Origin of the sequence: Arthrobacter sp. 3Tela_A (assembly GCF_049311025.1) — a bacterium.
In the GTDB taxonomy this organism is placed as follows: Bacteria; Actinomycetota; Actinomycetes; order Actinomycetales; family Micrococcaceae; genus Arthrobacter_B.
In genome coordinates, this window is the sequence record NZ_JAXIOM010000031.1 from 1 (window position 1) to 43,492 (window position 43,492).

At 66.1% G+C, this 43,492-nt stretch carries 36 protein-coding genes; 18 read left to right on the forward strand and 18 right to left on the reverse strand.

All coding sequences use genetic code 11. The features are described 5' to 3' along the window. Positions 1-38: 38 nt before the first annotated feature. Entirely contained in the window at positions 39-1,307 is a 1,269-nt protein-coding gene (gene serS / locus TVC13_RS10435) for a serine--tRNA ligase (protein ID WP_422401143.1), read from the reverse strand. Positions 1,308-1,373: 66 nt separating this feature from the next. On the opposite strand from serS, the gene TVC13_RS10440 reads away from it, so the two are divergent. Further along, positions 1,374-2,486: a diacylglycerol/lipid kinase family protein gene (locus TVC13_RS10440; RefSeq protein WP_422401144.1), complete on the forward strand. Its 1,113-nt coding sequence runs from the start codon at positions 1,374-1,376 to the stop codon at positions 2,484-2,486. 6 nt (positions 2,487-2,492) lie between these two features. Here the strand turns inward: TVC13_RS10440 and TVC13_RS10445 are convergent, their stop codons facing one another. The 4 genes from TVC13_RS10445 to TVC13_RS10460 all read right to left on the reverse strand — a co-directional run bounded on the left by TVC13_RS10445 (position 2,493) and on the right by TVC13_RS10460 (position 5,119). Beyond that, positions 2,493-2,774 carry a hypothetical protein gene (locus TVC13_RS10445; RefSeq protein WP_422401145.1) on the reverse strand — a complete coding sequence of 94 codons (282 nt, stop codon included), beginning with the start codon at positions 2,772-2,774 and terminating at the stop codon, positions 2,493-2,495. Positions 2,775-2,866: 92 nt separating this feature from the next. Then, positions 2,867-3,841: a DNA topoisomerase IB gene (locus TVC13_RS10450; RefSeq protein WP_422401146.1), complete on the reverse strand. Its 975-nt coding sequence runs from the start codon at positions 3,839-3,841 to the stop codon at positions 2,867-2,869. Between the two features lies 1 nt (position 3,842). Then, positions 3,843-4,805, reverse strand: a complete 963-nt coding sequence (gene pheA, locus TVC13_RS10455; protein WP_422401147.1) for a prephenate dehydratase — start codon at positions 4,803-4,805, stop codon at positions 3,843-3,845. After that, on the reverse strand, positions 4,802-5,119 hold the full coding sequence (locus TVC13_RS10460; RefSeq protein WP_422401148.1) for a rhodanese-like domain-containing protein: 318 nt from the start codon (positions 5,117-5,119) through the stop codon (positions 4,802-4,804). Before TVC13_RS10460 ends, pheA begins: the two co-directional genes overlap by 4 nt. 145 nt (positions 5,120-5,264) lie before the next feature. Here TVC13_RS10460 and TVC13_RS10465 point away from each other — a divergent pair, with 145 nt between their 5' ends. The 6 genes from TVC13_RS10465 (at position 5,265) to pgm (ending at position 13,233) form a co-directional block, all read left to right on the forward strand. Next, positions 5,265-6,695, forward strand: a complete 1,431-nt coding sequence (locus tag TVC13_RS10465) for an amidase (RefSeq protein WP_422401149.1) — start codon at positions 5,265-5,267, stop codon at positions 6,693-6,695. Positions 6,696-6,858: 163 nt separating this feature from the next. After that, positions 6,859-8,331: a peptide MFS transporter gene (locus TVC13_RS10470; protein ID WP_422401150.1), complete on the forward strand. Its 1,473-nt coding sequence runs from the start codon at positions 6,859-6,861 to the stop codon at positions 8,329-8,331. Between the two features lie 368 nt (positions 8,332-8,699). Further along, positions 8,700-9,689, forward strand: coding sequence for an ABC transporter substrate-binding protein (locus TVC13_RS10475; protein ID WP_422401151.1), 990 nt, complete (start codon positions 8,700-8,702; stop codon positions 9,687-9,689). A 46-nt stretch (positions 9,690-9,735) separates the two neighbouring features. After that, positions 9,736-10,635 (forward strand): ABC transporter permease, encoded by a 900-nt coding sequence (locus TVC13_RS10480; protein WP_422401152.1) that lies wholly within the window; start codon positions 9,736-9,738, stop codon positions 10,633-10,635. 15 nt (positions 10,636-10,650) lie between these two features. Further along, a complete protein-coding gene (locus TVC13_RS10485; protein WP_422401153.1) occupies positions 10,651-11,439 on the forward strand; it encodes an ABC transporter ATP-binding protein in 789 nt (262 codons plus the stop codon). Between the two features lie 162 nt (positions 11,440-11,601). Continuing rightward, positions 11,602-13,233 carry a phosphoglucomutase (alpha-D-glucose-1,6-bisphosphate-dependent) gene (gene pgm, locus TVC13_RS10490; protein WP_422401154.1) on the forward strand — a complete coding sequence of 544 codons (1,632 nt, stop codon included), beginning with the start codon at positions 11,602-11,604 and terminating at the stop codon, positions 13,231-13,233. 86 nt (positions 13,234-13,319) lie between these two features. On the opposite strand, the gene TVC13_RS10495 is transcribed toward pgm, so the two are convergent. Together TVC13_RS10495 and TVC13_RS10500 are read right to left on the reverse strand one after the other, a co-directional pair. After that, entirely contained in the window at positions 13,320-14,720 is a 1,401-nt protein-coding gene (locus TVC13_RS10495; protein WP_422401155.1) for an aldehyde dehydrogenase family protein, read from the reverse strand. Beyond that, positions 14,717-15,592 (reverse strand): SDR family NAD(P)-dependent oxidoreductase, encoded by an 876-nt coding sequence (locus TVC13_RS10500; RefSeq protein ID WP_422401156.1) that lies wholly within the window; start codon positions 15,590-15,592, stop codon positions 14,717-14,719. Before TVC13_RS10500 ends, TVC13_RS10495 begins: the two co-directional genes overlap by 4 nt. Before the next feature lie 144 nt (positions 15,593-15,736). On the opposite strand from TVC13_RS10500, the gene TVC13_RS10505 reads away from it, so the two are divergent. After that, positions 15,737-17,050 (forward strand): uracil-xanthine permease family protein, encoded by a 1,314-nt coding sequence (locus tag TVC13_RS10505; protein WP_422401157.1) that lies wholly within the window; start codon positions 15,737-15,739, stop codon positions 17,048-17,050. A 6-nt stretch (positions 17,051-17,056) separates the two neighbouring features. Here TVC13_RS10505 and TVC13_RS10510 read toward each other — a convergent pair whose 3' ends face one another. After that, the gene (locus TVC13_RS10510) at positions 17,057-18,166 is read right to left on the reverse strand and encodes a glycerate kinase (RefSeq protein WP_422401158.1); all 1,110 of its coding nucleotides are present in this window, start codon (positions 18,164-18,166) and stop codon (positions 17,057-17,059) included. A gap of 154 nt (positions 18,167-18,320) precedes the next feature. Between TVC13_RS10510 and TVC13_RS10515 the strand changes: the two genes are divergently transcribed. Continuing rightward, complete coding sequence (locus TVC13_RS10515; protein WP_422401159.1) at positions 18,321-18,497, forward strand: hypothetical protein; 177 nt, start codon at positions 18,321-18,323, stop codon at positions 18,495-18,497. Here the strand turns inward: TVC13_RS10515 and TVC13_RS10520 are convergent. Further along, the gene (locus TVC13_RS10520; protein ID WP_422401160.1) at positions 18,494-19,321 is read right to left on the reverse strand and encodes a glycerophosphodiester phosphodiesterase family protein; all 828 of its coding nucleotides are present in this window, start codon (positions 19,319-19,321) and stop codon (positions 18,494-18,496) included. The two genes, TVC13_RS10515 and TVC13_RS10520, sit on opposite strands and share 4 nt — an antisense overlap. Positions 19,322-19,455: 134 nt before the next feature. Here TVC13_RS10520 and TVC13_RS10525 point away from each other — a divergent pair, with 134 nt between their 5' ends. Genes TVC13_RS10525 through TVC13_RS10535 form a run of 3 tightly spaced genes read left to right on the forward strand, consistent with a single transcriptional unit; the run spans position 19,456 to position 24,064 of the window. After that, positions 19,456-22,038: a bifunctional lysylphosphatidylglycerol flippase/synthetase MprF gene (locus TVC13_RS10525; RefSeq protein WP_422401161.1), complete on the forward strand. Its 2,583-nt coding sequence runs from the start codon at positions 19,456-19,458 to the stop codon at positions 22,036-22,038. Next, positions 22,035-23,333, forward strand: a complete 1,299-nt coding sequence (locus TVC13_RS10530) for an alpha/beta hydrolase-fold protein (protein ID WP_422401162.1) — start codon at positions 22,035-22,037, stop codon at positions 23,331-23,333. The genes TVC13_RS10525 and TVC13_RS10530 overlap by 4 nt, the downstream gene beginning before the upstream one ends. Further along, positions 23,330-24,064, forward strand: coding sequence for a phosphatase PAP2 family protein (locus TVC13_RS10535; protein WP_422401163.1), 735 nt, complete (start codon positions 23,330-23,332; stop codon positions 24,062-24,064). Before TVC13_RS10530 ends, TVC13_RS10535 begins: the two co-directional genes overlap by 4 nt. 2 nt (positions 24,065-24,066) lie before the next feature. Here TVC13_RS10535 and TVC13_RS10540 read toward each other — a convergent pair whose 3' ends face one another. Genes TVC13_RS10540 through TVC13_RS10555 form a run of 4 tightly spaced genes read right to left on the reverse strand, consistent with a single transcriptional unit; the run spans position 24,067 to position 27,201 of the window. Continuing rightward, on the reverse strand, positions 24,067-24,870 hold the full coding sequence (locus TVC13_RS10540; RefSeq protein ID WP_422401164.1) for an HAD family hydrolase: 804 nt from the start codon (positions 24,868-24,870) through the stop codon (positions 24,067-24,069). A gap of 59 nt (positions 24,871-24,929) precedes the next feature. Further along, the gene (locus TVC13_RS10545) at positions 24,930-25,460 is read right to left on the reverse strand and encodes a YbhB/YbcL family Raf kinase inhibitor-like protein (RefSeq protein ID WP_422401165.1); all 531 of its coding nucleotides are present in this window, start codon (positions 25,458-25,460) and stop codon (positions 24,930-24,932) included. A 46-nt stretch (positions 25,461-25,506) separates the two neighbouring features. Next, entirely contained in the window at positions 25,507-26,421 is a 915-nt protein-coding gene (locus TVC13_RS10550) for a carbohydrate kinase family protein (protein WP_422401166.1), read from the reverse strand. Positions 26,422-26,454: 33 nt separating this feature from the next. Beyond that, positions 26,455-27,201, reverse strand: a complete 747-nt coding sequence (locus TVC13_RS10555) for an alpha/beta hydrolase family protein (RefSeq protein WP_422401167.1) — start codon at positions 27,199-27,201, stop codon at positions 26,455-26,457. Positions 27,202-27,348: 147 nt separating this feature from the next. On the opposite strand from TVC13_RS10555, the gene TVC13_RS10560 reads away from it, so the two are divergent. Next, the gene (locus TVC13_RS10560; RefSeq protein WP_422401168.1) at positions 27,349-28,452 is read left to right on the forward strand and encodes a GTP pyrophosphokinase; all 1,104 of its coding nucleotides are present in this window, start codon (positions 27,349-27,351) and stop codon (positions 28,450-28,452) included. A gap of 340 nt (positions 28,453-28,792) precedes the next feature. Here TVC13_RS10560 and TVC13_RS10565 read toward each other — a convergent pair whose 3' ends face one another. Beyond that, positions 28,793-29,788: a LacI family DNA-binding transcriptional regulator gene (locus TVC13_RS10565; RefSeq protein ID WP_422401169.1), complete on the reverse strand. Its 996-nt coding sequence runs from the start codon at positions 29,786-29,788 to the stop codon at positions 28,793-28,795. Positions 29,789-29,902: 114 nt separating this feature from the next. On the opposite strand from TVC13_RS10565, the gene TVC13_RS10570 reads away from it, so the two are divergent. Then, on the forward strand, positions 29,903-30,904 hold the full coding sequence (locus TVC13_RS10570; protein ID WP_422401170.1) for an SDR family NAD(P)-dependent oxidoreductase: 1,002 nt from the start codon (positions 29,903-29,905) through the stop codon (positions 30,902-30,904). 113 nt (positions 30,905-31,017) lie between these two features. Then, positions 31,018-32,034 carry a zinc-dependent alcohol dehydrogenase gene (locus TVC13_RS10575; protein ID WP_422401171.1) on the forward strand — a complete coding sequence of 339 codons (1,017 nt, stop codon included), beginning with the start codon at positions 31,018-31,020 and terminating at the stop codon, positions 32,032-32,034. An 81-nt stretch (positions 32,035-32,115) separates the two neighbouring features. Here the strand turns inward: TVC13_RS10575 and TVC13_RS10580 are convergent, their stop codons facing one another. The 3 genes from TVC13_RS10580 to TVC13_RS10590 are packed head-to-tail and all read right to left on the reverse strand — an operon-like array spanning position 32,116 to position 37,752. Then, the gene (locus TVC13_RS10580) at positions 32,116-32,583 is read right to left on the reverse strand and encodes an SRPBCC family protein (RefSeq protein WP_422401172.1); all 468 of its coding nucleotides are present in this window, start codon (positions 32,581-32,583) and stop codon (positions 32,116-32,118) included. A 58-nt stretch (positions 32,584-32,641) separates the two neighbouring features. Next, entirely contained in the window at positions 32,642-35,119 is a 2,478-nt protein-coding gene (locus TVC13_RS10585) for a phosphoketolase family protein (protein WP_422401173.1), read from the reverse strand. A 44-nt stretch (positions 35,120-35,163) separates the two neighbouring features. Beyond that, positions 35,164-37,752 (reverse strand): ATP-dependent DNA ligase, encoded by a 2,589-nt coding sequence (locus tag TVC13_RS10590; protein WP_422401174.1) that lies wholly within the window; start codon positions 37,750-37,752, stop codon positions 35,164-35,166. Positions 37,753-37,884: 132 nt separating this feature from the next. Here TVC13_RS10590 and TVC13_RS10595 point away from each other — a divergent pair, with 132 nt between their 5' ends. The 3 genes from TVC13_RS10595 (at position 37,885) to TVC13_RS10605 (ending at position 43,021) form a co-directional block, all read left to right on the forward strand. Further along, positions 37,885-39,372, forward strand: coding sequence for an SDR family oxidoreductase (locus TVC13_RS10595; RefSeq protein ID WP_422401175.1), 1,488 nt, complete (start codon positions 37,885-37,887; stop codon positions 39,370-39,372). A gap of 119 nt (positions 39,373-39,491) precedes the next feature. Further along, on the forward strand, positions 39,492-41,714 hold the full coding sequence (locus TVC13_RS10600; RefSeq protein WP_422401176.1) for an acyltransferase family protein: 2,223 nt from the start codon (positions 39,492-39,494) through the stop codon (positions 41,712-41,714). 68 nt (positions 41,715-41,782) lie between these two features. After that, positions 41,783-43,021, forward strand: a complete 1,239-nt coding sequence (locus TVC13_RS10605) for an Ig-like domain-containing protein (RefSeq protein ID WP_422401177.1) — start codon at positions 41,783-41,785, stop codon at positions 43,019-43,021. Between the two features lie 9 nt (positions 43,022-43,030). Here the strand turns inward: TVC13_RS10605 and TVC13_RS10610 are convergent, their stop codons facing one another. Continuing rightward, positions 43,031-43,252 carry a PLD nuclease N-terminal domain-containing protein gene (locus TVC13_RS10610; protein WP_422401178.1) on the reverse strand — a complete coding sequence of 74 codons (222 nt, stop codon included), beginning with the start codon at positions 43,250-43,252 and terminating at the stop codon, positions 43,031-43,033. Between the last annotated feature and the right edge of the window lie 240 nt (positions 43,253-43,492).

A 43,492-nucleotide genomic window follows, 5' to 3' on the forward strand; every position in this document is an offset into this window, starting at 1 on the left:
CCCCCCGGCGGGGGGGGGGGCGCCGCCCCGGGTGCCGGCTACTGGACGGGCAGTACTTCCAGGCCGCCCATGTAGGGCTGCAGTGCCTTGGGAACGTTGACCGAGCCGTCCGGGTTCTGGTGGTGCTCCAGGATGGCGACGATCCAGCGCGTGGTGGCCAGGGTGCCGTTCAGCGTGGCAACGGCGCGGGTCTTGCCGTCCTGGCGTTCGCGGATGTTCAGGCGGCGGGCCTGGAACGTGGTGCAGTTCGAGGTGGACGTCAGCTCGCGGTAGGCGCCCTGCGTAGGCACCCAGGCTTCGCAGTCGTACTTGCGGGCGGCGGACATGCCCAGGTCTCCGGCGGCAGTTTCAATGACGCGGTAGGGAAGCTCCACCTTGGCAAGCATTTCCTCTTCCCAGGCGAGCAGCCGCTGGTGCTCGGCGGCGGCTTCCTCAACCGAGGTGTAGGTGAACATTTCCACCTTGTTGAACTGGTGCACGCGGATGATTCCGCGGGTGTCCTTGCCGTGGGATCCGGCTTCGCGGCGGTAGCAGGAAGACCAGCCGGCGTAGCGGACCGGGCCATTGCTCAGGTCCATGATCTCGTCCGCGTGGTAGCCGGCCAGCGGGACCTCCGAGGTGCCCACCAGGTACAGGTCGTCTTCGGCCAGACGGTAGATCTCGGCGTCGTGCGCAACATCAAATCCCGTGCCCTGCATGGTCTCAGGACGAACCAGCGTAGGGGTAATCATCGGGACGAAGCCGGCCTTCACCGCCTGGTCCATGGCCATCTGGAGCAGGCCCAGTTCCAGACGCGCGCCAACACCGCGCAGGAAGTAGAACCGGGAACCGGATACCTTGGCCCCGCGCTCCATGTCGATCGCGCCGAGCAGTTCACCCAGTTCAAGGTGGTCGCGCGGAGTGAAACCCTCGGCGTCGAAGTCGCGCGGGGTTCCAACCGTTTTTAGGACCGTGAAATCATCTTCACCGCCGGCCGGCACACCGTCTTCGACGACGTTGGCGACCCGGCGGACCAGTGCCTCCTGCTCGGCCTGCACTGCGTCGGCTTCAGTGCCGGCGGCCTTGACGGCGGCGGCCAGCTCCTTCACCTCTGCCAGCAGCGCCTGCTTCTCTTCACCCTTGGCCTGGGCGACGCGCTTGCCGAAGGCATTCTGCTCGGCGCGCAGGGTCTCGTAGCGGGTCCGGGCAACCCGGCGGCGGGTATCCGCGGAAATGATCGCGTCCACCAGCTCCGGCTCGGCCAGCCGTGCGCGCTGGGATGCTCGGAACTTCTCAGGATTTTCTCGCAGCTCATTTACATCGATCACGTCTCAAGAGTACCGAAAACCCCCTGTCCGGCCCGCACTCTGCGCGGCGGCTATCCTGAAACGACCATGCCCGCCGAAATCGCCGTAATCCTGCTCCTTGTGGCCACTGCCGTCATCGCATCGATTGCCACCTGGCAGGTGACGTCCCGGAGGCACCGACGGCAGCTGGCCGCCGGACGGATCACCCGCCCTGTTGCGTCAGCGAGCCAGCGGGTGGCAATGGTGATCAACCCCATCAAGGCGCAGGCCGCCGAGGCACGGGCCGCCGTGGCCGCTGCCTGCGAGATGGCGGGGTGGGAACCTCCGTTGATTCTCGAGACCACAGTTGACTCACCGGGCTACCGCCAGGCGCAGGATGCGCTGGCCGCAGGTGCCGACGTCGTCCTTGCAGCTGGCGGGGACGGCACCGTCCGCGAGGTGGCGCGGGCCCTGGCCCACGAGCGAGCGGCGATGGGCCTGCTGCCGCTGGGAACCGGAAACCTGCTGGCCCGGAACCTCGGCGTGGCCGTCAACGACCTTGACGGCAGCATTCAGGCGGCATTGCACGGCACCGAACGCCGGATCGACATGGGCCGGCTGGAGCTTGAGAACTCGCACACGGGTGTCCGCTCGGCCAGCAACTTCCTGGTCATGGGCGGAATCGGCCTGGATGCAGAAGTCATTGCGGCAACCCGCGATGACCTCAAGCGCCGGGTGGGCTGGCTGGCCTACAGCGAAGCCGGGATCCGGCTGCTGCCCGGGCCGCGCCGCCGGATGCGCATCCAGCTCGACGACGGCCCCGCCCAGGTACGCAAGGTCCGCAGCGTGCTGTTCGCCAACACCGGCAAGCTTCCGGCCGGAATCGACTTCATTCCCTCAGCTGCCGTGGATGACGGCATGCTGGACATTGTGGTGCTGACCCCGCGGACAGTCCTTGGATGGATGGCCGTCGCGGGAAAGGTGGTCACCCGAAACCGGCGCGAACTGTCCCTGATCGAGTACACCCGCGCCCGGAAAGTCACGGTCAGCACGGAGGAACCGATCATCACCCAGCTCGACGGCGACCTGACCGGCGCCGCCACGCGGGTGAAGGTGAGCGTAGACCCTCGTTCCCTGCTGGTACGGGCACCTGACGCCGGAACCGGTTCCGCCGCGTCAGGCGGCAGAACCGGCGGATTCCGGCGTGCTGGTTCTGTCTAGTCCGCGCTAGTCCTGCGTGCCTTCCGAATCGGTGTAGCTGCCTTCGGTTTCTGCGGCGGAGTGTGAGGACGACGGCGGCTGCTTGCGTCCGTCGGCGTCGGTGTACTCGCCCTCCTCATGCTTTACGGAAGCCGGAGAGGCCTGCTCGCGGATGAGCTCCTGCTCTTCGGCGAAACGGAGGTCGTTGCCCTGGTCGCCAATGTCGCCGCGGTAGTTGTCATCACCGCTGGCCTGTCCGCTCGGCTTCGGGTTGGTGAGCTGCTCGTCTTCGTTCGGATACTCGCTCATGGTTCGCCTTTCGCATTGATGGCTGCTCCCGCCGGCAGCTTGGCCGACGTTCTATAAGCATACTTACCATAAACCGGACCGCTTTTTCGCGGTTATTCGCTCAGCAGCTCCCGCACAGCTGTCTCGGAGGCTGAATACCCCGCCACCGGAATGACCTCCCCGTGCAGGAAACGGTCCACGAGCCGCGGATCGACGTAGGACTTCCGCGCTACGGCGGGGGTGTTGCCCAGCCGCTCTGCGACTTCCCGGATGGTCTGGGCCACGGCCTGCTGCTGTGCCTTCTTAGTGACCGCGGTCCGCGCTGCGCGTGCGAAGCCCATGGCCGCTGAGACGGTGGCCTGCCAGGTCCGGAAGTCCTTGGCGGTGAAGTCGCCGCCCGTTACCTCACGGAGGAACCCGTTCAGCTGCGAGGCATCAATGCTGTGCCACTGCCCGTCGACGCCGGTGTACGCCAGCACGGTGTCCGGGTCGGGCCGCTCGAGCATGGGGCGGAGGGCGGCCACCAGGTCCTCGTCATCGAGTTCCACATGCCATTCCTGGCCGCTTTTGCCCGGAAAGTCCAGCAGCAGCCGGCTGTCCTCCAGTTGTACATGCTCCACCCGCAGGGTGGTGGTGCCGTAGGAACCGTTCATCTCCGCATACCGGGAGCCGCCCACGCGCAGGGCGCCGGAATCGACGATCCGCAGCGCCGCGGCGAGGGCACGTTCCGGGCCACTGCCCTCGGACCTGAGGTATTTGGTAATGATCCTGCGTGCTGCAGGAAGTGACTGGGCGAATTCAAGGGCGCGGTCGAACTTCTCCCGGTCCTTCATTTCCCGCCAGTGCGGATGGTAGATGTACTGGCGGCGGCCGGCGCCGTCCTGCCCGGTGGCCTGGATGTGGCCGTTGGCGTGCGGACTGATCCAGACATCCTGCCACGCCGGCGGGATGGCGAGGGCGCGGATCCGGCGCAGTTCCGCCGGATCACGCAGCACCTCCCCCTTCAGGCCGCGGTAGCTGAACCCCTTGCCCCACCGAAGGCGGGTGTATCCGGGGTGTTCGCAGTTACTGCGGCGCAGGCGGGGCATCTCAGCCGTTAATCAGGGATTCGAGCCACTGGTCCGCTGCCTCAAAGGCGGAGTCGGAGGTGTGCGGCAGAACTTGGGCGCGGCGCTGGTCCGCCCGGGGATAGGAGCCCAGGAACCTCAGCTCCGGAGAGACCCGGTGCAGCCCCTTGAGCGCATCCGCTACCCGGGCGTCGGAGATGTGTCCGTCTGCGTCGATGCTGAAGAAGTAGTCCCCCAGGAAGGCGCCCGTGGGGCGGGATTCAATCCGGCTGAGGTTCACGCCGCGGGTGGAGAACTGGTCCAGGATTTCCATCAGGGCGCCCGGGCGGTCCTCGGGCAGCGGGATTACCACGGTGGTCTTGTCCGCGCCGGTGGGTTCCGGCAGCAGCCCGGGGAGGCTGATGAGGATGAACCGGGTGACGGCGTCGGAAATATCCCCGATATCCCGGGCGATGACGTTCAGGCCCAGCCGGGAGGCAACCAGCGGCGCGCAGATGGCGGCGTCGAACCCCGGAGCCTCGTCCTGGAGCCCCACGGCGGCAGCCGCAGTGGACGAAGCGGGGAGATATTCCGCCTTGGGAATATTGATCTCGGCCCAGTTACGGCACTGCGCCCAGGCATGGCTGTGCGTTGAAACTTTTCGGATGTCCTCCAGCTCGATGCCGGGGCGCACTGCCAGCACAAAGGTGATGGGCACCAGGATTTCGCGCAGGATACGCAGCGGCTGGCCGACGGAGATCGCATCGAGGGTAGCGCTGACGCCGCCTTCCACCGAGTTCTCAATCGGCACGACCGCGGCGTTTGCGTGCCCGGAACGGACCATCTCCAGCGCGGAGGTGACGCTCGTGGAGGGAATCCGTACGGCTTCGGCGGCACCTGGCACCTGCAGCAGCGCCGCCTCGGTGAAGGTTCCCTCCGGGCCGAGGTATGTGTAAACCATGGTTCCCGGGAGCTTGGGCTGCCCGGGGGTGCCCTCAGGACTCATACGACGGTCGGTTCTTTTCCATTTTCGGAAACCATGTCCTTGCCGGCTTCCAGCCACGCGCCCATGCCTCCGGTCACGTTGACCGCGGAGTAGCCGTGGGATTCAAGCCACTGCGTTGCCCGTGCACTGCGCCCGCCGGAACGGCAGATAACGGCTAGGTCCTGGTCCGGATCCAGATCATCGAGGCGGTCGGGGAGCTGATCCAGGGGAATGTGCACGGCGTTGGGAATGTGCCCGGCTTCCCACTCGTAGTCTTCCCGGACATCCAGGATCCGGGCACCTTCGCCGATAGCGTCCACAGATACGTTTTCCATCTAGCTCACACTTCCTTGCAGTCTCTGTTGCCGGGTCTGACAAGGCACGGAACCAACCCGCTGCTTAGGCGTCCCTGCCATTTATCCCAGCCTATAGTGGGATGCACCGCCAGAGAACAAAGCTCCCCGCGCACCGGAGGTAACAATGCCCAAAGGTCCAGCCGCCCAGCCAGGGGCGCGGATGCCCTCCGGAGAGGGCATCGGGTCGCTAAGTGCCCTGGCGCTGCGCGATGCCCTGGCCCGCGGCGAGCTATCAGCCCGGGAGGCCACGGAGCACTTCCTGGAGCGCATCGAAAAGCTGAACCCGAAGCTCGGCTCCTTTATTACTGTCACGGCCGACACGGCGCTGGCCGAGGCCCGCCGGGCCGATGACGCACTGGCCGCGGGTCGCCCGCTGGGAATCCTGCACGGCATGCCGCTGGCCCACAAGGACCTCACCGACGTCGCGGGGGTCCCGACGACGATGGGCAGTGCCGCTGTTCCTTTGGTTCCAGCCGGAACGGACGGCCCCCTGCCGGCGGTGCTGCGGGCGGCAGGCGCGATCAGCCTGGGCAAGACTCAGGTGCCGGAGTTCGGACTCAGCAGCTACAGCGAGAACCTTGTGGCACCGCCGGCCCGGAATCCGCTCGACCCCGCACTGAGTCCGGGCGGCTCCTCCGGGGGCAGCGCCGCCGCGGTTGCGGCCGGAATGCTGCCGTTCGCCCCCGGAACCGACGGCGGCGGCTCGGTGCGCATCCCCGCTGCGGCTACCGGTCTTATCGGACTCAAGCCGAACCGCGGCAGGGTCCCCTCCGGCGGAGGCCAGCGGGATCTGGGCCAGTTCGTGGTGGCCGGACCGCTGGCACACACGGCCGCGGATGCGGCACTCCTGCTGGACGCGATGGTCGCCCAGCCGAATTATCACGCCACCAGTGCAGCGCCGGTGTCCGGTTCATTCCTGGCGGCGGCGCTGCGGGCGGAGGGAAAGTTCCGCATCGGCGTGAGCACACGTTCCCCGTTTGAATCCCGCTTGGACATTGCACTGGATCCAGAGGCCAGGCTGGGCCTGGAAGCCGGAATACTGGCCCTGACCGGAGCAGGACACGAGATCGCCGAAGCCGACGTGCATTACGACGAGCGGTACCCCGATGCCTTCGAACTGGTGTGGACTGCCCCGCTGGCCAACATTCCGCTGCCGGCGGAGGGAGAGGAGAAGCTGACCCCTCTGACGGCCGCCATGCGCCGGCGCGCACTGCAGCGCTCCGCGGCAGATCTGGCCGGCGCCGTCGAGGTCCTGCGGACGTTCGAAGAGGAGACCATTTCGCAGTACGCCGGCTGGGACATGATCCTTACCCCCACGGTGGCGATGACTCCGCGGCCAATCGGCTGGTACTGGACCGGAGATGCTGCCGAAGACTATGCACTGCAGTGCCGCTACTCCCCCTTCACCTCCATGGTCAACGTGTGCGGACTGCCTGCCGTCACCATCCCGACCTATGTGACCGGCGGCGGGCTGTCCATGGGCATCCAGCTGATCGGACGCCCGGGAGCCGAGGCAGACCTCCTGGCGGTGGCCGCCCAGCTGGGCCCTCAATAACAGGCGCAGCCTTAATCGGAAGTCTTTTTGTCCAGCATGTGGACAATATGCCTGTTTTGACGGTGACTCTGAGCACATACGCTTGCATGGAAGCCGGTAAAACACCCCGTTTTCCGCTCTAAACGTTAAATCCGTCACAGCCGCGTTTTGGGACTATTGAACGATGAGTCCAAGCCCCACCACTACCAGCCCCGCGCCTGCTGCGCGGAAGGCATTTTTCGGCCATCCCCGGATGCTCGCGAATCTCTTCAGCGTTGAGCTCTGGGAACGCTTCTCCTTCTACGGCATGCAGGGCATCCTGCTCTACTACATGTACTACTCCGTCACCGACGGCGGTCTGGGCATGGCCGAGGGAGTGGCAGCGGGCCTCGTTGGCGCCTACGGCGGCGGCGTCTACCTCTCCTCGATCGTCGGCGCCTGGGTAGCGGACCGCATCCTCGGTTCCGAACGGACCCTCTTCTACTCGGCCATCCTCGTGATGATCGGCCACATCTCCCTTTCCCTGGTCCCCGGCTACGCCGGCCTGGCAATCGGACTGGTGCTCATCGCCATTGGATCCGGCGGACTGAAGGCCAACGCCACGGCGCTGGTGGGAAGCCTGTACGACGAGAAGGACGAACGCCGCGACGCCGGCTTCTCCATCTTCTACATGGGCATCAACATCGGCGGCCTGATGGGCCCGATCCTCACCGGCCTGCTCTGGGATTCCTTCGGCTTCCATGTGGGCTTCGGCCTCGCAGCCGCCGGCATGGCCATCGGCCTGGCCCAGTACGCCGCGACCCGCAAGTACCTGCCGGAGTCCGCGCACCTGGTGGCCAACCCGCTGCCCAAGAACCAGTTCGTCCGCGTGGGAGCAATCGCCGCAGCGGCCGTCGTCGTCGTGCTGGCAGCCCTTGCGTTCGGCCTGATCAACAGCGAAAACCTGGTTGGCCTGATGGCAATCCTCGCGCTGGTCGCAGCCGTCGCCTACTTTGTGGTCATTCTTTCCAGCAAGCGCGTAACCCAGGTTGAACGCCGCCGTGTGTTCTCCTTTATGCCGCTGTTCGTGGCGAGCACCGCCTTCTGGGCCCTGTTCCAGCAGCAGTTCACGGTTGTGGCGCTGTACGCGGACACCTCGCTGAACCGCGAGATTTTCGGCTGGGAAATGCCGCCTAGCTTCGTCCAGTCCATCAACCCGATCTTCATCATCATCTTCGCCGCTGTGTTTGCCAGCATGTGGACCAAGCTGGGCAACCGCCAGCCCGGCACACCGCTGAAGTTCGGCATCGGCCTGGCCGTGATGGGCCTGGCATTCCTGGCCTTCATTCCGTTCTCCGGCGGCGGTCCTGCCAGCACGCCGCTGCTGGCCCTGGCCGGAATCCTGCTGCTGTTCACCTTCGCTGAACTCTCGCTCTCCCCGACCGGACTGTCTGCAGCTACCAAGCTTGCACCGGCTGCGTTCCCCACGCAGATGGTGGCGCTGTTCTATCTGTCCGTATCCCTGGGCAGCACGCTTTCCGGGTGGCTGGCACAGTTCTACAGCCAGGACACCGAAGTCAGTTACTTCTCCTTCCTGGGCATCACGGCAATCGCACTGGGCGTCATCCTTGCCCTGTGCGCACCGGCCATCAAGAAGCTCATGGGCGGAGTGCGGTAACCCGTTCTTCCCCATCCGCCTAGCAAAAAGTGCCCGTTTGGTTTCCAAAGGGGCACTTTTTGCATATTCAGTTTGCGCTCCATTAGGTCCACACGCTTAGACACTTTGGATCTTTACTCAGCATTGTGACGATCATCTGCCTAGATGATGCGGCTTCGGGGATGCATCCGTCTCTACGTACTGCCGCAGATTAGACAATGTGAGCGTCCTCACAGTTAGTATCGTTCCATCAGCCGGTGCTGAACTGCACCCGTTTACCGGGACCCGATAACGACGTCGGGCCGGAGATCGGATGCCAGCGTCCGGCAACACGACACCCTGCCCGGCCGGCGCCGTCCGCCACTGGGCAGCGCACTGAAAGGGCAACGATGAAGCGTTCAAGGACAGGGGCACTGGGGGCCCTGCTGCTGGGTGCATCCCTCGCGGCGACCGGCTGCGGCTCGGATTCCGCTGCAGGCGGCGATTCGGACATGGTGAAGATCGGCATCACCCAGATCGTCGAGCACGACGCCCTGACTTCCGCCAAGGAAGGATTCAAGCGGGCGCTGGCCGAGAACGGCTACACCGAAGGCGAGAACATCTCCTACGACGAGCAGAATGCAGCCGGCGAGCAGGCCACTGCCACCTCGATCGCCTCGAAGTTCGCCTCCGACGACCTCGACCTGGTCCTGGCGATCGCGACGCCGACCGCACAGGCCGCCGCGCAGGCCATCACCGATATTCCGATCCTCATCACCGCTGTCACCGAACCGGAAGAAGCCGGACTCGTCGATTCCTGGGATGCACCGGGCGCCAACCTCACCGGCACGAGCGACCTCAACCCGGTCGAGGACCAGCTGGCACTTATCAAGGACCTGGCTCCGGATGCCAAGACGGTGGGAATTGTCTACAGCTCCGGCGAAGTGAACTCCGAGGTGCAGATCGAACTGGCCCAGGAAGCCGCCAAGGACCTCGGCCTGGAACTCAAACTCGCCGCCGTAAGCAATACCGCTGAGGTACAGCAGGCTGCCGAGTCCCTGGACGTGGATGCCTTCTACATCCCCACGGACAACAACGTTGTGGCTGCCCTGGACTCCGTCGTCCAGATTGCGGAAACCAAGCAGATCCCGCTGGTCACCGGTGACGCCGGTGCCGTCGAAGCCGGCGGCCTTGCCACCTGGGGCATCGACTACGAAGCACTCGGCTACCAGACCGGCCTGATGGCCATCAAGATCCTGGAAGAGGACGCCGACCCGGCCACCATGCCCATCGAAACCCTGGAAGAAGTGCAGCTCGTGGTCAACAAGACCGCAGCAGCCAACATGGGCATCGAGATTCCCGCGTCGATGCTCGAAAAGGCCGACAAGGTCATCGAGTAATCCTCGAAGCTGCCCTCACCACCCTGCTGTAAGGAACAGAACTTCCATGATCACTGCTGTTGAACTGGGGCTTATCTACGCCGTTATGGCCCTGGGCGTTTACCTCACCTTCCGGATCCTGGATTTTCCGGACCTTACCGTGGATGGCAGCTTCACCACCGGCGCAGCCGTGGCGGCCATTTCCATCACCAACGGGGTTCCACCCCTGGCCGCCACGGCAGCCGCGTTCGGAGCCGGCCTGGTAGCCGGCTGCGTCACCGGCCTGCTGCACACCAAGGGCAAAATCAACGGCCTGCTGGCCGGCATCCTGACCATGATCGCCCTCTACTCCATCAACCTGCGGATCATGGGGACCTCGAACCTGTCCCTGCTCCGCGAGGACACCCTCATCACCCCGCTGCGTGAAAACGGCTACCTGGGCGGCGCCGTCGCCATTGCGCTGTTCGCCCTCCTGGCCCTGGGCGTGAAGCTCTTCCTGGACTGGTTCCTCCACACGGACCTCGGCCTGGCCATGCAGGCCACGGGCGACAACCAGGAAATGGTCAGCAGCTTCGGCGTCAGCACGGACCGGATGAAGATCCTGGGCCTGGCACTCTCGAACGGATTCGTCGGCCTGTGCGGTGCCATGGTGGCGCAGTACCAGGGCTTCGCGGACATCGGCATGGGCATCGGGCTGATTCTCGTAGGCCTCGCATCGGTAATCATCGGCCAGGCAGTCTTTGGTTCCCGCCTGATCGTGGTTTCCACCCTGGCCGTGGTCCTGGGCGCTGTCGTCTACCGGATCGTGATTGCCCTGGCGCTGGACCTGGGTTTCGAACCGAACGACATGAAGCTCATTTCCGCCGTCCTGGTGGTGCTTGCGCTGATCCTTCCCCAGTGGAAGCTGTTCCGCCGCCTGCCCACCTTCAGCAGCCTGCGTAAATCCACCGTCACCACGGCCAGCTAGCGGAAAGTCAGAACGATGCTGAAAATCGACAACGTACAAAAGACCTTCTTCGCCGGCACCGTCAACGAACGCGTGGCCCTGGCCCAGATCGACCTGGAACTGCACGCCGGGGAATTCATCACCGTGATCGGCTCCAACGGCGCCGGAAAGTCCACGCTGCTGAACATGGTTTCGGGCAAACTCCGCCCGGACACCGGTTCCGTGCTGATTGACGGCAAGGACGTCACGAAGCTGGCCGACTACCAGCGGGCCAGGTTCATTGGCCGGGTCTTCCAGGACCCGATGGCCGGTTCCGCCCCGCAGCTGAGCATTGAACAGAACATGTCCATTGCCTACGAACGCGGAAAGCGCCGTGGCCTGGGCTGGGGCGTTTCAGGCAAGAAGCGCGAGCTCTTCCGCGAGGAACTCAAGTCCCTGGAACTGGGCCTTGAGAACCGGCTGAAGGCCAAGGTCGGTCTGCTCTCCGGCGGCCAGCGCCAGGCGCTGTCCCTGCTGATGGCCACGTTCAGCGAACCGAAGATCCTGCTGCTGGATGAGCACACCGCCGCCCTGGACCCGCAGCGCGCGGCACTGGTTTCCCGCCTCACCGGTGAGATCGTGGCCCGCCACAAGCTCACCACGCTGATGGTCACGCACAACATGCAGCAGGCACTGGACCTGGGCACCCGGCTGATCATGATGCATGAAGGCCGGATCATCCTGGACCTGGACAGCACACAGAAGGCCGCGATGACCGTACCGGACCTGCTGCACGAATTCGAGAAGATCAAGGGCGGCCTGGACGACCGGACGCTGCTCCAGTAACCCTTCCCCCTTCCGTAATCCCCTCGAGAGGGCAGTTACGACCGGTTTGAGCACTCAAACCAGCCGTAACTGCCCTCTCGTGTGGGTGCGGCGGGCACGGATATCACGGCACGAAAGTCAGGTGTCTGCCGGTTCAACCGAATTTTTGGCATGCTTGGGTCTATGTCTAACCGAGCCGGCACACCTGCCCAACCATCCGACCTCGTCGACCTGACGGCCCTGCTTGACGCGTATTACGACGTCGCGCCGGACGTCGCTGATCCCGGCCAGCGCGTGGCCTTCGGCACCTCGGGGCACCGCGGCAGCTCCCTGAAGGGCTCCTTCAATGAGCCGCACATCGCCGCCATCACGCAGGCAATCGTCGAGTACCGCACCGGCGCCGGCATTACCGGTCCGCTATTTATGGGCAAGGACACGCACGCTCTTTCCGAACCTGCGCAGAACACCGCGCTGGAAGTTCTTGCTGGCAACGGGGTCAATGTCCTGATCGACTCCCGCACCGGTTTCACGCCGACCCCGGCGCTCAGCCATGCCATCCTCACGCACAACGCGACCCGCACCGACCAGGCTGACGGAATCGTGATCACCCCGTCCCACAACCCGCCGGCCGACGGCGGGTTCAAGTACAACCCGCCCTCCGGCGGACCTGCAGATTCGGAAACCACGGCCTGGATCGCCAACCGGGCCAACGAACTGCTGGAGAAGGGGCTGCGCGGCGTCCAGCGTATTCCGCTGGGTGAAGCACGGCTGGCGGAATCGGTGGGCGCCTATGACTTCCTGCAGCACTACGTGGGCGACCTCGGCTCAGTGCTGAACATGGATGCCATCAAGGCCTCCGGACTGCACATCGGGGCGGACCCCATGGGCGGCGCATCCGTTGACTACTGGGGTGCAATCGGCGAGCAGTACGGCCTGAACCTGACCGTAGTCAATCCCAGCGTGGACCCCCAGTTCGGGTTTATGACCCTGGACTGGGATGAGAAGATCCGCATGGACTGCTCCTCCCCCGACGCGATGGCATCGCTGATCGCCCAGGCCGGGCGGTACGACATCGCCACGGGCAACGACGCCGATGCCGACCGCCACGGCATCATCACCCCCGACGCCGGGCTGATGAACCCGAACCATTACCTCGCTGCTGCCATTGAGTACCTATACGCCAACCGCACCGGCTGGCGCGGTGACGCGATGGTCGGCAAGACACTGGTCTCCTCCTCCATGATTGACCGTGTCACGTCCAGCCTGGACCGCCGGCTCATGGAGGTTCCCGTGGGCTTCAAGTGGTTCGTCCCGGGCCTGTTGTCCGGCGAAGTAGCCTTTGGCGGCGAGGAATCCGCGGGCGCGTCCTTCCTGCGGCTGGACGGCTCGGTGTGGACTACCGACAAGGACGGCATCCTGCTGGCCCTGCTGGCCTCCGAGATCACGGCCGTCACGCAGAAGACCCCGTCGCAGCACTACCGGGAGCTGACGAACCGCTTTGGGGACCCGGTCTATGCACGGGTTGATGCCCCGGCCACCCGCGAACAGAAGGCAGCATTGTCCAAGCTGTCGCCGTCGGACGTCACCGCCACCACGCTGGCCGGCGAGGAAATCACCGCGCGCCTGACCGAGGCTCCGGGCAACGGGGCACCCGTGGGCGGGCTGAAGGTCACCACTGAGAACGCCTGGTTCGCGGCCCGCCCGTCCGGCACCGAGGACGTGTACAAGATCTACGCGGAGTCCTTCAAAGGCGCCGAGCACCTCAGCGAGGTCCAGGCCGAGGCGAAGGCCATTGTGGACTCCGTGATTTCCTAGCTCCACCATCTTCACCGAGGGGCCAGTTACGGCCGGTTTGACCGCTCAAACCAGCCGTAACTGGCCTCTCGGCAGTTTCATGAAGGTTAGAGAAGGCGGCGGAGGATCCGTGCCTTGAACCCGTTGTACGGCGGGTAGGCCACGCGCAGGGTGTCCAGCAGCGTGCCCTTCGAGAAGACCGGGCGCGCCTGGCTGAACGTGTCGAAGGAGTGTTTGCCGTGGTACGCGCCCAGGCCGCTGGCACCGGCACCGCCAAAGGGAAGCTCCGGCACGGCCAGCTGTACGATCGCCGCGTTGTGGTTCACGCTGCCGGCCCGCACACCCTGCTCGAACCGGCGCTGCTGCGCCGCTGAGGAAGTGAAAAGGTAGGACGCCAGCGGAACAGGGCGGGCATTGATGATCTCCATCGCGTGGTCCAGGTCCCGGACGGTCACGACCGGCAGGACCGGCCCGAAGATCTCCTCCTGCATCACGGGAGCGTCCAGGGACACGTCCGTCAGCACGGTGGGTTCGATGTAGAGGTCTTCCCGGCTGGTGCGGCCGCCGGAAACCACGGTTCCGTCGCCCAGGTAGCCGGTGAGCCGGTCGAAATGGCCCTCGTTGACGATCCGCCCGAAGTTCGCACTGCGCGAAGGATCCTTGCCCACAAACTCACGGACCACTTTGCCCAGCGCCTTGAGCAGCTTGGGTGCCGCTTCCTCGGTGACCAGCACGTAATCCGGTGCCACGCACGTCTGACCGGCATTGATCAGCTTGCCGTAGGCCAGCCGCCGGGCAATGGCGGTGAGGTTCCCGTCCAGTACGACGGCGGGAGACTTGCCTCCCAGCTCCAGCGTCACGGGAGTCAGGTGTTCGGCGGCAGCGCGCATGACAATCTTGCCGACCCTTTCACCCCCGGTGTAGAAGATGTGGTCAAAACGTTCGGCCAGCAGCGCCTGGGACGCTTCCTGCGCACCCTCGATGACAACCACGGCCTCCGGATCCAGATACTCCGGCAGGATCCGGGCCACGGCAGCGGAGGTTGCCGGCGCCAGCTCGCTGGGCTTCAGCACGGCGGCGTTGCCGGCGGCCAGCGCACCGATCAGCGGAGCCAGCAGCAGCTGCACGGGATAGTTCCACGGCGCAATGATCAGCACCACGCCCAGCGGCTGCGGTTCAACCCGGGCCGACGCCGGCTGCAGGCCAAGCGGCACCGGCACCTTGGTGCTCCGGGTCCAGTCGGTCAGGTGCTTCAGTGCGTGGGTGGCTTCAGCGCGGGTAATGGAGATCTCTGTGAGGTAGGCCTCCAGCGGGTTTTTGCCCAGGTCTTCGTGCAGGGCAGCAGCGAATTCCTGCTCCCGCTCGGAGAGCATCCGCAGCAGCGCCTTCAGCTGTTCCTTCCGCCAAGCCAGCGGCCGGGTGCGCCCGCTGTCGTAGACCTTTCGCACCCCGGAAACCTGCGCCGGGATCGTGCCGGCCGGGGACGCCGCCTGGAGATCGGCGCTCATGCCCGGTCCCCGTTGCCTGCTGCCGAAGCCGCTGCGCGGCTCTCTGGTGCCGGGCGGCCGGTGAAGTGGTCCATGGACTGGTAGACCTTAAAGACCCTGCCGGCCACCACGTCCCAGGCGGGCTGGGGCAGCAGTCCGCGCAGCGCGCTGCCCAGGGGAACGGTCCAGGGCAGCTGGACCCGGGCCTTTCCGTCCAGCAGCGCCTTCCACGCCTTGTCCACTACGTATTCGGGTTCCATCAGCGGCGTCATCAGCGGACCGCGGGCACCTTCGAACATGCCGGTCTTGATGTAGCTGGGAATCAGGGTGGTGACCTGGACGTGGCCGTGTCCGGCTTCCTCCAGTTCCAGGCGCAGCGAATCACTCCAGCCAATCACTGCCCACTTGGAAGCGGTGTAAACACTCATCTTCGGCACGGACAGGGTTCCGGAGGCTGAGGCGACGTTCAGGATCCGGGCCGGGGTGCGGCGTTCAATCATGCCCGGCAGGAAGGCGCGGGTGATGTGCATGGGCGCCAGGGTATTCACGTCCATGACGGCGTCGATGTCCGTTCCGGAGTGTTCCCAGAAGTACTTGCCGCGGACAATGCCGGCGTTGTTGATCAGCACGTCCGGGGCGCCGAGTTCTGCCAGCACAGCCTCGGCCTTTTCGGCGACCTCCGCTGCGGAGGAGACGTCCAGCGTGTAAGGCAGGACCGCGGAGGATCCTAGTCCGCGCAGCCGCTGCGCCGCGGCTTCCAGGGCTTCGGCATTCCGGTCCCAGAGCACCACCGCCTTGGCCCCTTCGAGCACCGCCCGTTCGGCGTACAGCAGGCCCATGCCCATGGCCGCTCCGGTGATGAGTACTGTCCGTCCAGAAACTGAGATTCCCACGTATGATCCGTCCGTCACAGGCCGCCTCGGCCTAACTGCTTTCCCGGTAAAATTGCTGGTGCGTGCAACATAGCGTGGCACAGAAGCCCCGCCGGTAACATTCTCCACGAATCAATCCCCCTTTGTCCGTTGGAAGGCACACGCATGAGCAGGTTCGGCACAGACTGGAAACTCCACGGGAACGGCAAGACAGTTACCCCCGGCTCATTCGTCGCTCCCGATGAAAGACTCAGCTGGCCGCGGACTATCGGCATTGGCTCCCAGCATGTGGTGGCCATGTTCGGAGCGACTTTCCTGGTTCCTCTGCTGACCGGCTTCCCGCCGGCCACCACACTGTTCTTCTCCGGCGTCGGAACGATCCTGTTCCTGATCATTACCGCAGGAAAGGTCCCCAGCTATCTGGGCTCATCCTTCGCCTTTATCGCGCCGATCGCCGCCGCAGTTAACCAGCACGGACCCGCCGGTGCCCTGGGCGGCATCATCATGGCCGGTGCCACCCTGTTCCTGATCGGCCTGGCGGCACAGCTGGCCGGCACGCGCTGGATTCAGGTCCTCATGCCGCCCACCGTCACCGGCGCAATCGTGGCCCTGATCGGCCTGAACCTGGCGCCCACCACGCGCACGAACTACGAGGCCGGACCCATTACCGCCACTGTCACCGTGGTGGTGATCCTGCTGACCACGGTGCTGTTCAAGGGCCTGATCGGCCGCCTTTCCATCCTGGTGGGTGTCCTCGCCGGTTACGCCGCGGCCATTGTGCAGGGCGAAGTGGACTTCTCCGCCATCAACGACGCCGCCTGGTTCGGCCTGCCCGATTTCATGGCCCCCACCTTCCACTTCAACGTCATTGGCCTGTTCGTTCCCGTGGTGCTGGTGCTGGTTGCTGAGAATATCGGCCATGTGAAGTCCGTCGCCGCCATGACCGGCCGGAACCTTGATCCCTACACTGGCCGGGCACTGATGGCCGACGGCGTTGCCACCATGCTGGCCGGCGCCGGCGGCGGTTCAGGCACCACCACCTACGCAGAGAACATCGGTGTTATGGCCGCCTCCCGCGTGTACTCCACGGCCGCCTACTGGGTTGCCGGCATCACCGCCGTGCTGCTGAGCCTGTTCCCCAAGTTCGGTGCGCTGATCGCCACCATCCCCCCGGGTGTGCTCGGCGGCGCCGGCGTGGTGCTTTACGGCATGATCGGCATCCTGGGTGTCCGGATCTGGGTGGACAACCGCGTGAACTTCTCCAACCCGATCAACCTCTCCGTGGCCGGTGTTGCCCTGGTGGTCGGCATCGCGAACTACACCTGGAACGTGGGCGGCCTGACCTTCGAAGGCATCGCCCTGGGCACCGCCGCCACGCTGGTGATCTACCACGGCATGATGGCGATCGCCCGCTGGCGCGGCACCATGCCTGAGGAGCCGCAGGAGGACGTCGGCTCCAAGCCGTCCAGCCTGGGCTAGGAAAACCTAGGCCCCTTCAAGGGCCGCCTGCGTGGCGCGGGCAACGTAGAACTCTGCCCGCGCCATGGCATCCTCCGGGCTCTGCGCCAGGTCAAGCACGCTCACCGCTGCCTCGACACCGTACTCGGCAAGCACCTTGGGGCTCAGCGTGATCGCTCCGGCCACCAGCACCACCGGGATTCCCCGCGCCGCGGCCAGCCGTGCCACCTCCAGCGGTGCCTTTCCGTACCGGGACTGCTCATCAATGGAGCCTTCCCCGGAGAGCACCAGGTCTGCCTGGGCCAGTGCCGGCACCAGGCCCACCAGATCCGCAATGAGTTCAAAGCCCGGCTCAATCCGGGCGTCCGTGAGGGCAAGGAACGCGGACGGGAAGCCGCCGGCCGCTCCGGCACCGGGAACATCGACGTCGACGCCGGTTGCTTCCTTCAACAGCCGGGCCCAATTCCCCAGCGCTTCATCCAGCAGCAGCCGGGCCGAGGAATCGGCACCCTTCTGCCCCCCGAAGACGTGGGCGGCACCATTGTGGCCGGTCAGCGGGTTGGTGACGTCCGCGGCGATCCGAATCCGGGCATCTTTTACCCGCGGGTCCAGTCCGGAAGCGTCGACGGCGGCGGCCACTGCCAGCCCGGCGCCTCCCGGCGGAACCGGCTCTCCGGCAGCGTCGAGGATCCGCAGGCCCAGGGCGGTCAGCGCTCCGGAGCCGCCGTCGGTCATCGCCGACCCGCCGATCCCCAGGATGATTTCCTGCGCCCCGGCGTCCAGCGCCGCCGTGATCAGTTGCCCGCTGCCAAAGCTCGACGCCGCCAGGGAGGTCTGCACGGACGGTTCCACGAGCATCAGGCCCGAGGAACGTGCGGTTTCCAGGACCGCCGTCGTGCCGTCCATTGCCCACACCGCCGTGACTTCGCGGCCCAGGGGTCCGCGGACCCGCGCGGTGCGTTCCTGGGCTCCGGCAGCGAGTGCGGCTTCGAGGGTGCCTTCGCCGCCGTCGGCGACCGGAACGCGGGTGACGTCCGCGTCCGGATAGACGGAGAGCACCCCCTGGGCCATGGCGGCGGCGGCTTCCTCAGCGGTTAGGCTGCCTTTGAACTTGTCCGGGGCTATAAGCACGCGCATGGCTTACATCCTGCCAGCGAATGCCGGCGGAGGCACAGCTCCGGCGCCCGACGCCCGCCCGGCCGTGCTGCGCGGTGCGGTGCGACTGTGCGGGACCTATAGACTTCCGGCAGGTCCGGCAGACGCCGGAATCCGGAGGATGGGGGAAGAAAAAATGATGGCTTTTTCAGGCGTAGGTGCGGTCTTTGCAATTCTTTACGTGCTGGTGATTGTCGCGGTGGCGGTACTCTCCATCTGGGCGCTGGTCCTGGTGATCATCTTCCTTCGGCTCCGCATCGCCGAGCTGCGCTCCACCGCGGGTGTCTCCCGTGCGGGCAGCACCCTGGACTAGACTCGCCCGGGCCCCTGCGGCCAGGCACCCCGGGCGGAAAGCACCTGTGACAGCAGATCCGCCCGGTCAGAGACCAGCCCGTCCACGCCCATATCCAGCAGGCCTTCCATCAGGGGGCCGGTATTGACCGTCCAGACATGCACCTGGACGCCGGCACGGTGGCAGCGCCGCAGGAAGGCGGGACGCACCACGGGAATGCCCCGGAAGTTCACCGGAACCTGGACGCAGCGAAACCGGCCCAGCCGTGCCACCAGTCCACCCAGTCCCAGCGGTGACAGCAGCAGCAGCGCTGCGGTGCCGGAAGACCCGCCGGAGGTTGCCGCCGGCCGGGAGAGCCGGCGCAGGCAGTCCAGCCGCCGCCGGTCCGAGAAGGAGGTCACCAGCACCCGGTCATGGGCCTGGTGCTTTTCGATCAGGGCGGCCAGAGCCGCAGCTCCGGCGGCATCCTTGATGTCTACGTTCAGGCGAACATCAGGCCACCGGACCAGGACTTCCTCCAGCGTGGGGATCGGCTCGGTGCCGCCCACCCGGACTTCGCGCAGTTCACGCAGGCTCCGGGCACTGATCGGACCGGTTGCGTCTGTGACCCGGTCCAGGGTCTCATCATGGAACGCCATGAGCACACCGTCGCTGGTGGTCCGGACATCGGTTTCCAAATAGCCGAAACCCAGGTCCACAGCTGCCTCGAAGGCTGCCATGGTGTTTTCCAGCCCATCGGTACTGAAACCGCGGTGGGAGAGGCCCAGCGGCACCTGCCCTCCGGCGGACGGCGGCACGGAAGACCGCAGGGACGGCGGGGTGAAGTACGGCAGGAGTGCTCTCACAGAGGTACTTTATCGCCTGTCCGCACACCGTCTTGCGCCGCTGCCCGGTTCACGAACGGACTCTCGGAATTAGACTGGCTGCACCCGGGGGCGAACCTCTCCCACCCGCGCCGGCAAGCCATGGAGGTGGCCGCATGGAGCATGGTTCTGCCCGGCAAACAGCGGGGCGCTGGCTCCGTTGGCCCGCGGACGGACTGCGCGGGACCCTGTCCCGGTCACCGGTGACCGTAGGTTTCCTGGTGCTGTTCTGGTTCCTGGGCATCCTTACCTCCTCGGTCCTGGACGGGCCGGATGAGCCCCTGCTGCCCTGGGTGAGCGTGTCCGTGGACACCCTGCCTGAACACTGGCCCGCTCTGCTGCTCTCCGCCCTGTGGGCCAACGGGCTGGCCGGATACATCAGCGGAACCCTCCTGGTGCTGGCCGTGGGCCTGCCGGCGGAACGCCTGCTGGGCAGCCGGCGGTTCATCTCGGCCGCAGCAGGAACACAGATCATCGGCGCCCTCGCGGGCATCGGTTTCGCTGCTGCCCTGCGGGGCGTCTTCGAGGATTGGGGCCGTGAGCTCAGCACGGATTCGTTTGTAGGTCCGGTAGCTTTGGTCTGCGGAATCGCCGCAGCCGCGTCGGCCGGCATGGGCACGCTCTGGCGCCGGCGGGTGCGGCTGGCGCTCTTCACCCTGCTGGTGGTCCTGGCCCTGTACTCGGGGTCGCTGCGTGACGTCATGGCCCTGGCGGCCGCAGTCGCCGGAGGATTGGTGGGACCCTATCTGTTCGGACGGCGTCCCCAGTGGCCCCAAAGCCTGGTGTCCAGCCGCCGCGAGGCCCGTGTCCTGATGGGACTGCTGGTGGTGGCTACCGCCGTCGGGCCGGTCATTGCGGCACTGAACGTGCGCGCCGTCGGCCCCCTCGCCGTCCTCGCATACCTGTTCACCAATGCCGAAACCCTTGACCCGGTGGCCCTGGCCACCATCTGCGCCGACCCGGGCATGCAGGCCGAATGCAGGACCGCCCGGCTGGAACAGAGCGCCGGCCCGGCCGGGTTCTTCCTCGCCGTCCTCCCCCAGGTACTGCTCATCGTCTTCGCCGACGGGCTTCGGCGCGGACGCCGGTTCGCCTGGATCAGCGCCCTCATCCTGCAGGGGCTGATGACCCTCACCGCAGCCGTTCGCATTGGGGTTTTCCTCGCCGGGGAGACCGGCGGGTTCTACAGCGTCGACGGGACAGTGCAGCCCCTTGCGTTGGTCCTTCCCATGCTGCTGCCCCTGCTCGTATTCCTGCTTCTGGCCGGTTCGGGACGCCTGTTCACCGTGTCCGCACCTCCGGGCACCTACCGCAGGCTGTTCCTGACCTGCGCCACAGCCGGCGTGATCCTGGCAGCGGCGTGGGTGGGCGGCGGGCTGCTGCTGCGCAGCGGCTTCACCCCGCCGGCAAGCCTTCCGGCCCTCGTGGCAGACCTGCCGCTACGTTTCCTGCCGGTCTCGGAAATCATTTCAATGCCTCCGAAGCTGCTGCCCGAATCCGTTCCCGCCGTCCTCCTCTACGAGGGTGTGGGCGTGGTGTTCTGGCTTCTCACGTGCGTGCTGCTCGTGCGTTCGTTCCTCGAACCTGCCTACAGCCGCTACGCCCTGGACTCCGAACGGGCACGGGCCCTGCTCGAATCCAGCGGCGGCAGCACGATGGCCTGGATGACACTGTGGAGCAGCAACTCCTACTGGTTCTCCCCCACCGGCAACTCCTACGTGGCGTACCGCCTTGGGTCCGGAGTCGCCCTGACCGTCGGCGACCCGGTTGGACCCCCGTCGGAGCTGCGGCAGTCGGTGGAGGGTTTCGCGGCCTACTGTGCAGAATCCGGGGTGACCGTGTGCTTCTATTCCGTGAACGACGCCACCCGCGAAGCGGCCGCCGACCTGGGCCACACTGACCTGCAGGTGGCGGAGGAGACGCTGCTTCCGCTCGGGTCCCTGGCCTTCCGCGGCAAGCGGTTCCAGGACGTGCGGACCGCATTCAACCGTGCCGGCAAGGCCGGCATCCGTGCAGAGTGGACCACCTACCGCACGGCGCCGCTGTCCGTCCTGGACCAAATCAACGCCATCTCGGAGGAATGGGTGGCAGAGAAGCAGATGCCTGAGATGGGATTCACCCTGGGCGGGATCGAAGAGATTGACGACGACGGCGTGCGGCTGCTGCTCGCAGTGGACCAGGACCGCACGGTGCACGGTGTGACCTCCTGGCTGCCGATCTACCGGGACGGGGAGATCATCGGCTGGACGCTGGACTTTATGCGCCGGCGGGCACGCGGCTTCCCTGCAGCGATGGACTTCCTCATCGCCTCTGCGGCACTGTCCCTTCAGGATGAAGGTTTCAGCCTGCTTAGCCTGTCCGGCGCACCGCTGGCGCGGAACGAGGCCTCCTCGACCGCAGCGTCAGAGGCTGAAAACGGGTCCGTCGAGAGCGCTGCGCGGCGGGCCGCAGACACACCTCCGGCGCTGGAGTGGTTGATGGAGCGTCTCGGTGCAACGCTGGAACCGGTCTACGGTTTCCGATCGCTTCTTGCCTACAAGGCCAAATTCCAGCCGCAGTACGTTCCGCTGTATATGACCTATGTGGACTCCGCGTCCCTGCCGGCAATCGCCAACGCCCTGGCCCGGGCCTACCTGCCCCACGTTTCGCTGGGGCAGACCTTCACCCTGGCCAGGCGAATCGTGGGCAATCAGCGATGAACCTGTCGCTGACCTCGGGGCCGGCACCCTTGCTTGTGCTGAGCCTCGGCGCCGCCGGGCTGTGCTGGCTGTGCTGGGGACCGAGGAGGTACCTGACCAGGGTTGTGCCGTTCGCCCTGATGGGCGCCCTAGCCGGAACCGTGCTGCTGTTCGTAGCTGCTGAACTGCTGCTGTCCTGGTGGAACGCTTCTTTCCCGCGTTACCTCTACTTATATTCCGCGGGAGGAATATTGGCAGTGTTGCTGGTAGTCCCCCGGTGGCGGCTGTCCCGGGGCATTCTTCCCCGGATCCTGACCATCCTCTCGGCTGCTGCGGTGCTGCTGGGCGCGGCGTCGGCAGCAAACGTGGCGTATGGGCAGTACCCCACACTTGAGTCCCTGGTGGTGCGGCCGGGAGAGTCCAGCGGCGACGTGCCGATCCGCAAACCGGTTTCGGGTCAGGACACGACGCCAAGCACTGAAGCGAACTGGACACCGCCGTCGAACATGCCCGCGGAAGGCCGGGTCTATGACGTCCAGATCCCCGGGTCCGTTTCCGGATATGCCGCCGGATCCAGCCTGGTGTACCTGCCGCCGGCGTATCTGGGAACGCCGCACGCCCAGAACCTTCCGGTGCTGATTGCCTTGCACGGACAGCCCGGCGCTCCTGCCGACTGGTTCGCCGGCGGGCAGCTGCAGCAGGTCATGGACGACTTCGCCGCACACCACCACGGGCTGGCACCCGTCGTCGTTCTTCCGGATCTCTCCGGCGGGTCGAACTCCAACTGGTCGCTCTGCCTCGATTCCAAGCAGGGACGGGGAGCAACGTACCTGGCTGAAGATGTCCCCGGCTGGGTCCAGGACAACCTTTCGGCCGGGCTCAGCGGTCCGCAGCAGTGGGCCACGGCGGGCTACTCCTACGGCGGAACCTGTGCCCTGCAGCTGGCCGTGAACTTCCCGGAAGCCTTCCCCACGTTCATCGACATTGCCGGGGAGAACGAACCGACCATCCCCGGCGGGAGCCAGTCGCTGCTGGACACCTATTTCGGCGGCGACGCGTCCGCCTTCGCGGCACAGAATGCTCTGGACGTGCTCAAAAAGCAGACCTTCCCGGACACCGCGGGGATCGTAGTAATCGGCAAGGACGACGGCGTCTATGCCGGTGAGGGCCGCGAGGTGTACGACGCCGCGAAGGCCGCAGGAATGGACGTGCAGCTGCAGGAGCTGCCCGGCGGACACTCCTGGCAGGTGTGGAAGGAGGGCCTGGGCGGCAATCTGGACTGGCTCGGCCGCCGCCTTGGCATACTGGGACCATGAGCGACGCACCCACGGACCGCCTGGCGCGCACGCTCTCCCGCGCCGCGCAGGCTCTGGGCAGACACGGGGTGCTCCTGCTGACCCTTGCCGCCGGACTGGTTCCGGCCCTGCTTCTGGCCCTCGTGGCCGGAGGGGTCTACGAGGCGGTGACGGAGGAGGACGGCGTCGCCGCCCTGGACCACCCGGTGCTTGCCCTGGCCAAGGAGCTGCGTTCTCCGGTACTGGACACCTCGGTGACCTGGCTGACGAATCTGGGCGGCACCATCGGCCTTCCGCTCCTGGCTGCGGGGGCCGTGGCGGTGCTGTGCCGCTGGCAGCGCAGCTGGACTCCCCTGCTCCTCACCGCAGCAGCCGCTGCCGGTTCGCTGCTCATGACGGTTGCCGGCAAAGCCCTCGTGGGACGGTCCAGGCCGCCGCTTTCAGATGCCGTTCCGCCGTACGAGTACTCGGCGTCATTTCCGAGCGGGCATTCGCTGAATTCGCTGGTGATAACCGGAACCATCGCGTATCTGCTGTTCACGTACCTGGATTCGAAGCAAACCCGGATCATCACGGTCCTGGTTGCAGCGGTGTTCATCGTGGCCGTGGGCCTGAGCCGCGTGTATCTGGGCCACCACTGGCTGACGGATGTGCTGGTGGCCTGGAGCCTGGGCCTGGCGTGGCTGGCCATCCTTATGACAGTTCACCAACTCCTGCACGCACGCCGGATCCGGAGCCTTCCGGCGTCATAGGGCTACTGGCCGCGCAGCAGGTCCTCAAGGACCTGCGCCACACCGTCTTCGGCGAACGGCGGGGCCTGCCGGGGCACGGCCGCGCGGACGGCAGGATGCCCGGAGGCCATGGCGTAGCCGCGGCCGGCCCAGCCCAGCATCCCCAGATCGTTGGGCATGTCACCGAACGCAACGACGTCGTCGGCCTCGATCTTCAGGGAACCGGCGTAGTCCGCCAGCGTCACGGCCTTGTCCAGGCCGCGGGCTGACATCTCCAGCAGCGGTATCGACGGCGCGGAGTGGGTGGTGGAGACCAGGTGGGCGACCTCGGGCTTCACTCTCCTGAGGAACTCGTCAGGATGGATGTCCTCCACGCGCGCGAGGAACTTCACCACACGGCTTCCCGGGACCAGGGATTCGGTTAGCGGTGCGGGAGGAACTGCACCAAGCAGGTCAGCTCCGGCATCCTGCAGGAAGCCCGGCTCCAGGTGGAAGCCTTCCACGGTCTCGGCCGCGAAGTGCACCGCAGGATAGAGGCTGCGGATGATGCCCGCGGCCTCGAACATGCCCTCCAGCGGCACGGGCTTGGACCAGATCACCTGCGCGGCTTCAAGGTCATAGAGGATCGCACCGTTGGAGCAGATCACGGTTCCGGTGTGGCCAAGCTGGTCGCGGATGGGTCCCAGCCAGCGCGGCGGCCGGCCAGTGACGAAAACGACGTGGATGCCGGCGTCCGCGCATTTGCGGAACGCATTGACGGTCCGGTCACTGATCCTGTTGTCCGGGCCGACTATGGTCCCGTCCAGGTCACTTGCTACCAGCCGCATGCCCAGCCCTTCCGTTGGCTTCCAGCCTAGCGGGAATACGGGCCGCGCACGGTCAGGACCTAACGCTCCGGGCGCTCCGCCGTTCCCACTATGAGCCCGCGTGCCAGCGTGTGGCCGCGCAGCGCCATGGACAGCACGCCGGGCCTGGCGTCCTCGGCAACATCCAGGAGCGGTATATCCAGCGCATGGACCATCACGAAGTAACGGTGTTTTCCGTGCCCGACCGGCGGCGCCGCCCCGGTGTAGCCCGGTTCGCCGAGCTCGTTGAACAGCTGCAGCGTGCCTTCGGGCATGCCGGAACGGGAGGCGTTCTCGGTAATGGATGTCTCTTCCGCCGGAATATTGACTGCTGCCCAGTGCCAGAACACACCGGGAATGGGTGCGTCCGGGTCCACCATTGTGACCGCGAAGCTGCGGGTTGCCTCCGGCCAGCCGGTCCAGGCCAACTGCGGGGAAGCATCCCGCCCGCCGGGCACGGCGCCGGTGGCGTACTGCGACGGCGGCAGCGGCCCGCCGTCCTCAAAGTTGGCGCTGGTGACCTCGAAGGAGGGAACCGAAGGCAGGTCTGCGGTGGGATCGTACGCTTCCATGGGCGCTCTTCCTTTCGTCTGCCCGCTCCTAAAGCGGTCCGGGGTTCTAGAGCAGTTCACTCCGCCGGGGCGGATCGGCGCCGGGCCGGGACACGGTGACCGCGGCCGCCCGTGCGGCGTAGGTGAGGATAGCCTCGAGGTCCCCGACGCCGATCTTCCGCAGCTCCGGGCGGCGTGCAGCGCCATCGAAATCCCGGTCCATCAGCCCGGCAATCAGGGCGGCCATGAACGAATCCCCTGCCCCAACAGTGTCCGCAACCGCTACGGCGGGCGCCGCGGCCTCACAGCTCCCTGAGGCTGCCACCGCCCAGGGCCCGCGGGATCCGCGGGTAACGACGACGACGGCGGGCCCCATCTCCAGCCAGGCCCGGGCGGCGTCCTCCACCGGCTGGTCCGGGTAGAGCCAGGCAAGGTCCTCGTCGGAGGCCTTCACGACGTCGGCCAGGCGGACAAACTTTTCCGCCTGTTCCCTGGCGTAAGAGGCGTCAGTGATAATGGTGGGCCGGCAGTTCGGGTCATAAGTGATGGTGGCCTGCGGATGCGCCCGTTCGACGGCGGTGAGCACCTCATGTGCCCCCGGCGAGAGCATGGTGGCGATGGAGCCGGTGTGCAGCAGTGTGGTGCCTTCCAGCAGGCGCGGCAGTTCGCCCGCCAGACCGGGCAGCGTCCACTCCAGGTCGAAGGTGTACCGGGCGCCGCCGGCCGGATCAAGCGTCGCGGTGGCAACACTCGTGGGCCGGTCATCCGCCGGCAGGGCAGCCAGAACGGAATTGTTCTTCAGGTGCTCAGCGATCAGCACACCGTAGGCGTCGGTGCCGTAGCGTCCCGCGAACTGCACCGGCCGGCCCAGCCTCGCAACGCCGACGGCCACGTTGAGCGGACTGCCTCCGGGGTGGGAACGGCGCGGTGCCGTGTCGCTGAGGACTTCGTCGATGAGGGCTTCGCCGATGACTGTGATCACGGACTCAACCTACCGACCGCGGACCCGGCGGCGCTACCCGGAGGTATTTCCCGCTGCGTCTTCCACGGCGCGGAGCACCTCGGCCCAGCCGGCGGTACCCGGGGTGATCATCTCAAAATGGTCGCCGGGAATCAGCCGCAGTTCCGAAGTTCCGCCGGCCGCCTTGGCTGCCCGCACGTAGTTCTCAGCAAGTTCCACCGGCACCGTGGTGTCTTCGGAGCCGTGCAGGACGAACACCGGTACCGGAGCGGGCACGGCGCGGACGGGATCGGCAGCCTCCCAACGCTCCGGGTCTTCCTCCGGAGAAGCGCCAAGGAAGTTCTCCGCTGCCTCGCTGCTCAGTCCCAGCTCCTGGGCACGCAGCAGGTCCAGCACCCCTGACTGGCTGACGACGCCGTCCAGCGGCACCCGGGGATCCTTCCGCCCGGCCGCCCAAACTGCCAGGTGGCCGCCTGCTGAGTGTCCCAGCGCGATCACCGGGCCCGGGGCGCCGGCCAGTTCTGGGAGGTCAGCCAGAGCGTCGATGCCTGCGCTGATGTCATCGAATGTCTCCGGCCAGCCGCCTCCGTTGCCGGCACGGCGGTACTCAAGGTTCACGGCAACCCATCCTCGCCCGGCCAGGTCCGCTGCAAGCGGGCGCCCCAGTTCCATGGAGTATTTGGCCCGCCAGTAGCCGCCGTGGATGATCACCACGGTGCCGCGGTCCGTCCGCCCATCCTGAGGAAGCGTGAGCTCACCGAACTGTTCGGCATGGGCGCCGTAGGTGAACCGCTGTGGCATGGGAGTTCCTTCTTCGGTCAGGCAGCTGCTGCCGGCTGCGCCCGGCGGGCCGCCGTCGTCCTAATCTGGAGATGAGCCTAACCGCCGCCCGGCCCCGCCGGTGTCTGCGGCGTGCCATAGGCTGGCAGAAACTGCGAAAGGACAGACGTGAGCGCGTGGGACACCCTGGATGACCGGCTTCGCCCGGTGGTCCAGGCCAGCACGGAAGAGTATGCCCGGGTTCGCCCGGCGCTGGAGTCCGTGACGGCGGAAATGGAAGCGAGCCTGCGGGCAGTGTTCGAGGACAGCACTGTCAAACCGCTGTTTATCGCTTCACGGACCAAGTCTGTGGAGTCGTTCCGGGACAAGGCGTCCCGCACCCTGCCGCCGGAGAATCCGGACGAGGTGCCCACCCTGCTTTTCCCGGATCCGCTGCGGAACCTCACCGACCTGGTGGGTGTTCGCGTGATCATGACCCTGCCGCACGAGGTTGATGAGGCAGCCAACCTGATCAAGCGGCAGCGGGCCGAGTTCGACTGCCGCGGAGACCGCGAGAAGGACATCGGCTCCATCGAGTCAGGAACCTACGGTTACTCCAGCCGGCACCTGATCCTGCGCACCATCCAGAACGAAACGGTGCGGGACTTCCACCGGCTGCTGGAGCCGACGCAAAAGCCAAACGGCAGCTACCTCTTCGAAGTTCAGATCCGCACCGTGCTGGCCCACGCCTGGTCCGAAATTGAGCATGACATCCGCTTTAAGGCCGGTGATCCGCGCGCCTGGAGCCCGTACTTCGACCGCCAGTTCATCGCCACGGCCGCCATGCTGGAAACGGTGGAGAACGAATTCGCCGAACTGCACGAACGCTATGAAACGGTCACCGGTTTCTGGGACGAGGAAGGTGAGGGGTCGGCGCCGCTGACGCCCAACCGAATCCGGCACGTCTGGATGACGCTCCTCCCCCACGTGAACCGCAAGGCCGGAGACGACTGGGGCTGGGCGGCGGAACTGCTTGCCGCCCACGGCCTGAAGACGACCATGGACCTGGCCGGGCTGCTGCAGGCCGAGGCCATCACCGAAGTCCGTGCAGCCCTGGACCACCGCTACTCACCGGGGCCGGACCGTCTGCTGGATGACCTTCTGCTGTGGCGCTTCGGGAAGAAGCACATCGACCTCACCGCCGAACCGGAGGATGCTCCGTCCAAGCCCCGGCGTGAATCCCTGGGCCGGCGCTACCGGCAGATGCAGCTGTACCGGGCGCGGGAGGCCTAGCCGGGGCCGGTGGCTTCGGGGACAGGACCTCTCCCGGATAACAACCGACCCGGGTTTGGCCGCAGTCTCGCAGCGAGTGATTACCTCCGCGCCACACCTTTCCGGCCGGGGCACAGAGCTGCGTCGACGAGCCCGCCGCGAGCCGCCATCCTGTGCTGCAATAACGCTCTTTAGTCCGGTTCCGTACGTCCTGTGCTGCAACAACGCACCTCTGGACGCTTCATAGCGACGTTGTTGCAGCACGGGATGAAACCGGGGTGCCCATAACAGCCTTATTGCGTCAGAGGATGAAGGCTCTGGGATGGAGGCTCAGGCGCCGCAGCCATCCGGAGCACAGGAATCAGGCCGAGGCGCGGCGGACAAGCGCGACCGGGGGCAGGTTCTGCTCCGGAGCCCCTGTGACGGTACCGAAACTCCCTGGTTCCACCAGTGACTCCGTAGCCAGCTGCGCGAACAGCACGCCGATTCGGCGGGCATGGACACTGACCGTAGTCAGCGGAGGCACTGCGAGGCGGGCCAGCGGAATGTCCTCTGCCCCAATCACGGCGAGGTCCGACGGCGCGGACCGGTTGAGCCTGGACAGTCCAGCCAAGAGGGCAAACGCGTATTCATCGTCAAAGGCACAGACTCCGGTCACCGGTGTGTCGGCGAAAAGCCACCGGCCAACGGCGGCGGAAGCGTCAGCAGGGTCAAGATTGATCCGCTCTACGGCAGGGGGCTCCAGCCCGTGCCGGTGACAGGCCTCCTCGATGGCGGCCAGGCGTGCCTCGGCCCGCCACTGATACCCGGAGGCGGCAGGCAGGGCAACGCCGATCCGCCGGTGTCCGGAACGTGCAAGGTGCTGCACCTGCAGGGCGCCGATACCAAGATCAGGACCCAGGGGATCGGCATGGTCCTGCTGCAGGGAGGCCATTGGCACACCGGTGGCCTGAAGCGCGTCCAAGTCCGGCTCCTGAAGCGGAGTTGCAAGGATCAATGCCGCCGGCACCAGTGAGCGCACCAGCGGTGCGGCAGCACCCCCGTCCGGCAGGCGGTGCGCAATCAGGCGCAGGCCAGCCTGTTCCACCTGGTCTGAGGCTCCATCCAGCACCATGGCCAGTGCCCGGCCCAGCGGTTCGGGTGGCAGGAGCATAAGCACGAGGTCACTTTGTCCCCGGCGCAGCGTCCGGGCGGCAGTCGACGGCGCATAGCCAAGTTTCGCCGCAGCGGTGAGAACCCGCTGCCGGGTCGCCTCCGTGATGCTCTGCCCGCTCCTGCCGTTGAGCACATAGCTGACCGTTGCCCGGGAGACCCCGGCTGCGCGGGCGACGTCGTGCGAAGTGACCTTGCGGTGCACGGAGTTCCTTTCGTGACCATCTGACCCTTTCGAAGATACACTTTACTTACACGTGTAAGTAACGAAACGGTGGCCGCGTACCCACGGCTGCTCCATCCATCGAAAGGAACGTCCATGGCGGCCAACAAGCCCCTGACAGCCCAGAACACCATCCAGGAGTGGCTCGACCACCCGGAAGGCGGCCCCATCCTGCGCGGCTTCCTGGCCCAGACCGGAAGCGACGAAGCTTCCCTCGGCCCGGCCCTTGGCCTGAAGCTCCAGCAGCTTGTGGACCTGAGCCAGGGACAGATGCCCCAGGCCGCCGTCGACGGACTGGTGATGCAGGCCAACGGCGGCGTGATGCCGGAGCTCGAAGAGACCGCGCTTCCCACTGTTCCGGGCCGCTTTGAGAACAAGACCGTCATCGTCACGGGTGCCGGCTCCGGCATCGGCCGAGCCACGGCCGCCCGCATCGCCCGCGAAGGCGGCCGCGTCATTGCCGTTGATATCGCCGAAACAAAGATTCAGGAACTGGCCGAAGAACTCGGCGACGCCATTGTTCCAGTGGCCGCCGATCTCACGGACCTGGCAGCCGTGGACCGGATCATCGCCGCCGCCGGCGGACAGATCGACGGTCTGGCGAACGTGGCCGGCATCAACGACGACTTCAGCCCGCTGCACGAAGTATCCGATGCGATGTGGCAGAAGATCTTCGCCGTAAACGTGGACGGCCTGGTCCGCCTGACCCGCGCCGTACTGCCGGGCATGCTTGAGGCACGCAAGGGCGCGATCGTGAATGTCACCTCCGAGGCAGGCCTGCGCGGCTCCGCTTCCGGCGTGGCCTACACGGCGTCCAAGCATGCCGTTGTGGGCATCACCAAGAGCGCCGCGTTTATGTATGCCAAGGAAGGCATACGTGTAAATGCCGTTGCTCCGGGCGGCGTCGCCACCGGCATCCCCATGGGCGGCAAGGTCTCCGAGTACGGCGAAGCACGCCTGACCCCCGCCCGCGTGATGATCCCCGGCCTGGCTTCGGCCGAGGACCTGGCTGCGTCCATCACGTTCCTGCTCAGCGATGACTCCGTGAACATCAACGGTGCCATCATGCCGTCCGACGGCGGCTGGTCCGCGGGCTAAGCCTGAACACATAACGAACGACGGCGGCCGGTTTCCTTCCCAAGCGAAGGGAACCGGCCGCTGTGCCCCACCCGCTGTCCCAGCGCAGCGGGCACTGAACTCAGGGAGAGAGCATGAAATCTGTTTACGTCACAGGCCCGGGCACCAATGAATGGGTGGAGGTGGAACGCCCAGCCGCCGGTCCCCGTGATGTGCTGCTGAAGATGAAGGCCTGCGGCATCTGCGGCTCCGACGCGATGTACACCCAGATTGGTGGCATTCCGCCCCGCCAGGGAGCCACGCCGCTGGGGCATGAGCCGGCCGCCGAGGTTGTGGAAGTCGGCGCCGAAGTGAACGGATTCGCTGTGGGTGATCATGTGGTCATCGACACGATGGCCTTCACCGACGGACTGCTGGGCAGCGGCGGCGCCCAGGGCGGACTCTCGGAGTATGTAGTAGTCCGGGACGCTGAGCCGGGCCGCCAGCTGCGGGTCATTCCGCAGGAGGTTCCGTGGGAGGTCGCCGCCCTCAACGAGCCTATGGCAGTTGCTTACCACGCGGTGAACCGCACCAATCCCAAGCCCGGCGACAAGGTGGTGATCTTCGGTGCAGGCCCCATCGGACTCGGCGCGGTGCTGGGTTACCGCCGGCGCGGAGCCTCGCACATCGTCGTCGTCGACATCGTGCCCTCCCGCCTCGCGAAGGCCCTCGAGGTCGGCGCGGACGCAGTGATCAACTCCGCCGAAGAGGATGTAGCGGCCCGCCTGGTGGAACTGCACGGCGACGGTGCCACCATGATGGTGCGCGGCACCCGCTCCGGAACCGATATCTTCCTTGATGCCGCAGGCGCTCCGGTGGTCCCCCAGACCGTGGCCGGCGTCGCGAAGTCCGGTGCGGTGCTCGGCATCGTGGCGGTCCACAAGAAGCCCGTTGAGCTTGATTTCGGTTCCATTCTCACCACCGAGCTGACGATAGTCTTCGCGATGGGTTACCCGACGGAGATCTTCGAGGTCACTGACGACATCATCGAGAACTGGCAGAAGTACGCGCTGATCATCAGCGATGTGCTGCCCTTCGACCGCGCCCTGGAGGCACTGGAATTGGCGAAGACTCCGGGCGCCGCTGACAAGGTTGTCATCCGCTTCGACTGACCCCCGTTCGAAGGACATTGCGACGGCGGCCGGTCCCCTTCTTAGCGAAAGGGACCGGCCGCCGTCGTCGTTCGAGAAGGGTCAGGAACCCGACACCGCGGCCGCAAGCTTGTTCAGCGAGCCTTCGAGCTCTTCCTTGCTGACCATCGGGAAGGAGACCTTCTTGAGGGTTTCCTTGTCCGTGACCTTACTCCAGTCATAGGTCAGGGTCACTTCGGTTGAATCCGGACCCATGGACGCCAGCTCCCACATCCACTCCCAGCCCGCAGGCTCGGTGCCGGCGACGGCGGTCTGCCAGGCCAGCAGCTTGTTGTGGTCGAAGCCGGTGACGTGGTTGTCCGTCTTGTAGTCGCCCATCTTGGAATTGTTCATGTTCATGGTGAACACATCACCGACTTTGGCGATGCGGTCGGTCTTCTCGTCCGAAACCACCATTCCCGAACCGTCCAGCTCATGGTGCCGCTCAGGGTTGGAGAGCAGGTGGAAAATGTCCCCTGCCGGTGCGTCAATGACGCGGGATACGGAAATGGTCGACTGTTCGTTGGACATAGTTCTCCTTCGTGTAGACGGATCATGCCATCCCGGCGGGCGGTAGCCCGCGGGAAACCTAGTCTTGCGTGGACCTTTGGGCCTCTTCGAGCGTCCAGCCGCTGATGAAGGGCGGGTCCTGCCCCTCGTCGCGGGTGTACTGGCGGCAGCGCTCCCGCTCGTCCTGCAGCCACTGCCGGAAGCCGGCCTGGGTGGACCCCAGCGACGGTACGCGGTCAAGGACGTCGATGGCCAGCTGGAACCGGTCGATCTGGTTCAGCATCGCCATGTCGAACGGCGTGGTGGTGGTGCCCTCCTCCTTGTACCCGCGCACATGCAGGTTGCCGTGGTTCGTGCGGCGGTAGGTCAGCCGGTGGATCAACCAGGGATAGCCGTGGTACGCGAAGATAATGGGTGATTCCTTGGTGAACAGGGTGTCGAAGTCCCGGTCGGAGAGCCCGTGCGGATGCTCCGCGGAGTCCTGCAGCCGCATCAGGTCCACCACATTCACCACCCGGATCCGCAGCTGCGGCAGCCGCTCCTTCAGCAGGGCGGCGGCAGCAATGGTTTCAAGGGTGGGCACATCCCCTGCACAGCCCATGACGACGTCGGGATCGGGCTGCGGGCCGGGACCGTCACCTTCGCTGCCGGCGAAGTCCCACACCCCAATACCCCTCTTGACGTGCAGCTTCGCCTCTTCGGGGCTGAGCCAGACCGGGGCGGGCTGCTTGCCGGAAACCACCACGTTCACCCGGTCCCGGGTTCCTAGGATGTGCTGGGTGACGGCGAGCAGGGTGTTCGCGTCCGGCGGCAGGTAGACCCGGATGACGTCGGCTTTCTTGTTCACCACATGGTCGATGAACCCGGGGTCCTGATGTGAGAAGCCGTTGTGGTCCTGTTGCCAGACATGGCTGGAGAGCAGGTAGTTCAGCGAGGCGATGGGCTGGCGCCAGGACAGGTCCTTGCTGACCTTCAGCCACTTGGCGTGCTGGTTGAACATTGAGTCGACAATGTGGACAAAGGCTTCATAGCAGTTGAAGACCCCGTGCCGGCCGGTGAGGAGGTAGCCTTCCAGCCAGCCTTCGCAGAGGTGCTCGCTGAGCACTTCCACCACCCGGCCACTGCGGGCCAGGTGCTCATCCACGGCTTCGATGCGCTGCTGCCAGACCTTGTCCGTGACGCCATAGACCTCCTGCAGCCGGTTCGACGCCGTCTCATCCGGCCCGAAGATCCGGAAGTTCTCCGGATTTCGCCGGATGATCTCTGCCAGGTACTTGCCCAGGTTCAGCATCGGGCTCACCCGTTCGCTGCCGGGTTCCTTAATGTCGACGGCGAACTCCGCGTAGGCGGGCAGCCGCAGGTCCTGGAGCAGGCGGCCGCCGTTGGCGTACGGGGTGGCGCTCATGCGCAGGTTCCCGGCCGGAGCCAGGGACGCTATTTCCCCGCGGAGCCGGCCCTCGCCGTCGAACAATTCCTCCGGCCGGTAGGACTGCAGCCATTCCTGCAGCTGCGCGAGGTGTTCGGGGTTGTCATGAACCTCGGACAGCGGGACCTGGTGGGCACGCCAGGTTCCTTCCACGGGTTTGCCGTCCACTTCACGCGGGCCGGTCCAGCCCTTGGGGGAACGGAAGACGATCATGGGCCAGCGCGGGGCGTGGGCGTCAACGCCGCCGGCCTGGGGCGCGTCGGCAGGTACAGCGAGTTTTTCGCCGGTCCGGTACGGGGCCTGGATGGCATGGATTTCCGCCAGGCAGGCACCCAGGGCCGCAGCGAAGTCCTCATGGGCGGCCATCACGGCGTCGGGATCCTGCACGGTGACGAAGTGCGGGCGGTACCCGTAGCCCTCGAGCAGCTTCACCAGCTGGGATTCGGGCATCCGGGAAAGCACAGTGGGGTTGGCGATCTTGTAACCGTTGAGATGCAGGATCGGCAGCACCGCACCATCCGCGGCCGGGTCCAGGAAACTGTTGGAATGCCAGGACGCGGCCAGCGGTCCGGTTTCCGCCTCACCGTCGCCTATTACCGTGGCAGCCACCAGGTCCGGGTTGTCGAACACTGCACCGTAGGCGTGGGCCAGCGAGTATCCCAGCTCCCCGCCTTCGTGAATTGAGCCGGGGGTTTCCGGCGCCGCATGGCTGGGCACACCGCCGGGGTAGGAGAACTGCTTGAACAGGGTGCGCAGCCCGTCTTCGTCTTCTCCGACGTGGCTGTAAATCTCCGAATAGGTACCCTCCAGCCAGGCGTTCGCCACGTTCGCCGGACCTCCGTGCCCGGGGCCGGTAATGAACAGGAACTCCCGCCCGGTCTCATTAATCAGCCGGTTAAGGTGCGCGTAGATGAAGTTCAGCCCCGGGGTGGTTCCCCAGTGCCCCAGCAGCCGCGCCTTCACGTCGCCCGGCTCCAGGGGCCGGCGCAGCAGCGGGTTGTCCCGCAGGTAGATCTGCCCGGCGGAGAGGTAGTTAGCCGCCCGCCACCAGGCGTCCACCGCCTGCAGCTGGCTTTCCTCCGGCAGCGCCGTGCCGGGGAGGCGTTCTTCAGGGGTTCGGGTCTCGGTCATCGCTGCGTTCCTCCCGGTTGGGGATGGGTGACGGACTGGTGTTCCTAGGACGACGGTGCGGGGATTTCGGGGACGACGTCGGAGGGCCGCTTATCCGGCCGCAGTCCCCGCCAGACGGGGTGCCGGAGTTTGCCGGTGCCCGTGCGCTCGGCGTAGGTGACCTCCCCTACCAGGACCGGCCGGACCCAGCGGGCGTCAGAGGCGTCGGCGCGCGGCACGTCGTCCAGCGGCGCGGTCTTGCGGGACAGTTTCTTCAGGCGGGAGCCCACCAGTGCCAGGTCCTTCTCACTCAGACCTGAGCCGACGCGGCCGATGTACTGCAGCTCGGTCCCGTCCGGAACCGCTACCAGCAGGGAACCCACCTTGTTCGCCCGGTTTCCCTGGCCGGGCCGCCAGCCAACAATGACCACTTCCTGGCTGAACTGGTTCTTGAGCTTGATCCAGCTGCGTGACCGGGTGCCGGCTGAGTAGTCCGCGGACCTCCGTTTCGCCACCACACCCTCAAGCCCCAGCTCCTTGCTGGCCTCAACCGCGTCATCCATGCCCAGGTCCAGGGCCGGCGGAACCTGGACGTGCCCGTCGTCTTCACTCGATTCAACGGCCTGTTCAAGGATTTCGCGGCGCTGTTCGTAGCTGAGCTCCAGCAGCGAGTTTCCATCCAGCCAAAGCAGGTCGAAAACCATAAACTGCACCGGGGTCTTGGCGGCCGCGGCTTCAGCGTCGCGGGCCCGGGTCAGGTGCATCCGCGGCTGGAGCAGGCCAAAGTCCGGCCGTCCGGCCTTGTTCAGGGCGACGATTTCCCCGTCCAGCACGGCCCGTTCACCGTTCAGCGCGCCGCCGAGCTCCTGTAGTTCGGGGTACGCCACCGTCATATCGTTGCCGTTGCGGCTGATCAGACGGGTGCCTTCGGGAGTCACTTCGGCGATGGCCCGCACGCCGTCCCATTTCATCTCGAACGCCCACTCGGCGTCGTCGTTAATGTCTGCCTTTGAGCCCAGGGTCGCGAGCATGGGCTTCAGCGACGGCATGCCGGAGTCCTTGATGTCCTTCTTCACCGCTGCGCCGTCCGGCAGGGGCAGCGGATCCGGGCGGGCTTTGGCAGCGGCTTTGGTCACCTTGGCAGGATTCTCCCCGGACTTTTTATCCGGCTTCTTCGCGGACGGTTCGGCCTTTTCGGCAGGTTTGGCGGTCTGGTCCTTCATCAGGTGCAGCAGCCAGTTGCTCTTGCCGTCCTGCCCGCCGGTATGGATGAAGGCGAAGCGGCGCACCGCCGAACCGTCGCGCGCCAGGCCGCCGTCGGGCTGACCGTGAACGGTGACGATCACTTCCTTGTCCGGCCGCCACTTCTCCGTCTCATAGGTGCCGTGGTCCCAGATGGTTACCTCGCCGGCACCGTATTCGCCTTTGGGAATGGTGCCTGCGAATCCGCCGTAGTCCAGCGGATGGTCCTCGGTCTGGACGGCCAGGTGGTTCTTGTCCGGCGTCGTGGGAGGTCCTTTGGGCACCGCCCAGGAAACCAGCACGCCGTCGCGCTCCAGCCGGAAGTCCCAGTGCAGACGACGGGCGTGGTGTTCCTGGATCACGAAGCTGTTCCCGTCCCCCTCCACGGCTTTCGGCGCTTCCGCGGGCACGGGCTCGGGCGTCTTAGCGGCGTCGCGCATGCTGCGGTACTTGTGCAGCCTGTCCGGGCCGCCGCCGTCGGCTTCCAGCACCTCCGGATCGGCGTCACCGGAATGCATGCCGGCAAGCGGATCCCCGATGTCCTCGACCCGGTCCAGGACCTGCTCATAATCCAGCTGCGCCAGGTCCGGGTCCTCGAGTTCCTCCCAGGTCCGCGGGGCAGCGACCATGGGCCGGAACCGTCCGCGCAGGGAGTAGGGGCAGATGGTGGTCTTGTTGGCGTTGTTCTGGCTCCAGTCCACCAGGACCTTGCCTTTGCGCAGCGTCTTTTTCATGTCGCTGACCACCAAATCCGGATGGTCCGCTTCCAGCGCCCGCGCCAGTTCATGTGCGACGGCGCTGACCTCATCGGAGGTCTGCCCGCCGTCCAGCGCGGCGTAGAGGTGAATGCCCTTGGAGCCGCTGGTGACCGGACGGGCATCCAGGCCCATATCCGTGAGGATGCTGCGGGCCAGACGCGCCACTTCAGCGCAGTCGGCCAGGGATGCCCCCTCTCCGGGGTCAAGGTCCAGCACCAGCCGGTCCGGATTCTGCCGGACGCCGCGCGGCCCGAACTGCCACTGGGGAACATGGATTTCCAGGGCAGCCAGCTGGGCCAGCCAGGTCAGCGTGGCCAGGTCATTGACCAGCGGATAAACGTTGTTGTGGTCCTTGTGCTCGATCGTGTACCGCTTCACCCAGCTGGGCGCTGAATCGTCAATGTTCTTCTGAAAGAAAACCTGCCCGGGATCATCCGGGGTTCCCACGCCGTTGACCCAGCGTTTTCGGGTTGCCGGACGGTTGCGTGAATAGGGAATCAGCGTCGGGGCGATGGCCGCGTAATAGGAGAGAACATCCGCCTTGGTGGTTCCCGTTTCCGGGTAGAGGACCTTGTCCAGCGAGGTCAGGCGCAGGCGGTGTCCATCCACATTGACCGTTTCCCGCTGCTTCGGGGCCGTTCCCGTTGTCGCCATGCCCTCTAGTCTTACCGGGATTATGAGGCAATTTCCAGTAGATATCAGCATGCTTACAAAATCTTGGGGCGTTTTTGGGAGGGATAGTGCAGTGGCCCCCGAAGCGGGTCCGCCGGTGTGTATGTTGGGGCAATGACGGACACTCAGCGGGTCTTGGTCACGGGAGCAACAGGTTATATTGGCGGGCGCCTGGTTCCGCTGCTGCTGGCTGACGGCCGCACCGTACGGGTCCTGGTCCGGTCTCCGGAGAAGCTCAACGATGTTCCCTGGCGGAACGACGTCGAAATAGTGCAGGGTGACCTCTCCGACGCAGAGTCGGTCGAAAACGCCTTCCAGGACGTGGACACCGTGTACTTCCTGGTCCACTCGATGGCCTCCGGCAAGGGCTTCGCGGCCCAGGAGGAGAACATCGCCAACATTGTGGCATCTGCCGCGGAAAAGGCGGGGGTCAAGCGGATCGTGTATCTGGGCGGCCTGCACCCGAACGAGGGCGAGCTCTCCCCGCATATGGCCTCGCGCACCGCCGTCGGTGAGATCCTGCTCAACGGCGCTGTCCCGGCCGTGGTGTTCCAGGCCGGCGTGGTGATCGGCTCCGGTTCGGCGTCGTTCGAAATGATCCGCCACCTCACGGAGACCCTGCCGGTCATGCCGGCCCCCAGCTGGGTGCGCCGGAAGATTGAACCGATCGCCGTCCGCGACGTGCTCCACTACCTGGTCCGTGCCGTGGACCTGCCCGAAGGTATGAACCGCACGTTCGACATCGGCTCCGGCGACGTCCTGGAGTACGCAGACATTATGAACGGCTACGCCGCAGTGGCCGGACTTCCCAAGCGCCGGATTTATGCCCTGCCGATCCCCGCCCCCAAGCTTGCCGGCCTGTGGGTGGCGCTGGTGACGCCGATCCCGCTGGCCATGTCCCGGCCGCTGGTCGAGTCACTGCAGCACGATGCGGTGACCAAGGAACGGGACATTAATGACTACATTCCGGCCCCGGAAGGCGGGCTGACCAACTACCACGACGCCGTCACGCGGGCACTGGGCAAAGAGGCGCGCAATGAGGTGGAGACCACCTGGGCCAGCGCCTCCAGCGCCGCGGACCTGGCCTCCGAGCCGCTGCCCTCCGACCCGGACTGGGCCGGGCAGACGGTCTACGTGGACCAGCGCCGGCGCGGATCCACCGTTGATCCGGCCCATATCTGGCAGGTCATCGAGGGAATCGGCGGCAAGAACGGCTGGTACTCGCTGCCCATGGCATGGGCCATCCGCGGGGTCCTCGACAAAACCGTAGGAGGTGCCGGCCTGACCCGCGGACGGCGGAATCCTTCCACGCTGCTGACCGGCGACGTCGTTGACTGGTGGCGCGTTGAACTGCTGGAGCGCGGAACGCTGCTCCGGCTGCGGGCAGAGATGCGGGTTCCGGGCAAGGCCTGGCTGGAGCTGCGGGTGGATCCCGACGGCGAGGGCAGCGTCTACAGCCAGCGGGCGATCTACTTCCCCCGCGGCCTGCTGGGGCGGTTGTACTGGTGGCTGATTTACCCCTTCCACGGGCTGATCTTCCCGTCCATGGCGAAGAACATCACCCGGCAGGCTGCACGGATGGCTGAGGCGGACGCCGCCTGAGTAGTTCTGTATGTCAAGGGTGTAACCACAATCGTCCTCCGCGCGGCACCAATTCGCGGGCTGCCGGGCTGCCGGGCTAAATTCGATGAAGCCCCCACCCCCAGAGCGAAAGTGAAGTCGTGCCCGCTCCCAGGTCCCAGACCGCATCAAGCCGAGCGCAGCTTCCTGCCCTGCCGAGGCATCGTCCCGGCGGTGCCTACCGCTATGACATTGAGGGCCTGCGGGCCCTGGCTGTCCTGGGCGTTCTGGGCCACCACCTGCTGGCCTGGCCGTCGGGCGGGTATGCCGGCGTCGACGTCTTCTTCGTCATTTCCGGGTTTCTCATCACCACCATCCTGATCCGGGAAATCACATCACCGCAGAAGCTGTCCCTGCCTGATTTCTACCGGCGGCGCGTGCGGCGGCTCGTTCCGGCTGCAGCTGCCGTCCTGGCCGTGACCTCTGCGGCGGCGTTCCTGGTTTTCGGTTCGGGACGCGGCGCAACTGTCCTCGAGGACGCCGTCTGGTCCTTCTTCTTCCTGGGCAACTGGCGGTTCGCCGTTTCCGGAACCGACTACCTGAACGCCGGCACGGCCGTCTCACCGCTGCAGCATTTCTGGTCCCTCGGGGTGGAAGAGCAGTTTTATCTGGTCTGGCCCTGGGTGCTGGTGGCGGGCATCGCCGCAGCTGCTGCCCTGCGCTGCACCGACCGCGGCATGCGGGTGCTCCTGCTGCTCTTTGTTGGAGCACTGTGCGCCGCCAGCTTTGCGTTCGCACTCTGGGAAACCGCCAACCGGCCCTCCACTGCCTACTTCTCCACACTCTCCCGTGCCTGGGAACTCGGCACGGGCGCCCTCCTGGCAGTGACGGCACCTTGGCTGGCCCGAATGCCTGCCGCAGCACGTGCGGCCGCCGGATGGGCCGGGCTGGCAGGCATTGCTGCGTCCTTTGCCCTGCTCTCGGCGGACAGTGCGTTTCCGGGGCCGGCCGCTGCCCTGCCGGTGCTTTCCGCAGTGCTGGTCCTCACCGCGGGAACAGGGGCCCGCGGTCCGCGCCACAACCGCGTGATGTGGCCGCTGACTAATCCTGCCAGCCGTTACCTGGGACGTATCTCCTACTCGCTGTACCTCTGGCACTTCCCGGTCGTCGTTTTCGCGGCTGCATTGGTTCCGGCAGCGCCGCCGCTGCTTCTGCTGGCTGTGTCCGTGCTGCTGGCGGCGCTGTCCTTCTCCTTTATCGAGAACCCTGTGCGCCACTCGCGCTGGCTGCAGCCGCGCTACGGCGCACGGGAACACGGACGCCGCTACCGGCGTCCGGCCCTGGCGCCCCGGCCCGTGCGGCTCGCCGCTATGGCAGCGGCCGGCGGCCTGCTCTCCGCGGCCCTGGTTGCGCTCACGATCGAGACCACCCTGCACGCCCCGGGCAGCCCCGCAGCCGCGCAACCGCCCGCCGCAGCGCAGGTGCCGGCACCCTCCAGCCCCGCCCAGCCGGATCCCGCGGCAGCACACACGGCAGCTCTACGCTCCGCCCTGGCCAGCACCGAATGGCCTGCCCTTGAACCCGATCCGTCCACTTTCACCGAGGGCGGGCGCAGCGCCAAGCCTGCCGAGTGGATTCAGGACGGCTGCCTTGGCGAAAACGAATCCCGTGACCCGGATCCGATCACCAATACCGAGCACTGTGTCTATGGCAGCCCGGATGCCCCTCGGGACCTGGTGCTTTACGGCGATTCGGTTGCCATGGCCTACCTCCCGGCCCTGCGCGCTGTCCTGGTGCCGGAGGACTGGCGGATCCACGTCTTTACCGCCGCCGGCTGCGCGCCCTCCGACGTGCCGCAGAACCGGGTTGGCGGTGCACCGTACCCCGAATGCCCGGCGTTCCGGGACTGGTCGGTCCAGCGCATCGGCGAACTGGCTCCTGACCTGCTGGTTATGGCCTCTTTCCGGTATGACCCCGCCCTTGCCAGCGGCGCGAGGGGAGAAACAGCGGACGCCGAGTGGAGCGAAGGCACCCGCAGGATCCATGAGGCGCTGGCCGGCAAGGCAGGGCGCACCGTGGTACTTGCCGCGCCGCCTGAGGCGAAGGATCCGGCGCAGTGCGCCACCCGGTTCAGCACTCCGGGGGACTGTGAAAACCGGCTTCCGGCAGATCACCAGTCCCGCATGGCCCTAGAGTCCGCTGCGGCAGGACAGGCGAACCCCAATGTTGAATGGGTGGACACAACCGCGTGGTTCTGCCTGGACGGCCGCTGCCCGGCGTTTGTGGGTACGGTCCCGCTGTATGCCGATGCCTACCACCTCAGCGCAGCCGGGTCCCGGGAGCTGGCTCCGCTGCTGGCGGGTGTCCTGGGAAATACAGCCTGACGGGTTAGCCCTCCGGGCCGCCTAACGTAGGATGACTTCAGCTAAGAGAGACGTAGGGGACAGACAAAGTGCAGGAAAAAAGCAGCCGAAAGCGGTGGATTGCCCTGGCCGCAGCGGCTGGGGTACTGGTTGTCGGCGGCGCCGTGGGCGTCGCGGCAGCCACAGGCGCCTTCGACGCCGGAACATCTTCCGCCCAGCCGTCAGCTGAACCCTCAGCATCCCCCACGCCAACCGAAGCCGCCATTCCGGTGACCTTCACGGCTGAGCCCGCCGACAGCGCCACCGAGGTGAATCCTGCCTCAGTGCCCGTCCTGAAAGTCGAGAACGGCACCATCGAGTCCGTGAGCCTGGCGCCGGCATCGGGCGGAGCCGACGTAGCCGGGGAGTTTGCTGCCGGAGAATCAGAGTGGACTGCCTCCGAGCCCCTGAAGTTCAACACGGAATACACCTTCGCCTTCACGCTCGCCGATGCCAACGGGAAGACAACCAAGGCATCGCAGACCTTCCATACGGTCACCCCGCCCAATGAGGCCAATGCCTTCATGGCACCAATGGATAAGTCCGTGGTCGGCGTCGGCCACCCGATCGAGATCAATTTCAGCGAACCGGTTCTGAACAAGGCTGCCGTTGAAGCCGCCATCACCGTCACCAGCACCAGCGCCCAGACAGGCGCGTTCTACTGGATCTCCGACACCAAGGCCCGCTACCGCCCGGAAACGTTCTGGGAGCCCAACAGCACAGTCACGGTGGACATGCAGCTCTTCGGCGTGGACTTCGGCAATTCGATGATCGGCAACTTCAACGAGACCCGCACATTCCAGGTCCACAACTCCCGCGTCGCCGTCGTAGACAACCTCACCAAGACCATGCAGGTTTTCATTGACGGGCAGCTCACCCGGTCCTTCCCCGTGACGCTGGGAGACTCCGCCTGGCCTTCCCCAAGCGGATACCAGGTGGTCATGTCCCAGCACGCCACCCTGCCGTTCCGCGCCGAGAGCATCGGCCTGAAGCCCGGGGACCCTGATTACTACGAACCTTTCGATGCCTCATGGGCCAGCCGGCTGACCAACAGCGGGGTGTTTGTGCACGAGGCGCTGCCCGGGGCCATGGGCGCACTCGGCGTCATGAACGTCTCCCACGGCTGCGTTGGCATGTCCCCCGAGGGTGCCAAGTACTTCTACGACACGTTCGAGCCGGGTGACCTGGTGCAGGTGCTGAACACCGAAGTGGGACCGGCAGCCATGTGGGACGGTTACGGGGACTGGAACGTGCCCTGGGCGGAGTATTCAACCCAGCCCAAAGGCTAGTTCCCGGGCTTAGCCTCGGCGGCGCCCGAACAGGAAGTAGCTGATCGGACCAATGAAGTTTACGGCGCAGGCGGCACTCCAGGCAGCCTTCGGTCCGCGGATTTCGCTGCCCGGACGGCGCCAAATATCCACCAATGCGGCTCCGGCCAGCAGGAACTGGACGCTGGACAGGACACCCAGGCCCTTCTTCTGGCCCGCGGTCAGGTCGCTGAGGGTCTTTTTCCTGCTCATGGGAACTCCTTAGGGATTCTTCGAGCCGGAGAAATCTTCGCCGGCCGTGCCCGGCCGGAAGGCCAGGCCCGCACCTGTTCGATGAAGACCTGCACGACGGCGGTCAGTATCCCCAGCATAATCAGGTTCGGACCCGCCCGGCGCAGCTTCTGCGCCCAGGGCTCCACCGGACAGCCGCTCCAATTGGGCAGTAACTGTAACGGCCCCGCCCCCGCGGCGCGGCCGGGGCGGTGGCGGGGG

Coding starts and splice junctions, on each gene's coding strand:
- TVC13_RS10440 (WP_422401144.1), top strand. CDS start 1,374: ATGCCCGCCGAAATCGCCGTAATCCTGCTCCTTGTGGCCACTGCCGTC.
- TVC13_RS10445 (WP_422401145.1), bottom strand. CDS start 2,774: ATGAGCGAGTATCCGAACGAAGACGAGCAGCTCACCAACCCGAAGCCG.
- TVC13_RS10450 (WP_422401146.1), bottom strand. CDS start 3,841: ATGCCCCGCCTGCGCCGCAGTAACTGCGAACACCCCGGATACACCCGC.
- pheA (WP_422401147.1), bottom strand. CDS start 4,805: ATGAGTCCTGAGGGCACCCCCGGGCAGCCCAAGCTCCCGGGAACCATG.
- TVC13_RS10460 (WP_422401148.1), bottom strand. CDS start 5,119: ATGGAAAACGTATCTGTGGACGCTATCGGCGAAGGTGCCCGGATCCTG.
- TVC13_RS10465 (WP_422401149.1), top strand. CDS start 5,265: ATGCCCAAAGGTCCAGCCGCCCAGCCAGGGGCGCGGATGCCCTCCGGA.
- TVC13_RS10470 (WP_422401150.1), top strand. CDS start 6,859: ATGAGTCCAAGCCCCACCACTACCAGCCCCGCGCCTGCTGCGCGGAAG.
- TVC13_RS10475 (WP_422401151.1), top strand. CDS start 8,700: ATGAAGCGTTCAAGGACAGGGGCACTGGGGGCCCTGCTGCTGGGTGCA.
- TVC13_RS10480 (WP_422401152.1), top strand. CDS start 9,736: ATGATCACTGCTGTTGAACTGGGGCTTATCTACGCCGTTATGGCCCTG.
- TVC13_RS10485 (WP_422401153.1), top strand. CDS start 10,651: ATGCTGAAAATCGACAACGTACAAAAGACCTTCTTCGCCGGCACCGTC.
- pgm (WP_422401154.1), top strand. CDS start 11,602: ATGTCTAACCGAGCCGGCACACCTGCCCAACCATCCGACCTCGTCGAC.
- TVC13_RS10495 (WP_422401155.1), bottom strand. CDS start 14,720: ATGAGCGCCGATCTCCAGGCGGCGTCCCCGGCCGGCACGATCCCGGCG.
- TVC13_RS10505 (WP_422401157.1), top strand. CDS start 15,737: ATGAGCAGGTTCGGCACAGACTGGAAACTCCACGGGAACGGCAAGACA.
- TVC13_RS10510 (WP_422401158.1), bottom strand. CDS start 18,166: ATGCGCGTGCTTATAGCCCCGGACAAGTTCAAAGGCAGCCTAACCGCT.
- TVC13_RS10515 (WP_422401159.1), top strand. CDS start 18,321: ATGATGGCTTTTTCAGGCGTAGGTGCGGTCTTTGCAATTCTTTACGTG.
- TVC13_RS10525 (WP_422401161.1), top strand. CDS start 19,456: ATGGAGCATGGTTCTGCCCGGCAAACAGCGGGGCGCTGGCTCCGTTGG.
- TVC13_RS10530 (WP_422401162.1), top strand. CDS start 22,035: ATGAACCTGTCGCTGACCTCGGGGCCGGCACCCTTGCTTGTGCTGAGC.
- TVC13_RS10535 (WP_422401163.1), top strand. CDS start 23,330: ATGAGCGACGCACCCACGGACCGCCTGGCGCGCACGCTCTCCCGCGCC.
- TVC13_RS10540 (WP_422401164.1), bottom strand. CDS start 24,870: ATGCGGCTGGTAGCAAGTGACCTGGACGGGACCATAGTCGGCCCGGAC.
- TVC13_RS10545 (WP_422401165.1), bottom strand. CDS start 25,460: ATGGAAGCGTACGATCCCACCGCAGACCTGCCTTCGGTTCCCTCCTTC.
- TVC13_RS10555 (WP_422401167.1), bottom strand. CDS start 27,201: ATGCCACAGCGGTTCACCTACGGCGCCCATGCCGAACAGTTCGGTGAG.
- TVC13_RS10570 (WP_422401170.1), top strand. CDS start 29,903: ATGGCGGCCAACAAGCCCCTGACAGCCCAGAACACCATCCAGGAGTGG.
- TVC13_RS10575 (WP_422401171.1), top strand. CDS start 31,018: ATGAAATCTGTTTACGTCACAGGCCCGGGCACCAATGAATGGGTGGAG.
- TVC13_RS10580 (WP_422401172.1), bottom strand. CDS start 32,583: ATGTCCAACGAACAGTCGACCATTTCCGTATCCCGCGTCATTGACGCA.
- TVC13_RS10585 (WP_422401173.1), bottom strand. CDS start 35,119: ATGACCGAGACCCGAACCCCTGAAGAACGCCTCCCCGGCACGGCGCTG.
- TVC13_RS10590 (WP_422401174.1), bottom strand. CDS start 37,752: ATGGCGACAACGGGAACGGCCCCGAAGCAGCGGGAAACGGTCAATGTG.
- TVC13_RS10595 (WP_422401175.1), top strand. CDS start 37,885: ATGACGGACACTCAGCGGGTCTTGGTCACGGGAGCAACAGGTTATATT.
- TVC13_RS10610 (WP_422401178.1), bottom strand. CDS start 43,252: ATGAGCAGGAAAAAGACCCTCAGCGACCTGACCGCGGGCCAGAAGAAG.